This window comes from Microbulbifer discodermiae, from assembly GCF_040742695.1.
Taxonomy (GTDB): domain Bacteria; phylum Pseudomonadota; class Gammaproteobacteria; order Pseudomonadales; family Cellvibrionaceae; genus Microbulbifer.
The window spans coordinates 1-57671 of record NZ_JBFLAB010000025.1; the positions used below are offsets into that span (position 1 = coordinate 1).

General features: G+C 59.9%; 49 protein-coding genes and 1 tRNA gene (1 of these 50 running past the window's edge). 17 read left to right on the forward strand and 33 right to left on the reverse strand.

Going from position 1 to position 57671, the window contains the following annotated elements:
* Positions 1-139: 139 nt before the first annotated feature.
* The 10 genes from AB1S50_RS10680 to AB1S50_RS10725 all read right to left on the reverse strand — a co-directional run bounded on the left by AB1S50_RS10680 (position 140) and on the right by AB1S50_RS10725 (position 10294).
* On the reverse strand, positions 140-1291 hold the full coding sequence (locus AB1S50_RS10680) for a D-alanyl-D-alanine carboxypeptidase family protein (RefSeq protein WP_367150637.1): 1152 nt from the start codon (positions 1289-1291) through the stop codon (positions 140-142).
* Positions 1292-1385: 94 nt separating this feature from the next.
* Positions 1386-2249 carry a septal ring lytic transglycosylase RlpA family protein gene (locus tag AB1S50_RS10685; protein ID WP_367150638.1) on the reverse strand — a complete coding sequence of 288 codons (864 nt, stop codon included), beginning with the start codon at positions 2247-2249 and terminating at the stop codon, positions 1386-1388.
* 127 nt (positions 2250-2376) lie between these two features.
* Positions 2377-3366 carry a lytic murein transglycosylase B gene (mltB, locus tag AB1S50_RS10690; RefSeq protein ID WP_367150639.1) on the reverse strand — a complete coding sequence of 330 codons (990 nt, stop codon included), beginning with the start codon at positions 3364-3366 and terminating at the stop codon, positions 2377-2379.
* A 62-nt stretch (positions 3367-3428) separates the two neighbouring features.
* Positions 3429-4574: a rod shape-determining protein RodA gene (gene rodA / locus AB1S50_RS10695; RefSeq protein WP_367150640.1), complete on the reverse strand. Its 1146-nt coding sequence runs from the start codon at positions 4572-4574 to the stop codon at positions 3429-3431.
* Entirely contained in the window at positions 4567-6459 is a 1893-nt protein-coding gene (gene mrdA / locus AB1S50_RS10700) for a penicillin-binding protein 2 (RefSeq protein ID WP_367150641.1), read from the reverse strand. Before mrdA ends, rodA begins: the two co-directional genes overlap by 8 nt.
* Before the next feature lie 181 nt (positions 6460-6640).
* Positions 6641-7117, reverse strand: coding sequence for a 23S rRNA (pseudouridine(1915)-N(3))-methyltransferase RlmH (gene rlmH, locus AB1S50_RS10705; protein WP_367150643.1), 477 nt, complete (start codon positions 7115-7117; stop codon positions 6641-6643).
* Between the two features lie 22 nt (positions 7118-7139).
* Entirely contained in the window at positions 7140-7478 is a 339-nt protein-coding gene (gene rsfS / locus AB1S50_RS10710; RefSeq protein WP_367150644.1) for a ribosome silencing factor, read from the reverse strand.
* Between the two features lie 15 nt (positions 7479-7493).
* Positions 7494-8171, reverse strand: a complete 678-nt coding sequence (nadD, locus tag AB1S50_RS10715) for a nicotinate-nucleotide adenylyltransferase (protein WP_367150645.1) — start codon at positions 8169-8171, stop codon at positions 7494-7496.
* On the reverse strand, positions 8152-9429 hold the full coding sequence (locus AB1S50_RS10720) for a glutamate-5-semialdehyde dehydrogenase (protein WP_367150646.1): 1278 nt from the start codon (positions 9427-9429) through the stop codon (positions 8152-8154). Before AB1S50_RS10720 ends, nadD begins: the two co-directional genes overlap by 20 nt.
* 289 nt (positions 9430-9718) lie before the next feature.
* Positions 9719-10294 carry an LON peptidase substrate-binding domain-containing protein gene (locus tag AB1S50_RS10725; RefSeq protein ID WP_367150647.1) on the reverse strand — a complete coding sequence of 192 codons (576 nt, stop codon included), beginning with the start codon at positions 10292-10294 and terminating at the stop codon, positions 9719-9721.
* Positions 10295-11153: 859 nt separating this feature from the next.
* On the opposite strand from AB1S50_RS10725, the gene AB1S50_RS10730 reads away from it, so the two are divergent.
* Positions 11154-11528 (forward strand): hypothetical protein, encoded by a 375-nt coding sequence (locus AB1S50_RS10730; protein WP_367150648.1) that lies wholly within the window; start codon positions 11154-11156, stop codon positions 11526-11528.
* A 398-nt stretch (positions 11529-11926) separates the two neighbouring features.
* Here the strand turns inward: AB1S50_RS10730 and AB1S50_RS10735 are convergent, their stop codons facing one another.
* From AB1S50_RS10735 to mpl, 3 genes are all read right to left on the reverse strand, one after another.
* Positions 11927-14503 (reverse strand): efflux RND transporter permease subunit, encoded by a 2577-nt coding sequence (locus AB1S50_RS10735; RefSeq protein ID WP_367150649.1) that lies wholly within the window; start codon positions 14501-14503, stop codon positions 11927-11929.
* Between the two features lie 240 nt (positions 14504-14743).
* Positions 14744-15379 carry a flavin prenyltransferase UbiX gene (locus tag AB1S50_RS10740; RefSeq protein WP_367150650.1) on the reverse strand — a complete coding sequence of 212 codons (636 nt, stop codon included), beginning with the start codon at positions 15377-15379 and terminating at the stop codon, positions 14744-14746.
* A gap of 36 nt (positions 15380-15415) precedes the next feature.
* Complete coding sequence (gene mpl, locus AB1S50_RS10745) at positions 15416-16804, reverse strand: UDP-N-acetylmuramate:L-alanyl-gamma-D-glutamyl-meso-diaminopimelate ligase (protein ID WP_367150651.1); 1389 nt, start codon at positions 16802-16804, stop codon at positions 15416-15418.
* A gap of 155 nt (positions 16805-16959) precedes the next feature.
* Here mpl and AB1S50_RS10750 point away from each other — a divergent pair, with 155 nt between their 5' ends.
* Positions 16960-18222, forward strand: a complete 1263-nt coding sequence (locus tag AB1S50_RS10750; protein WP_367150652.1) for a 6-phosphofructokinase — start codon at positions 16960-16962, stop codon at positions 18220-18222.
* A 50-nt stretch (positions 18223-18272) separates the two neighbouring features.
* Here the strand turns inward: AB1S50_RS10750 and msrA are convergent, their stop codons facing one another.
* The 4 genes from msrA to AB1S50_RS10770 all read right to left on the reverse strand — a co-directional run bounded on the left by msrA (position 18273) and on the right by AB1S50_RS10770 (position 23050).
* Complete coding sequence (msrA, locus tag AB1S50_RS10755) at positions 18273-18854, reverse strand: peptide-methionine (S)-S-oxide reductase MsrA (protein ID WP_367150654.1); 582 nt, start codon at positions 18852-18854, stop codon at positions 18273-18275.
* 79 nt (positions 18855-18933) lie between these two features.
* The gene (locus tag AB1S50_RS10760) at positions 18934-20103 is read right to left on the reverse strand and encodes an iron-containing alcohol dehydrogenase (RefSeq protein ID WP_367150655.1); all 1170 of its coding nucleotides are present in this window, start codon (positions 20101-20103) and stop codon (positions 18934-18936) included.
* A complete protein-coding gene (locus AB1S50_RS10765; protein ID WP_367150656.1) occupies positions 20100-21488 on the reverse strand; it encodes an aldehyde dehydrogenase family protein in 1389 nt (462 codons plus the stop codon). Before AB1S50_RS10765 ends, AB1S50_RS10760 begins: the two co-directional genes overlap by 4 nt.
* 188 nt (positions 21489-21676) lie before the next feature.
* Positions 21677-23050 (reverse strand): glutamine synthetase family protein, encoded by a 1374-nt coding sequence (locus AB1S50_RS10770; RefSeq protein WP_367150657.1) that lies wholly within the window; start codon positions 23048-23050, stop codon positions 21677-21679.
* Positions 23051-23345: 295 nt separating this feature from the next.
* On the opposite strand from AB1S50_RS10770, the gene ppa reads away from it, so the two are divergent.
* Positions 23346-23882 (forward strand): inorganic diphosphatase, encoded by a 537-nt coding sequence (ppa, locus tag AB1S50_RS10775; protein WP_367150658.1) that lies wholly within the window; start codon positions 23346-23348, stop codon positions 23880-23882.
* A gap of 64 nt (positions 23883-23946) precedes the next feature.
* Here ppa and AB1S50_RS10780 read toward each other — a convergent pair whose 3' ends face one another.
* From AB1S50_RS10780 to AB1S50_RS10790, 3 genes are read right to left on the reverse strand one after another with little or no spacing between them, the layout of a single operon-like run.
* Entirely contained in the window at positions 23947-24423 is a 477-nt protein-coding gene (locus tag AB1S50_RS10780; protein WP_367150659.1) for a hypothetical protein, read from the reverse strand.
* 42 nt (positions 24424-24465) lie between these two features.
* Positions 24466-25281, reverse strand: a complete 816-nt coding sequence (gene cysE / locus AB1S50_RS10785; RefSeq protein ID WP_455363747.1) for a serine O-acetyltransferase — start codon at positions 25279-25281, stop codon at positions 24466-24468.
* The gene (locus tag AB1S50_RS10790; protein WP_367150662.1) at positions 25278-25991 is read right to left on the reverse strand and encodes a M15 family metallopeptidase; all 714 of its coding nucleotides are present in this window, start codon (positions 25989-25991) and stop codon (positions 25278-25280) included. Before AB1S50_RS10790 ends, cysE begins: the two co-directional genes overlap by 4 nt.
* Positions 25992-26588: 597 nt before the next feature.
* On the opposite strand from AB1S50_RS10790, the gene AB1S50_RS10795 reads away from it, so the two are divergent.
* The 4 genes from AB1S50_RS10795 (at position 26589) to AB1S50_RS10810 (ending at position 29493) form a co-directional block, all read left to right on the forward strand.
* Positions 26589-26876, forward strand: coding sequence for a TfoX/Sxy family protein (locus tag AB1S50_RS10795; RefSeq protein ID WP_367150663.1), 288 nt, complete (start codon positions 26589-26591; stop codon positions 26874-26876).
* Between the two features lie 182 nt (positions 26877-27058).
* Positions 27059-27946, forward strand: coding sequence for a protease HtpX (gene htpX, locus AB1S50_RS10800; protein ID WP_367150665.1), 888 nt, complete (start codon positions 27059-27061; stop codon positions 27944-27946).
* Between the two features lie 123 nt (positions 27947-28069).
* Complete coding sequence (locus AB1S50_RS10805) at positions 28070-29122, forward strand: S1C family serine protease (protein ID WP_367150667.1); 1053 nt, start codon at positions 28070-28072, stop codon at positions 29120-29122.
* A 26-nt stretch (positions 29123-29148) separates the two neighbouring features.
* On the forward strand, positions 29149-29493 hold the full coding sequence (locus tag AB1S50_RS10810; protein ID WP_367150668.1) for a Rieske (2Fe-2S) protein: 345 nt from the start codon (positions 29149-29151) through the stop codon (positions 29491-29493).
* A 47-nt stretch (positions 29494-29540) separates the two neighbouring features.
* Here the strand turns inward: AB1S50_RS10810 and sfsA are convergent, their stop codons facing one another.
* A complete protein-coding gene (gene sfsA / locus AB1S50_RS10815; RefSeq protein ID WP_367150669.1) occupies positions 29541-30254 on the reverse strand; it encodes a DNA/RNA nuclease SfsA in 714 nt (237 codons plus the stop codon).
* Between the two features lie 257 nt (positions 30255-30511).
* On the opposite strand from sfsA, the gene dksA reads away from it, so the two are divergent.
* The 10 genes from dksA (at position 30512) to AB1S50_RS10865 (ending at position 41498) form a co-directional block, all read left to right on the forward strand.
* Positions 30512-30949, forward strand: coding sequence for an RNA polymerase-binding protein DksA (dksA, locus tag AB1S50_RS10820; protein ID WP_367150670.1), 438 nt, complete (start codon positions 30512-30514; stop codon positions 30947-30949).
* A gap of 86 nt (positions 30950-31035) precedes the next feature.
* A complete protein-coding gene (gluQRS, locus tag AB1S50_RS10825; RefSeq protein ID WP_367150671.1) occupies positions 31036-31905 on the forward strand; it encodes a tRNA glutamyl-Q(34) synthetase GluQRS in 870 nt (289 codons plus the stop codon).
* A gap of 61 nt (positions 31906-31966) precedes the next feature.
* Positions 31967-32143, forward strand: a complete 177-nt coding sequence (locus AB1S50_RS10830) for a hypothetical protein (protein WP_367150672.1) — start codon at positions 31967-31969, stop codon at positions 32141-32143.
* A complete protein-coding gene (locus tag AB1S50_RS10835; RefSeq protein ID WP_367150673.1) occupies positions 32133-35096 on the forward strand; it encodes an ATP-binding protein in 2964 nt (987 codons plus the stop codon). The genes AB1S50_RS10830 and AB1S50_RS10835 overlap by 11 nt, the downstream gene beginning before the upstream one ends.
* A gap of 123 nt (positions 35097-35219) precedes the next feature.
* Entirely contained in the window at positions 35220-36608 is a 1389-nt protein-coding gene (locus tag AB1S50_RS10840) for a sigma-54-dependent transcriptional regulator (RefSeq protein ID WP_367150674.1), read from the forward strand.
* Between the two features lie 712 nt (positions 36609-37320).
* Positions 37321-38643 carry a polynucleotide adenylyltransferase PcnB gene (gene pcnB / locus AB1S50_RS10845; RefSeq protein ID WP_367150676.1) on the forward strand — a complete coding sequence of 441 codons (1323 nt, stop codon included), beginning with the start codon at positions 37321-37323 and terminating at the stop codon, positions 38641-38643.
* Between the two features lie 3 nt (positions 38644-38646).
* A complete protein-coding gene (gene folK, locus AB1S50_RS10850; protein WP_455363748.1) occupies positions 38647-39129 on the forward strand; it encodes a 2-amino-4-hydroxy-6-hydroxymethyldihydropteridine diphosphokinase in 483 nt (160 codons plus the stop codon).
* 35 nt (positions 39130-39164) lie between these two features.
* On the forward strand, positions 39165-39854 hold the full coding sequence (locus AB1S50_RS10855; RefSeq protein ID WP_455363749.1) for a deoxynucleoside kinase: 690 nt from the start codon (positions 39165-39167) through the stop codon (positions 39852-39854).
* A gap of 5 nt (positions 39855-39859) precedes the next feature.
* Positions 39860-40675 (forward strand): 3-methyl-2-oxobutanoate hydroxymethyltransferase, encoded by an 816-nt coding sequence (gene panB / locus AB1S50_RS10860; protein ID WP_367150678.1) that lies wholly within the window; start codon positions 39860-39862, stop codon positions 40673-40675.
* A 4-nt stretch (positions 40676-40679) separates the two neighbouring features.
* Positions 40680-41498: an acyl-CoA thioesterase gene (locus AB1S50_RS10865; RefSeq protein ID WP_367150679.1), complete on the forward strand. Its 819-nt coding sequence runs from the start codon at positions 40680-40682 to the stop codon at positions 41496-41498.
* A 225-nt stretch (positions 41499-41723) separates the two neighbouring features.
* Here the strand turns inward: AB1S50_RS10865 and AB1S50_RS10870 are convergent, their stop codons facing one another.
* The 12 genes from AB1S50_RS10870 to AB1S50_RS10925 form a co-directional block, all read right to left on the reverse strand.
* Positions 41724-42590 carry a D-hexose-6-phosphate mutarotase gene (locus AB1S50_RS10870; protein ID WP_367150680.1) on the reverse strand — a complete coding sequence of 289 codons (867 nt, stop codon included), beginning with the start codon at positions 42588-42590 and terminating at the stop codon, positions 41724-41726.
* Positions 42591-42669: 79 nt separating this feature from the next.
* Entirely contained in the window at positions 42670-43308 is a 639-nt protein-coding gene (locus AB1S50_RS10875; RefSeq protein ID WP_367150682.1) for a hypothetical protein, read from the reverse strand.
* Between the two features lie 152 nt (positions 43309-43460).
* The gene (locus AB1S50_RS10880; RefSeq protein WP_367150683.1) at positions 43461-46439 is read right to left on the reverse strand and encodes a carboxypeptidase regulatory-like domain-containing protein; all 2979 of its coding nucleotides are present in this window, start codon (positions 46437-46439) and stop codon (positions 43461-43463) included.
* 799 nt (positions 46440-47238) lie between these two features.
* Positions 47239-49365, reverse strand: a complete 2127-nt coding sequence (gene pnp / locus AB1S50_RS10885) for a polyribonucleotide nucleotidyltransferase (protein ID WP_367150684.1) — start codon at positions 49363-49365, stop codon at positions 47239-47241.
* A gap of 240 nt (positions 49366-49605) precedes the next feature.
* Positions 49606-49875, reverse strand: coding sequence for a 30S ribosomal protein S15 (gene rpsO / locus AB1S50_RS10890; RefSeq protein WP_367150686.1), 270 nt, complete (start codon positions 49873-49875; stop codon positions 49606-49608).
* 220 nt (positions 49876-50095) lie between these two features.
* Entirely contained in the window at positions 50096-51040 is a 945-nt protein-coding gene (gene truB, locus AB1S50_RS10895) for a tRNA pseudouridine(55) synthase TruB (protein ID WP_367150687.1), read from the reverse strand.
* A gap of 2 nt (positions 51041-51042) precedes the next feature.
* A complete protein-coding gene (gene rbfA, locus AB1S50_RS10900; protein WP_367150688.1) occupies positions 51043-51441 on the reverse strand; it encodes a 30S ribosome-binding factor RbfA in 399 nt (132 codons plus the stop codon).
* A gap of 65 nt (positions 51442-51506) precedes the next feature.
* Positions 51507-54251, reverse strand: coding sequence for a translation initiation factor IF-2 (gene infB, locus AB1S50_RS10905; protein WP_367150689.1), 2745 nt, complete (start codon positions 54249-54251; stop codon positions 51507-51509).
* A gap of 57 nt (positions 54252-54308) precedes the next feature.
* Positions 54309-55811, reverse strand: a complete 1503-nt coding sequence (nusA, locus tag AB1S50_RS10910) for a transcription termination factor NusA (protein WP_367150690.1) — start codon at positions 55809-55811, stop codon at positions 54309-54311.
* Between the two features lie 59 nt (positions 55812-55870).
* A complete protein-coding gene (gene rimP, locus AB1S50_RS10915; RefSeq protein ID WP_367150691.1) occupies positions 55871-56332 on the reverse strand; it encodes a ribosome maturation factor RimP in 462 nt (153 codons plus the stop codon).
* A gap of 257 nt (positions 56333-56589) precedes the next feature.
* Positions 56590-56666, reverse strand: a tRNA-Met gene (locus tag AB1S50_RS10920).
* 675 nt (positions 56667-57341) lie between these two features.
* Positions 57342-57671, reverse strand: partial view of a DUF6702 family protein gene (locus tag AB1S50_RS10925; protein ID WP_367150692.1) — the 3' portion only. Its footprint extends 159 nt past the window's final position; 330 of the gene's 489 nt are visible here — the last part of the coding sequence; its start codon lies off the right edge, out of view; the stop codon is at positions 57342-57344.

The following is a 57671-nucleotide window of genomic DNA, read 5'->3' on the forward strand; positions in this document are numbered from 1 at the left end:
GAGGAACAGTTCGCGCCGTGTTTTGCGTTTCTTGATAGTGTATTCGGCTTCGGCGAAGGTCAGTTGGCTCATGATTGAATCTGTGTATGTTGGAAATGGGGTAAATTATGCCAGACTGGAGCAGTTTTTCAGAGGTTCCCTAACTGAACAGGCCGATAAAGAAGCGTTTGAAAGCATCCCAGATTCGCTTGAAGAAGCCGGCTCTCTCCACGTCCTCGGCAACCACCGCCTGGACATCGGCCACTTTCTTGCCATCCAGGGTCACTACCACTTTCCCAACCGGGTCGCCACGCTTCAGGGGAGCTTCCAGTTCTCCGTCGATAATCAGGTCGGCTTTAATGGTGTCCTCACCGCCACGGGGAATGGTGACGTATACGTCCTCACTGGGCACTATGCCTACCTGCGGCACTTTACCGCCCCAAACGCGTTCGTTTTGCAACACATCGTCGCGGCCGTAGACTTTGTGTGTCTGATAGTAACGGAAGCCGTAGGACAGCAGCGCCTGGGTTTCAGAAACGCGCTTTTCGTCGCTGGTGGCACCGACCAGCACGGAGACCAGGCGCATTCCCCGTTTCTGGGCCGACGCGACCAGGCAGTAGCCGGCCTCTTCGGTGTGTCCGGTTTTAATGCCGTCAACCGAGGAATCCCGCCACAGCAGGCGGTTGCGATTGGGCTGATTGATGCCCGCCCAGCTAAAATATTTTTCAGAGTAAAGTTTGTAGTGATCGGGATGGTCGTTGATCAGCGCCCTGGCCAAAGTGCCCAAATCGCGCACTGTGGTCAAATGACCCTCCGCTGGCCAGCCGGTGGCGTTGACGAAATGGGTGTCGTGCATACCCAATCGTTCGGCCTGCTGATTCATCACCTGGGCAAATACTTCCTCGTTTCCGGATACAAACTCGGCCAGGGCGATGCTGGCATCGTTGCCGGATTGGATAATTACCCCGCGCAGCAGATCGATAACCGGCACCTTGTCGCCCACTTTGACGAACATTTTTGAGCCGCCCTTGCGCCAGGCCTTTTCCGAAATAGGTACCAGGTCATCTTCCTTTATGCTGCCGTTTTCTATTTCGTCCGAGACAATGTAGGAGGTCATCATCTTGGTGAGACTGGCAGGTGAAATCGGTTTGTCAGCATCGTGTTCCACCAGTACCTGCCCGGTATGGGCGTCGATCAGCAGGTAGGCGGTTGCAGCGAGTTCTGGCGGCGCAGGGATCAGTGGTTTTTCAGCCTGGGCGATACCGCTCACACTGAACAACAAAAAGAAAAATGCGCTTAAGCGTTTGATCATTGGAAAGTGCCTCTATATTCCTCGCTGGTTAGATTTCCCCAGAGCAGCGCCCGGGATGTCACTCATTGTGGTCTGGGGTCCGCACCCAAATTTGTCAGTCGTAGACTACCTGGGGCAGACCGAGACTGTGCTGTCGTACCGACTCCCGCACCGCAGCCAATACCTGTTGCTGAGCGATGGGGCCGATGCGAACGCGAAAAAGCGTTTTCCCGCCAACAATAACCCGACTGATGGATACAGGATAGTCAACCACTGCTGACACCTGGCTGCGCACTTTGTCCGCCTTGTCCGGGCTGCCGTATGCACCCACCTGTAGAAAGGTGTTGGCGGGCAGCTTGAAACTGGCGTCTTCAGCCAATTTGTCACCTGCAGCGACGTTATTTTCCACGATCGGGGCCCCAGCTGCCACCGGTAGAGTTTCGGGGTCCAGAGCTACCACCTCTACCCGGGCGACACCCTTGTCTATATACCCCAGCTTCTGTGCGGCGGTGTAACTCAAATCAATAATGCGCCCGGGCACGAATGGGCCCCGGTCATTGACCCTGACGACCACACTGCGTCCATTGTCCAGGTTGGTCACCCTAGCGTAGCTGGGCAGAGGCAAAGTCTTGTGGGCGGCGGACATGGCGTACATATTGTAGACCTCGCCGTTGGCGGTGCGCCGGCCGTGAAACTTGGTGCCATACCAGGATGCCTGCCCCTTCTCACTGTAGCCTTTGACGTCACCTCGCACCCTGTAGCGCACGCCGTTGACGACATAGGGAGACTTGTTGCCGGCCTTGCCGATGGGCTCCCGAACCGGTACCGGGTCCGATACGGATCGCATATCCACGGGTGTCGGGGGACCGCTGTCCTTGACTCCGTCAGCAGGTGTCGCTGGCTTGCGGGGTTGTCCGCTACAGGCGGTCAATATCATGCCGGCCAGAATCGGCAACAGCCACTTTTTGCTTTGAAACATGAATTCCCCCGATCGTGCCGCAACGCTGTGTGCTGCAGTTTTCGTTGTTGTCGGTTGACGTTGTTAGTGGTTGAAGTGAGGCCGGGGGTTGCCCCTGGCCCTAAATTCCATTGACACTGTGCCGTTGCTAGGAGCGGCCACCGCGGGCCTTGACAATCTCCTGGGCCAGGTCGTAAACAGCCATGGCATAGAGCCGGCTGCGGTTGTAGCGTGTGATCACATAGAGGTTTTGCAACCCTATCCAGTACTGTTTGCCCCTTTCGGTTTGCAGGGAGAAAACGTTCGCGGGCTGCTCAGGGTCCACCGTCGCTGTGGTGGGAAAACCCTTCTCCGCCAGTTGGGCCACAGTCCATTTGGGTTCCAGCGACTCATTGACGATGGTCATATCGGCATTGGGGCGCGGACTCGCCATAACGGTGACCGGCTCTGAGGGCTTCCAGCCGTTCTCGGCCAGGTAATTGGCCACGCTGCCAATGGCGTCAGTGGTATCATTCCAGATATCCACTTTGCCGTCGTTGCTGAAATCCACCGCATAAGTGCGGTAACTGGAGGGTATAAACTGCCCAAAGCCCATGGCGCCGGCATAGGAGCCTTTCAGCTCCAGGGGGTCTATACCCTGGTCGCGGGTGAGTAGCAGATAGTTTTCCAGCTCCTTGGTAAAGAAAGCGGAGCGACGCGGATAGTTGAAAGCCAGTGTAGCCAGGGCGTCCAATACCCGGTACCTGCCCATATTGCCGCCATAGCGGGTCTCGATACCGATGATGGCGACGATTATCTCTGCCGGTACACCATACTCTTCCTCTGCTCTGGCAAGGGCCCCGGCATTTTTGTCCCAAAATTCCACACCGCCGTTGACACTTCGCGGTGTCAGGAAAAGCTTGCGATACTCGTACCAGGGTTTGGCCTTCTCCGCCGGACGCTGGATGGCCTTGAGTATCGAGTCTTTGCGCTTGGCCGCACCCATCAGCATTATGAGCTGATCGCGGTCGAAGTCGTGGGTGGCGACCATATAATCCACAAACGCAAGCGCATCCGGGTTTTCGGCGTGATCGGATTCCCTAGCCCAGGCGGAGAGAACCAGCCCCAGTCCCACCAATAGTCCTGTGGCCCACTTCAAGACAGTCGCTCCTGTTCCCATCATGCTTCCCTAGACCTTCGTTTTACCTGCCGGGTACTGCGTCAGGGCGTCACCCGGCGCCGCTCCGTACCTATCGCCATCAAAATGCCAAAACCCGCCATCAGGGTGATCAAGGCGGTGCCGCCGTAGCTCACCAGGGGCAGGGGCACCCCCACCACCGGCAGCAGACCGCTGACCATGCCAATATTTACAAATACATAGACAAAGAAAGTGAGGGTAATACTCCCCGCCAAAAGCCGTCCGAACATGTGCTGAGCCATAAAACTAATATAGATGCCCCGTGCGATTATCAATACGTACAGCAGCAATAGCAGCGAAACACCGCGCAAACCCCATTCCTCGGACAAAACCGCAATTATGAAATCCGTATGGCTCTCGGGTAAAAAGTCCAGTTGCGACTGGGTTCCCTGCATATATCCCTTGCCCACCAGCCCCCCGGAGCCGATCGCCGCCTTGGACTGAAATATGTTCCATCCGGCACCAAGCCGGTCCGCATCAGGGTTGAACAGCGTCAGAATCCTCTGGCGCTGGTAGTCGTGCAGCCCCCAGTGCCAGATGGGCCAGGCGGCCAGCGACACAGCCATTAGCGCGCCGCCGATCAGCTTCCAGCTGAGCCCCGAGAGGTAGAGCGCGAACAACCCGGAAACGGCAATCAGGATGGCGGTTCCCAGGTCCGGCTGCCGCACTATCAGTGCGGCGGGAACCAGGGCTATGGCCAGCGCCCCGGCAACCGTAGTCAGCGAGGGCGGTAAATGGCGCCCATGCAGCAGAGCTGCGACGCACATGGGCACCGCCAGCTTCATCACTTCGGCGGGCTGAAAGCGAAAGCCGCCCAGCTCCAGCCAGCGCTGGGCCCCTTTGGCGCCGACGCCAAAATACAGCACCGCCACCAGCAGGGCGCAGCCCAGCAGGTACAGCCAGGGAGACCAGCGGCGGTACATGTCCAAAGGTACCTGGGCGGCAACGAGCATGGCGACAAACGCCAACCCCATAAAAATCGACTGGCGGCGCACGTAATACCACTCGCCACCTGCCGCGCTGTACAACACCGTCAGACCGACACCGCACAAGGTAAGCAGCAGCACCAATAGCGGCACATCGATATGCCAGCGGCGGGAAACACTGACCGGAGATCGCAGGCTGATGGGGGAATCCGGCAGTCGATGCAGATAGTCGCGGCTAGCCATGAGTGGGCTCCTCCGCGGCAGTCACTCCCGGGGCGGCGCGCTTCACCACCTGCTCCAACGGGCGGGACAGCCATTCAAAAAACAGCTGCCGGGCTACCGGTGCCGCGACCGCACCTCCGCCTTCGCCATTTTCCACCAATACAGACACCGCTATTTGCGGGTCGTCCACGGGGGCAAAGGCGACGAACAGGGCGTGATCCCGGTGTCGCTCCTGCAGACTCTCGGAATCGTAGCGCTCACCCTGAGCGATACCCACTATCTGCGCGGTGCCGGACTTGCCGGCGACGCGAAAATCCAAGCCAGCGCCAGCCTTTTTGCCAGTGCCCTTGCTCACCACAGCTTCCATGCCCGCGAAAATCAGGTCCCAGTATTCCTCTTTGGCCTCCACGTTATCCAATACCTCTGAGGGCTGCTCGACGCCGTCGATCGCCATCACCACCTGGGGCTTGAAGTGGGTGCCGCGGTTGGCAATGGTCGCGGTCATCACCGCCAGCTGCAGCGGTGTCGCCAGCACGAAACCCTGTCCCAGCACCGCATTGAGGGCATCGCCGGGAAACCAGGGCATACCCCGGGCGCCGCGTTTCCACGCCCGCGAGGGAAAGAGCCCGGGGCGCTCAACCGGCAGGTCGATACCGGTCTTGGCGCCCAGGCCAAAACTGGTGGCGATCCTGTGCATATCATCGATATCCCAGCGGTGCGCCATATCCCAAAAGTAGACATCGCAACTCTGTTCCAGCGCCTGGATCAGGTCCACCTCGTGGCCGTGACCCCAACGCTTCCAGTCCCGGTAGAGCCGCGTGTCATTGGGCAGTTTGTAGTAGCCGGGGTCGTCGATCTTGGTGTTCCCGTCAATCACCCCGGCGGCCAGCCCACCCAACCCCATCAAAGGTTTGATAGTGGACCCCGGCGGGTACTGTCCCTGCAGGGCGCGGTTGAACAGGGGGACATCCAGAGAATCGCTGAGCGCCCGGTAATCTTTGAAACTGATACCGGTCACAAACAGGTTCGGGTCGTAAGACGGCTTGCTGACAAAGGCCAGCACGCCCCCGGTCTTGACGTCGATCGCCACTACGGCGCCGCGATTGTCCCCGAGGGCATCGGAGGCCACCTGCTGCAATCGCTCATCCAGGTACAGGGTCAACTCGGAACCCGGCCTGGGGTCCCTTCGCTCCAGCACCCTCAGCACCCGGCCACGGGCATTGGTTTCGACATTTTCATAGCCCACCTGGCCCAACAGGAGCTTTTCGTAGGAGCGCTCCAGCCCCACCTTGCCGATACTTCGCACGCCGCGGTAACGGCGCACGTCGTCCTGGGTGAAACCCGCCAGTTCGCGCTCGCTGATACGGCCCACATAGCCGACACTGTGGGCGAACAGATCCGCATCGGGGTAGTAGCGCACCAGCTCAGCCTCCACCGATACACCCGGCAGGCGGAATTCATTGACCGCCACCCGCGCTATCTCCTCTTCACTGAGGCGAAAGCGCAACGGCACCGGTTCAAAGGGGCGCCGGCGTTGCATACGCTTGCGGAACTTGGCCACATCGACGTCATCCAGACGGATGAGTTGCCCCAACAGCTCCAGCGTGGCGTCCAGGTCCCGCACCCGTTCACGCACTATAGAGAGGTTGTAACTGGGGCGGTTGTCCGCCAGCAAAGCACCGTTGCGATCGTAGATGAGCCCGCGGGTGGGCGCTACCGGCCGTACCTGAATGCGGTTGTCATCGGACTGGGTGCGATAGTCGTCGTAGTGGGTGACCTGCAGGTTGTAAAAGCGGACCACCAGCACCCCGAGCAATACCATCGCCCCGGCGAGCGCCGCCAGCATGCGATTGCGAAACAGCCGCTGCTCGTTGAGATGGTCTTTGAGGTGCAGTTTCTGGTGCATTGACTTGGGTGGTGTACTCTTGGCGCAAAAAACGGTTACAAAGTGTACACAAATTTGCCTCTTGGCGCGGCAAAACTCTCACAACTTCAGTCGACTTCTCTGCCATGCGGGTAGGACCCACTAGCGCGGATTAAGTTGCACCCGGCGGACCCCGCTCATGCCACAGCCCTATATGGCCCGGTCACTTGTGATAGGGGTGGCCGGCCAGCAGAGTCCAGGCCCGGTACAGCTGTTCCGCCAGCAGCACCCGCACCAGCGGGTGGGGCAGTGTCAAGGGCGACAGGGACCAGCTCTGCTGCGCCCGTGCCACACAGTCCAGCGCCAACCCGTCGGGGCCCCCAACCAGCAGACTGACATTCTCCCCCAGCATCTGCCAATCGCGCAGCTGTTGCGCCAGCTGCTCGGTGCTCCAGGGTTTACCGCGTACTTCCAGAGCCACTACATGTTCCCGCGCAGACAGGGCCGCCAGCATGGACCTGCCCTCTTTCTGGCGCGCCTTGTCTATCTGTGCGGGGGAGTTTTTCTGACCGCGCTGCCCGAGCGGAATATCCACCAGTTCCGGTGTCATCTCCCGCGGCAGGCGCTTGACGTAGTCGCCGTAGCCCTCCTGGACCCATTGAGGCATTTTGCCGCCCGCGGCCAGAATACGAATCTTCACTCTGTCCTAGGGCCTGTTGACACTATGGCTCGTGGCGGGTCGCCGGCGTCATGGACCACAACTTCTCCAGGTCGTAGAAGCTGCGCACATCCGCCAACATGACGTGAACGATCAGGTCACCATAGTCAACCAGCACCCAATCCCCGTGTTCCATACCCTCTATGCCCATAGGGCGAACGCCGGCCTTTTTGCCCTCGTCCACCACATTGTTGGCAAGGGACTTCACCTGGCGGTTTGAAGTGCCGGTGCAGATCACCAGAGTATCCATCACATCACTCAATTCCGATACGTCGAGAGTCACTATCTCCTTGCCCTTGAGGTCCTTCAGCGCCTCAACGGCGATCTCTGTGATATTCGTCATAACACCTTTTTTACATTAGCTGCCGCCACTGGCGGTTATTCCATAGAGTTGATTGTCTTCAATGTATTGCAGCACCGCCGCCGGCAGCAGGAAGCGCGGAGACTGGCGCTGCGCCAGCAGCCGGCGGATTTGGCTGGCGGAAATAGGCAGCGGTGTCTGCTCGCACACCAGCAGTCGACCCTGGGCCTCCCCGCGGATCTGCGCACGGGTACCCGCGTGTTCCCGCAGCAACCGGGCCACCTCACCATCTTCAGGCAACCGCCACCCCGGCCGGGCCACCACCACCAGGTGGGCCAACTGCAGCAGCCGCTCCCGGCGGTGCCAGGAGGGCAGCGTCAGCAGGGAATCCAGCCCCATGCAGAAACTGATCGAAACCTCTGTGCCCAGCTCGGCGCGCAGGTCCTCCAGTGTATCCACCGTGAAAGTGGGTCCGGCACGGTGTAACTCGCGCTCGTCCAGTTGCAGTTCACCACCCTTCTCAAGCGCCAGCGTCAGCATGTCCCGCCGCTGCTGTACAGATGCCCGCGGGCTCTGGCGGTGGTGGGGTTGACGGCAGGGCAGCAGGCGCATTTGGTCAAATCCCAGGGCCTGGCGCAATTCCAGCGCCATGCGCAGATGACCGAAATGCACCGGGTCGAAGGTACCGCCGAACAGCGCGATACTGCGACGGCGGTTACTGGCGGATGTGTCCATCGCCCAGCACTATCCACTTCTGCGACGTCAGCCCCTCCAGACCCACCGGACCCCTGGCGTGAATTTTATCGGTACTGATACCGATTTCCGCCCCCAGGCCATACTCAAAGCCGTCCGCGAAACGCGTGGAGGCGTTTACCAGCACCGAGCTGGAGTCCACCTCGGCCAGGAAGCGGCGCGCGCGGCTGTAATCCTCACTCACTATCGCCTCGGTATGGCCAGAGCCGTAGCGGGCGATATGCTCCATCGCTGTATCCAAATCCGCCACCACCCGGATCGCCAGAATGGGAGCCAGATATTCCTCCCGCCAGTCCGACTCCGCCGCCGGCAAACAGGCCGGGAGAATTCGCCGGGTTGCCGTGCAGCCGCGCAACTCCACACCACTGTCGCCATAGGCCGCAGCCAGTCGCGGCAATATCTCTTCTGCGAGCCCCTCCGCCACCAGCAATGTCTCCATGGCATTGCACACGCCGTACCTGTGCGTTTTGGCGTTCAGGGCGATATTGAACGCCTTGTCCGGATCCGCCTTGTCATCCAGGTAAACATGGCAAACCCCGTGCAGATGTTTGATTACCGGTACCCGGGCATCGCGGCTGACCCGCTCGATCAGGCCGGTACCACCCCGCGGCACCACCACATCCACACACTCCGGCATGCTGATCAAGGCACCCACCGCCTCGCGGTCGGTGGTATCCACCACCTGCACCGCCGTCTCTGGCAGCCCCGCCTGTTGCAGGCCCGCAGCGATGCAGGCGGCGATGGCGCCGTTGGAATGCAGGGCCTCGCTGCCGCCACGCAAAATGGCCGCATTGCCGGATTTCAGGCACAGACTGGCGGCGTCGACAGTCACATTGGGGCGCGACTCGTAAATAATGCCCACCACTCCCAGGGGCACACGCATTCTACCCACCTGGATGCCGCTGGGGCGGTAACTGAGATCGCTGATCTCGCCCACCGGATCCGTCAATTCAGCCACCTGGTGCAGGCCGTCGATCATCGCATCGATACGCGCGTCATTCAGTTCCAGTCGGTCCAGCAGTGCCGCATCCAGGCCCTGCTCGCGACCGGCTTCCATATCCCGCCGGTTGGCCGCCATCACCTCGGCCCGCTGCCGGTCCAATTGCGTAGCAATGGCGCGCAGGGCGCGGTTTTTCGCCGCAGTGTCCGCGCGCGCCATGGAGCGCGCTGCCTTCCGCGCGGCCTGGCCCATGGACTGAATCCGGGTCCGGGTGGCACTCTCCTGTGGGGTAACGCCCATGATGTTCACTTTAGTCCTCGGTGCCGGATGATCGGCCGCGCAGTATACCCCAGCGCCACTGAGTTTTGCGGACAGCTTAGGGCCTGTTCACACTAGCAGGCTGTTGAAAAAGTGTTTTTCAGCAGCCTGCTGTCCCGAACAGGGATGTTCGGGCCGCAAATCAAGCGTGTAACTGCTTGATTTGTCGTGGAGGGTTTGCGGACATGCGCCGCAAACCCGGGTTGAGGAAAGCCAGGGAGGGCTTTTTCAACAACCTGCTAGAGCCCTGAATGGGCTGACATCGGGAATGTCACTGGCTGGCCCAGCGATCCAGGTTGTCGGCGATATGGGCCAGTCTTACCAGCGGGTCCTGCGTCGCCAACAGCTCCACCCGCACAGCGTCGTCCAATGGCAGCAGCTGCGCCAACTGCCAGGAGAGCGCGTCGGCGCTATCCACCGGGGCAAAATGCAGCGACATCATGGAAGCGTGGGATTTGAGTTCCTTCAGTACCGCCAGCAGCCCATCGCACTCTGCTGGCACCGGCTTGACCCCCGTATCCGGCAGCCACTCCACCTCCGCCATCAGAAGGTCGTCATCGGCAAGTGTGGTGGAGACGATACGGAAGCGACGTCCACCGGCCACATCCACATGCAGCAATCCCTCCGCCCCCTGGCTCCAGTCGACGATATGAACCTGGAGCCCCACCGGCCACACAGAGGCACGCCCCACTTCGCTGCCGTCGCGAATCAGCACTACGCCAAAACCCTCCTCACTGCGCAGCGACTCACTCACCAGGCGCAGGTAGCGCTGCTCGAAGATACGCAGCGGCAGCGTCACGCCGGGAAACAGCGCCACTCGGAGTGGAAACAGGGGAATCTGGCGCAAAGCGGTCTCTCCTTCTTTGTGCAACTACAAAGATAACACCTGTACCGTCGACACCCAGCAAAAGAGAGAGTTTTGCGCCACTATACAGACAAGCCAAAATTGCGACGTCCCAGCCTTCCTGCCCTACCGGCGCCTTTAACCCAGTCGCTACGAGCCCCGCACAAAGTGGATACATCAGCCCATCCAATTTTCGCAGTGGTAGAGATACAGCTGGCGGGGGCCCTCGACGCACATTCTATTCCGGTATCGAAATGGACTATCAAAAAAACAAAAAAACCGCTACCTCTGTAGATATAGCAATATCAATCTTGGATGGCCTGCCATCGCAATCGTCAGTGGAAAAGTAAGGCAACCAGCATTTTTGTGCGGCTGCGCCTTACTGTGAAACCCGACACAAAGCCTGAGGTTGTACCAACTTAATCAGAAGCTCCCTTATTAACCGATAAATTGAAAGTATGAGCAACTTAAAATAAAGTGTCAGGGCGTGAGCCAAACTAAATCCAGGCAAGCGTTAGCGAACTAGAGCCCAGGAATACAAATTGAATTTCACATAAATAAGAATAGAACAAATAAAAGCTTTACATCGCCGATCACTTTTTAACCACAACCCCGCTTTCATATGTATTATTTTTTGCGTTTTACTGCGCACAGAAGCGGCCTCCAACTCCAACTCCAACTCCAACTCCAACTCCAACTCCAACTAAGCAGTAAAAATTACTTACGGTGGCATCATAAAAATTCCTAGCGATAAAAAATACGATTCAGAAGTTATGCTATAAGCTTCAATATTTATTTATCGTACCCACTATGGAAAATTAGCATCTATATTAACAAGCATAAGTATTGAATGGAGAGTTGAGTGAACCTAAAGTTTATCACACCGAAACTACATGGATTCCTGGATTACACTGCAGCTATCGCATTGATTGTCATGCCTTTCTTATTAAGCTTGAAAGAACATTCGATTTTTGTAGCTTGGTTTTCTATTGGTACAGGCGTAGGACTGGCGCTCTATAGCTTACTGACAGATTATCAACTTTCAATACTAAAACTACTACCATATAAATTTCACTTATTGCTGGATGGGCTAGCAAGTGTGGCCTTTCTATTGGTTGCCGTTCTGCATGAAGGAACTCTGGCCAGCAAGGTTTACTGCTTGACTATGGGCATGGGGGTTATTGCCGTTATTTTACTTTCGCAAAAGCAGGCAAGAATGCCTGCCACTTTGACTTAAAATCGATAATACCGCGTGCAAGCAAAAACACTTTTTGAACGTCGGACTGGCCAAGTGTAACTATCTCAAACAAAAGATGGGATGATGGTCGTCCATTCTGGCGGTATTCCTGTTTAGAACACCATCACTAGAACCTTTTCAGGCCACAAAACCATATTCTATGCAGTAATCCACTTCAACGAGATAAACCAAGTTAGAATTGTCTACTCTTGCCGAAGAGAGCTGCACTAATAATACCTCAACCCGAAAGCTAAACTATGGAAAGTTTCAAACAAGGGGTTTGAGAATATACTTCGATAAGCACCTTCGCTTTTACACCCACCCTGAATCAAAGGCCAGCCTCTTCAAATGAACAAAAAGCCGGATATTTTGCCCGGCTTTTCAGCTGTCCAGGGTATTTAAGAATTTAGATAGCGGGATGTTTCCTCTTCTGTCACTTCCGGCGAGTTCTCCGGCGCCTTCAGTGGTTTGAAGATCAGCAGCAACAGCGGCAGCAGCGTTAGCGAACCCAGCAGCGCCGCAGACATGGCCAGCGCGGTCAGCAGACCAAAGTAGATGGACGGCACAAACTTGGACAGCGCCAGAATCGAGAAGCCGGCAATGATGGTGATCGCGGTGTAAAACATGGCCCGGCCAATAGTGGCGTGACTGCGGTGCATGGTGGCAACATAGTCGCCGTCTTTGGCAAATTCGCTGCGGAACCGGTACAGGTAGTGAATAGCGTGATCCACACCAATACCCACGGTGATGGCAGCAATGGTAATCGTCATCATATCCAGGGGAACACCGGCCAGGCCCATGCCTCCCAGCACCACAGAGGCCGCCAGGATATTGGGCGTCAGCGCGATCAGCGCCAGTGGCAGCGAACGGAACAGTGCAAGGAACATCAAGAGTATGCCCAGAAATACTGCGCCCAGGGTCAGAATCTGCGACTTGAACAGGCTCTGCAACATATTGTTGTAAAGCACCAGCAGCCCGGTAAGGTGCACCCTCCCCGGCGCCACGCCCATGTCGTCGTGGACATAATCGTAGATCCGCTGGATCAATTCGTCCCGCCGCAGGTTGGGGTCCGTCTCCTTCACCCGCAAAGCGATTCTGGTCTGGCCGTGCTCCACTGACAGGTAGGGGTCCACCAGCACTTGGTTGATCTCCGACGGCAGACTGTTGCGCGCCACCGCCAATTCGAAATCATTGAGCGGTCCGCCGTTGAGGTCCCGCGCCACCTTATAGAGAGTCGCCAGTGACTGTACCTTGCCGATTTCCGGCTGCCGCTCCAGATAGTCGTGCAACTGCTCTATCTCGGCCAGCCCCGCTACGGTGAACCAGTAGCTGGGCGCCACTGCCGCCTCCCCGCCCGCGGAGGCGTCATCGTCCGCAAAGGGGTCCTCGCCCGCCAGTTCGCCGTCGCCCATATCCGCTGCAAACGGATCCTCTTCCCCCTCGAAGAGCGGCTCTTCCACCTCTGGCTGGTCGAGAATGATGTCCAGCGTGACGGTCCCACCCAGGCGCTGATCGATGGCCAGCATGCCCTGGTAGATTTCGGTAGAGCTGTCGAAATAGTCGATAAAGCGGTTTTCCACCCGCAGTTGTGTGGCGCCCACACCGCTCACTATGGCGGCAGCGGCGGCGATACCCAGCACCAGCGCGCGGTGCCGCTCGGCGAAGCGGGAAAACATCAGTGTAAAAGCGCGTGAATTGTCCCGACTGATACCGTCGCTGCGCCTGGGCAGCAACATCAACGCGGCGGGAATAATCAGAAAAGACAGCACCAGCGCCAGAGAAACCCCGATGGTCATCATCCAGCCAAAGTCGATCACCGGGCGGATACCGCTGACCACCAGCGACGCGAAAGCCACAATGGTGGTCAGTGTGGTGTACAGGCAGGGCTTGGCCATAAAACGCACTGCCTCCAGTGCCAGGCGGCGGCGGTCCCAGTCGGGATTCTGCGCTGCGAATTCACGGTAGCGCACCGACAGGTGGATGGTGATTGCCAGGGTGATAATCAGCAGCAGCGCGACGAAATTGGCAGAAATCACCGTCAGGCGCCAGTCGAGCCAGCTCAGCAGTCCCAGCATAACCACCGCAGTGACCACACAGGTTGTCAGGGGCAACAGCACCCAGCGCACCTGGCGGAAGATAATCAGCAATGTGGCGATGATAAACAGCAGGATGCCCGTTCCAAATACCACCAGGTCGCTCTGGATAAACGCGATCATATCGGCGGTGATCATGGACACACCGCCCAGGAACAGTTCCGCCTGACCCCGGTAGCTGTCGAGGATACCGCGTACCTCCTTCACCCTGGCGCGGGAGTCCAGTTCCGCCTGGGTGCGGTGTTGCAGATAGACCTTGGATACCTGCTCCAGGCGCACCGCCTCCGCTGAACTCAGCCCTTCGCTGTTGCGCTTGCCGCGCAGGGCATCGCGTTCCCGCACCAGCGCCAGCCCCTGCCGGTCCAGCTTCAGGTTGACCAGCAGCGCGGTGGTGGAGGCATCCGGGCTCAGGATCAGTTCGCGATAGATGGGACTGGAGAGAAATTCCCGCCGTGCCATATCCCGATCGGTACCCGGCGTGGACAGGGTGCGGAGACCTTCGGCAATTTCCGCGATGGTTGGCTTGGGGCTGTAGAGCAGTGGCACATCCAGTATCGACTGTACACTTTCGACCCCGTCCACCTGCGCCAGCCGGTCGCGCAGACTGCGCAAAGCGTCCAGTGAGGCGTCACTGAAGAGGTCCCCGTCCCGCCAGCGATAGGTCACCACCAGAAAATCACCACTGGCGTAGCGCGCGGAAATCTCGCGGAAATAATCCAGCGACTTGTCCGCTTCCAGCGTCAGGGAATCGGCGGACGCGTCCAGCTTGAAGCGGGGCAAGCCGAGGGCCGCCGCCACTACCACCAGCGCCACCAGCGACAGCACCAGTTTGGGGCGCCGGGTAACCAGGATTTCGTAAAAGGTCTTGAAAGCTGACAACATAAAATCTACTTGTGAAATTTCTCTAGTAACGACTGTCCGCCAGTGCTCAGCAGGGGCGAGTTGCCGCTGCGGAAACCTGTTCCGCGCATTACGCAGCAGACCGTGGATAGCAATTCATTTCGCGCTTTAGACTCCCTCCACCGTAAGCCTGTCGGTGGTTTTTGCCGGCAGAACAAAGCCGGCGGCGGCACCATAAGCACCGCGCAATGGTAAAGGCATCTCTGAATACTGTGGAAACCTCTACACCTTGGCCCGCTTCTCCCCCCAGCGAGGCAGCAGCGCCTGATCCAGGCCCAACTGGTCCAGCAGCCGGGCCACGATGAAATCCACCATTTGCTCCACTGTCTGCGGGCGCTGGTAAAACCCGGGACTGGCCGGCATCACCACAGCCCCCATGCGGGTCAGCTTGAGCATGTTCTCCAGGTGAATCTCTGAGTAGGGCGCTTCGCGCGGCACCAGTATCAGCTGGCGGCGCTCTTTCAGGGCCACATCGGCGGCGCGCTCGATCAAATTGTTGGAGGCGCCGCAGGCGATGGCCGACAGGGTTCCGCCACTGGCCGGGCAGATCACCATACTGGCGGGGCAGCCGGTACCGGAGGCAACCGGGGAAAACCAGTCCCTGCTGCCGAACAGCTGCAGCTGCCCCGCCTTTGCATCAAACCGGCCGCTGAAAAAAGCCTCCAGCAAAACCTCATTTCCGGGCGGCAGCTGGTAATCCGTCTCCGTATTGATCACCTCCCGGGCGGCGTCGGACAGCAGCAGCCATACACGGCAGTCCGCCAACAGCAGGCACTGCAGCAGGCGCAGGCCATACTGGGCCCCGGAGGCGCCGGTAATAGCCAGGGTGACCGTCTTGCGAAAAGCTGATTGAGCCAAAATCAATTCCGTGTAAAGGGTACTTTGCCGGGTAAATTAACAGGCGTTGTCGCGCTTGTTCGCCAGCACCTGCAGCAACCGCTGCTGAATGCCGCCAAAAGCGCCGTTGCTCATCACTACAATGTGACTGCCCGGCGGCGCCAGGTTGACCGCGGATTCTACCCCAACCTCGATATTGTCGAAAATCTTGGCGGGCACCGTGGAATGGTGAACCACGTCCTGCAACGACCAGTCCATTTCGTCCGGCTGATACCAAAGTACCAGATCGGCGCCAGTGCAGGCGCGGGACAAGCGTTCCCGGTGCACCCCCATACGCATACTGTTGGAGCGCGGCTCGATCAGGGCGATGATCTTGCCGCTCCCCACCTTGGCGCGCAGGCCGCTGAGGGTGTGTTCAATCGCTGTGGGATGGTGGGCAAAATCGTCATACACACGCACACCTCCCACCTCACCCAGAAATTCCATACGGCGTTTCACACCCTGGAAACACGCCAGCGCCTCTACCGCCACCTGCGGTTCCACTCCCACGTGGCGGGCCGCGGCAATCACCGCCAGGGCGTTGCGCACATTGTGCAGCCCCGTGTGCGCCCAACTCACCCGAGCCACTTCGGCGCCGCGGAATGATACCGCGAAGCTGGAGCCGTCCGCCGCTATGTCCACCGCGCGCCAGTCCCCGAGCCGCACATCCTCTTCTTTCTCCGTGGAGAACCTCTGCACCTGGCTCCAGCAACCCTGGTCCAGCACCTCTTCCACCGCCTCCTCGGCCGCCGCAACAATCAGTCCCCCCGGCGGCACAGTGCGCACCAGGTGGTGAAACTGTCGCTGAATTGCCGCCAGATCGGGAAATATATCCGCATGGTCAAACTCGATATTGTTGATCACCAGGGTCCGCGGGCGGTAGTGCACGAACTTGGAACGCTTGTCGAAAAAGGCAGTGTCATATTCGTCCGCCTCCACCACGAAGAAGGGCGTCTCCCCCAGGCGCGCCGACACACCAAAATCCTGGGGTACGCCGCCGATCAGGAAACCCGGCTGCATACCCGCGTAGTCGAGGGTCCAGGCCAGCATACTGGAGGCGGTGGTTTTGCCGTGGGTGCCGGCCACAGCCAGCACCCAGCGCTCAGTGAGGAAGTGGTCACACAGCCACTGGGGCCCGGAAACATAGGGCAGGCCTCTCTCCAGTACCGCCTCCACCGCGGCGTTGCCCCGGGACAAGGCATTGCCGATGATCACCAGATCCGGCTTTGGCTCCAGCTGTGCCGGATCATAACCCTCGGTCAGCCGGATTCCCGCCTGTTCCAATTGGGTGCTCATCGGCGGATAGATATTGGCGTCGCTGCCGGTGACCCTGTGCCCCTCCGCCACAGCCAGCTGGGCCAGGCCACCCATAAAGGTGCCGCAAATACCTAAAATGTGAATATGCATAGCGATTTCGGCTACTCCTGCTCGGTGGGGGGAAAGCTTATCACGGCGCCAGTGCGGAATAATTGCCGATCCGCCCTTATTCTGTGCAATTACTCTTCGATTCCTTTAGACTCCGCCCCCGAAATTGCCCATCTCAGTCCCTCTGTAGGATGACCATGTCCAAAAAGAATGCGTTTTATGCCCAGTCCGGCGGCGTCACCGCCGTGATCAATGCCTCCGCCTGCGGGGTAATAGAAACCGCACGCGAACACCGGGACCAGATCGGCAAAGTGTACGCGGGCCTGAACGGCATCCTGGGCGCCCTGCGCGAAGAGCTGATCGACGTCGACTGTGAGAGCGACGCGACCATCGCCGCCCTGCGCCACACGCCCTCCGGCGCCTTCGGCTCCTGTCGCTACAAGCTGCAGAGCCTGGAACAGAACCGCGCGGAGTACGAGCGCCTGATCCAGGTGTTCAAGGCCCACAACATCGGTTACTTCTTTTACAACGGCGGCGGCGACTCCGCCGACACCTGCCTGAAAGTTTCGCAACTGTCGGAAAGAATGGGGTATCCGATCCAGGCTATTCACATCCCCAAAACTGTCGACAACGACCTGCCGCAAACCGACAACTGCCCGGGCTTTGGCTCGGTGGCAAAGTATGTGGCGGTGTCCACCAAAGAGGCTGCACTGGATGTGGCCTCCATGTGCGCCACTTCCACCCGGGTCTTTATCCTGGAGGTGATGGGCCGCCACGCGGGCTGGATCGCTGCCGCCGGGGCACTGGCCCAGGAGCAGGACGGCGACCCGCCCCATATCATCCTGTTTCCGGAAGTCGCTTTTGACCGCGAAAAATTCCTGGCCAAGGTGCGGGATACCGTGGAACAACAGGGCTACTGTGTGATCGTCGCCTCGGAAGGTACCCGCTACGCCGACGGCAGTTTCCTCGCCGATGCCGGCAGTGTCGACGCCTTCGGCCACAAGCAGTTGGGGGGCGTGGCGCCCACCCTGGCCGCCTTGATCAAGAACGAACTGGGCCTCAAATATCACTGGGCGCTCGCGGACTATCTGCAGCGCGCCGCCCGCCACATCGCCTCGGCAACCGATGTGGCCCAGGCCTACGCGGTCGGCCGCGCCGCAGTGGAAATGGCACTGGCCGGCAAAAATGCCGTCATGCCCACCATAGTGCGCGGTAGCGGCCCCGACTACAGCTGGTCCATCGGCGAGGCGCCCCTGTCCCAGGTGGCCAATGTGGAACAGACGGTGCCGGAGGAGTTCATCCGCGCCGACGGTTTCGGCATCACCCAGGCCGGTCGCGACTACCTGTTGCCGCTGATCCAGGGCGAGGACTATCCCCCTTACAAGAACGGGGTGCCCCAGTATGCGCGCCTCAAAAAAGTGCTGGCGGAGAAGAAACTGGCGGAGGACTTCCAGGCCTGACCCAGCCTAGTGCCTGTTGACACTAACCACCGCCAGCGATCGGCGGCCGGTCAGCCCCAGAGTTCCTTCAGGCGCTGGTCGCGGCCACAGCGGTAGCGGTAGTACTTGTAGCGCACCGGATTGCGCTGATAGTAATTCTGGTGATAGCCCTCTGCAGGATAGAAGGTGGCTGCGGGCACGATTTTTGTCACGATTTTCTTGTTGAGCTCTCGCTCCGCCGCCGCCCTGCTGGCTTCTGCCAGGCGCTTCTCCTCTTCGTTGGCGTAGAAAATCTCAGTGCGGTACTGATCCCCGCGGTCGCAAAACTGTCCGCCCGCATCCAGCGGGTCCACATTGCGCCAGAACACCTCCAGCAGTTTTTCGTAACTGACCTTGTCCGCATCGTACTTGACCTGCACCACCTCCGCGTGTCCGGTAACGCCCGCGGATACCTGCTCATAGGTGGGGTTCTCAACCTTGCCGCCGCTGTACCCGGAAGTGGTTTCCAGCACCCCGTCCAGCTTGTCGTAAGGCGGCTCCATACACCAGAAGCAGCCCCCCGCGAATACCGCTGTGCGGATATTGGTGGCATCGTCCTGGGCAGCCGCAGAGGCCCCCGCAAATACAAAAGAGAGAATCAAAAGCCAGCGCATAAGTTACTCCTGCCAGTGTTTCCATGTGGCCCTTTGTCGGGGCGTCGGTGACGTTTGTTACAGCCAATGTCGCGCGGCATCAGAGTGCGCCGCGCAACGCCCGCGCGCACAATTCGCTGTATTGCCGCGCGTTTAAATGCACCGGGTTGGTCGCCGCCGAAGGGTCCTGCGCGGCCATTTGCCCCACCCGGGAAAGCTGCTCGCCATCGATACCCACATCCTGCAAAGAGTGGGGAATACCGATTTGCTCGCGCAGCGCCAACACCCAGTTCAGCACCGTATCCGGGCCTGTTTCGGACAGCCCTATATAGCGCGCCAGGCGCTCCATGGGCCCGGCAATGGCAGCGCCGTTGGCCCGCAACACATAGGGCATCAGCACAGCATTGAGCAGCCCGTGGTGCACGTCGTACAGGGCCCCAAGCGGGTGCGCCAGCGCATGCATGGCCCCCAGGCCGCGCTGAAAGGCGGTCGCCCCCATGGCGGAGGCCACCAGCATCTGCTGGCGCGCGGTCAGATTGCCGCCATCGGCAACCGCAATGGGCAGGTACTCCTTCACCAGCCGCACCCCTTCCAGGGCTATGCCCTCCGCCATGGGATGATAGGTCGGCGCACAGTAAGCTTCCAGGTTATGTGCCAGCGCATCCATACCTGTGGCCGCGGTGATGAGGGGCGGCAGCGCCAGGGTCAGTTCCGCGTCGAGAATCACCGCCGCCGGCAGCATACGCGGGTGAAAGATAATGCGCTTGACCTGTGACCCGTCATCGGTGATAACCGCGGCCCTGCCCACTTCCGAGCCAGTGCCGGCGGTGGTGGGCACAGCAATCACCGGCACCATGCCCGCCACATCCACCCGCTGGAAATTTTCGCCAGCGTCTTCAAAATCCCACAGCGGCCGCCGCTGCCCGGCCATCAGCGCAATGGCCTTGCCCGCATCCATGGCGGAGCCCCCGCCAAAGGCAATAACGCCATCGTGCCCACCGTCACGCAGTACCTGGACCCCGTCGGCCACATTGCGGCCGTTGGGGTTGCCCTTTACCGCCGAAAACACGTCGACCTCCAGCTCCGCCGCGCGACATTGCGCCACCGCCTGGGTGACAAGGGGCAGCTGCGCCAGCCCGGGATCGGTAACCAGCAGGGGAGTGCGCATATGGAGTTCGCCACAGAGGTCCGGCAGTTCCCGCACCCGGCCCGGGCCAACGCGCATGGATGTAGGGTAGTGCCAGTCAGCGCGCAGGTGATCGATGCTCATGGCTGCACCCTGAAATGGAAGGATTTGGGACGGGTCAGATACTCATAGCCGATACCGGACAGGGTACAACCGCGACCCGAAAGCTTGACCCCGGTCCAGGCCAGGGCCGGATCCAGGTAGTCACAGCGGTTGAGAAACACGGTACCGGTTTCCAGCTGGTCGCCGAGCACCTGGGCCGCCGTTGCATCGCGGCTGTAAATAGCGGCGGTGAGACCGAAATCGCTGTCGTTCATCAGCGCCAGTGCCTCGGCGTCATCATGAACTTTCTGCACCCCCACCACCGGGCCAAAGGACTCCTCCCGCATCAGGCGCATACTGTGATCCACACCGGTGAGCAATTGCGGCGCCATATAGGGGGTGCCGCGGGAATCCATGGCGAAGTCGGCGGGCAACAGGTGGGCGCAGGCACCGGCAGCGACGGCTTCATCGATCTGGGCGCGGACAAAATCCGCCGCCTCGGCGCGGACCAGCGGCCCCAGGGTGGTGCCCGGATCGTCCGGACGCCCCAGCCGATAGCCACGCACCAGCGCCACCGCCTGCTCGACGAACGCGTCGTACACTTCCGCGTGCACATAAATACGCTCTATCGCGCAACAGGACTGGCCGGAGTTGAAGTAGGCCCCATCGATCACCGATGCAACCGCCTGTGCCAGGTCCGCGTCGGCGCGAATGTACGCCGGATCCTTGCCCCCCAGTTCCAGCCCCACGCGAACAAACCGGCCGGCGGCGGCCTGCGCTATGGCCCGGCCACCCGCCACCGAGCCGGTAAAGGCAATATGATCCATTTCTCCGGCGCGGATCAATCGGTCGATATCGCCGTGGCGCAGATGTAAAAACTGGAATACCCCCCGCGGCAGCCCCGCCTCGCAGAATGCCTCCACCATGCGCTCGGCGCACAGGGGTGTCTGCGCCGAGTGTTTTAACAGTACCGTGTTGCCCGCCAGCAGTGCCGGCACCACCGCGTTGACGGCGGTGAGGTAGGGGTAGTTCCAGGGCGCCAGCACCAGTGCCATGCCCAGCGGCTGACGCCGGATAAAGCGGATACTGCCGCTCATGTCCGGCGCAGGAATATCCGCCAGCGCCTCTGCGGCGATATCCGCCATATAACCGGCGCGCTCGGCAAAGCCGTCCAGTTCCCCGGCGGCGTACCGGATCGGCCTCCCCATCATATGGCACAGTTCCGTCCCCAGCGCCCCACGACGCCCCCAGAGCAGCTCCACTGCGCGGCGTACTATCGCCTCCCGCTCCGCCAGCGGGGTGAGCTGCCAGGCCCGCTGAGCGCCCCCGGCCATGTCCAGCGCTGCGCGAATCTGCGCCTCTGAGGCCAGCTCCCGCTCGACATAAATGGAGCCATCGATGGGGGAAATGCACTGCAATATATCCATAGGCTGCACCATTGGCTCCAGGCCCTAATAGGCTGTTAAAAAACAGCCTTCAACAGCATGCTGTCCGGAACAGGTCTGTTCGGGCCGCAAATCAAGCGTGTCGCCGCTCGATTTGCCGTGGCGGATTTGCGGGGACGGCCCGCAAGCCCAGGTTGAGAAAAGCCGGGGAAGGCTTTTTCAACTGTCTTTCAGATAATTTCAAAGTAGCGATCCAGCTCCCAGTCACTGATGTGGCGGCGATATTCACGCTCTTCCCAGATGCGGCTGGCAGCAAAATGATCCACAAATTCACTGCCGAAGAGTTCCCGAGCCACCTCGGAGGCTTTTAAGCGCTGGGCCGCATCCCACAGGGTGCGTGGCAGGGCCAGTTCAGCGGACTGGGTGAGGGCGTAGGCGTTGCCGGCCACCGGTTCGCCCGGTTCCCACCGCTGCAGCACCCCGTAGAGGCCGGAGCCCAGGGCCGCAGCGAGGGCCAGGTAGGGGTTGGCATCGGCGGCGCCGAGCCGGTACTCCTGTCGCTGCGATTTTTCGTCACCGGGAATCACCCTCAGTGCCGCGGTGCGGTTCTCGATCCCCCAGGTGGCGTCGGTGGGTGCCCAAAAGCCGGGGATCAGGCGCCGATAGCTGTTGACCGTGGGGGCCAACATGCACAGGAACTCCGGCATCAGGCGCTGTTGGCCGGCCACAAAATGCCGCTGCACCGCGCTCATATTGTGCGGCTGACGCGGATCGAAAAAAGCCGACCTGCCGGAATCCCGCTGGCGCAACGACAGGTGGATATGGCCGCTCTGCCCCGGATAATCCGGCGACCACTTGGCCATAAAGCTGGCCATCAGGCCCTGGCGCTGCGCCAACACCTTGATAAAGGTCTTGAACAGCGCCGCCTTGTCGGCGGCCGCCTCGGCATCGTCCACCGCAATGGCCGCCTCCAGCACACCGGGGCCCGTCTCCGTGTGCAGGCCTTCGATGGGGAAATCCATCCGCTCGCCCAGGTCCAGAATCTGCCGGTACAGCTCGGCGTGCACCGAGTTGCGGATCACCGAGTAGCCAAACCAGTCCGGCGTAAAGGGTTTCAGGTTGCGAAAACCCTTCTCCCGCGCCGAGTGCGGGGTTTCGTCGAACAGGAAAAATTCATATTCCAGCGCCGCCCGCGGTTCGAACCCCGCGGCCCGGCAGCGCTCTATCACCCGGCGCAACACAGCGCGCGGACAGACCGCCGCGGCCTGCCGATCGAACTCGGCCAGAAACAGCAGCATCGGCTCCTCGAAGGGAATCTCGCGGCAGCTTTGCGGCAGAATACGCACCGGGGCATCCGGGTAGCCCGTGTGCCAGCCGGTGTAATCGGCGTTGTCATACAGCTGGTCCTTGACATCCCAGCCCAACACCACGTCGCAGAAAGCGAAACCGTGTTCCAGGGAGGAAAAGAACTTTTCACGGCACATGTATTTGCCACGCATGACGCCGTCGTTGTCGAACAGCCCCACCTTTACGTGGCTCAGATCCCGCTCTTCGACGATTGCGCGGGCGTCGGTGGCGGAGCGCACTTCCCGCGGTTTGAGCATAGATCCCCCGACATTGTTGTTTTCGGAGTGGTTGGGCCAGCAGTCCGCCGGCCCGAACAGGAGCGTTCGGGCCGCAAATCGAGCCGCTTACGGCTCGATTCGTCGTCCAGGGTTCGCGGATATGCACCGCCAACCCAGGTTGAGGCAAGCCGCGCGAGGCTTTTTCGACAGCCTGCTACAGGATAGACAAGAAGCGGGCGTTTCATCCGCGCACCCGCCGGGTTTATAATCCGCGCTCCCGAAATTCAGTAATCCGGGTCGTCTCGCGACACCCAAGCACTCGTCAGGACCAGCAATGAGCTTCGATAAGATCCCCGCGGGTAATGATCTGCCCGACGACATCAACGTCATCATCGAGATCCCCGCCAACCACGACCCCATCAAATATGAAGTGGACAAGGACACTGACGCAGTGTTTGTGGACCGTTTCGTTGCCACACCCATGTTCTACCCGGCCAACTACGGCTATGTGCCCCAGACCCTGTCCGAGGACGGCGACCCCCTGGACGTGCTGGTGGTGGCGCCCTACCCGGTCATGGTGGGCTCCGTCATCCGTTCACGGGTAGTCGGCGTACTGAATATGACCGATGAGTCCGGTGTCGACGCCAAGCTGCTGGCGGTGCCCCACACGAAACTGACCAAGCTGTACGACCATGTACAGGAAATAGACGACCTTCCGGAACTGCTGATCAAGCAGATAGAACACTACTTTGAAAACTACAAAGCCCTGGAAGCGGGCAAGTGGGTGAAAGTGGACGGCTGGGCCGATGCCGACGCGGCGCGCAGTGAAGTGCTGGCCTCTCGCGAGCGCTACCTGAAAGAACAGAGCTGAGGGCCCGTCCGGTAACCGGCTCCAGAGCCGGTTTCTTTGCCGGCGGCGGGCAAGCCGGCCGGACTCAATCCAACTGCCAGTCGGGCACCGTCACCGGTGCCGGCTGCACCTTTTTCCGCTCGCCCTGCTCGAGCAGATCCCCCTGTGCCGGTTTCAGGCTCAGGTGACTCACCTCTACCTGCACTGCCTCAGTGCGCTCCCGCTCATGCTCCTGCAGCAGATTGCCCTCCATGGGTGCCAGCGTCCAGGCGTCCGAGCCCACCGGGGCCCTATCCGCCGGCGTCGCCGGGGGAGCTGCCGGCACCGCGCCCTCGGGCCTGAGGCTCGACTGGGCACCGATTTTGGCCAGTGTCGCCTGCAGTTGCTCCGCCTGTGCCTTTGACAGCCCTTTCTTGATCGCCAGTGGGCGGCCGCTGAACAGCTTGGCAATGGTTTCCGGCCCGGCCTTGAACAGGCGCGCCATATTTGCCTTGACATCGGCGGCGGTGAATCCGGCCACCAGATCACCGCGGAAAATTACTTGATAGCGCAGGTCCGACACTGCTTGCCCCCCGGTTACTGGTTTATACGCTTCATACGCCGGCTATTCATCCCCGTCCAGGGTCTGATCCATGGTGTAGGCGGGGGCCCCGGCAGTCCTGCCACCCACCGGCCGCGCCGGCACGCCGGCTACGGTGGTGTGGGCCGGCACATCCGTTAGCACCAAACTGCCCGCCGCCACCTTGACCCCTTCGCCCACCTCGACCGGCCCAAGGACCTTGGCTCCAGCGCCGATCATCACCCCAGGCCCTATCTTCGGGTGGCGCACGCCGCGACCGCTGCCGCTGCCCCCCAGGGTCACTGAGTGGAGAATTGATACATCATCGCCCACGGTGGCTGTTTCACCCACCACAAAACCGGTGGCGTGATCGATCATAATACCGCAGCCGAAGCGGGCAGCGGGGTGAATGTCCACCGCAAACTGTTCTGAAACCCGGCTCTGAAAATACAGTGCCAGCGTGTGCCGCTCCTGCCCCCACAACCAGTGGGCGATGCGGTGCGACTGCAGCGCGTGAAAACCCTTGAAATACAAAAACGGCATCAGGTACTGGTCACAGGCGGGATCCCGGTCATACCAGGCGCAGATATCTGCCCGTATACAGCGGGAAAGCTGAGCATCGTCCTGCAGCGCCTCCGCAATCACCTCCTGCAGGGTGGTGGCGGTCAGGGCCGCGTGATCGAGCACTGAGGCGAGCTGGTAGGCCAGCGCATCGTCGAGATGCTTGTGGCGCAGGACCGTGTTGTGAAAATAACTGGCCAACACCGGCTCATCCGCCGCCATCACACTCGCCTCGGCGCACATCGCCTCCCAGAGATCCCTCGATTCAATTTCGCCGTTGATGGTCAATTCCTCAGTCACCGGTGATTTTGGGGGTAGCAGTGGTCCGGAACCCGGATAAAGCGCACAAAAATTTCCTGCAGGTGCTCGCACACTGTGTCGCACAGTGCCAGGCCGCAGCTCTGCAACAGGGTGCGCAGATTTTCCGGAGTCAGCAGCTGCTCCAGCTCCCGCGCGCGCGGCGCATAACTCAGGTGCCAGCGCTCCGGTGCAATGCCGCCGCTATCCTCCCCATAGGGGCGGAATAACCCGTGACTCAGGCCACAGGCAATCTGTTCATCCAGCCAGCGGTGGAAGGCTCCGAAGAACCCTTCATCCGCCACTTCCCGCGGCACCAGTTGCGGCTGGTAATCTTCCGGCATGGCACCCGCATCCACCAGGTCGAAATCGGTACCCCAGTGGTGGCGAGAGGCACCGGGCAGCGCAGACCATCGCAATATAGCGAATACCCTCTGCTTCGGCGACAACTGCGATATATCCATGGGTTCGCCACTGCTGTCCAGCAGCGGTCGCCGGCCCATTGCCTTGCCGTCCCAGATAACGCGCTGGCGGTCAAAACTGCGAAACCCGGAAACAATCACCGGATCGAAACCCGCCGCCTGCGCATCGGCACACAGGCGCTGAAACGCCACCAGCGCCTCCGGGTGCAACAACTGACCGGAGCGCGGTTCCAGTATCACATGGTCATCGCTCAAGCCGAACAGCATAGATCGAATAGTATCTGCCAACATCCGCACCCCCTCATCCGGGTCAGTCGTTATTGCGTAATAAATATCGGGAGCGCAGCGACCAAACTGGGGCCGCGACAAAAGCGAAGCACTGCCGGCGCGCGGCACCTGTCAAACGCAGCAACTATGATTGAACGGGAGAGCCATCGCCCGGCCCCGCTGGCGCCGGCTTCACTGATGCCGCGTATAGTTGCCGGCCGGTGGTAGCGGGCCACACCAGATTGCGGTGGCAATATACTTGTTTGGCGGTCGGGTGAACAATCCCGCTCTGCCTCGGGCGGAAGTGTAGCTATAAACTTGGCAGCTCAACCAATTGCCGCGCACAGGGATGTGCTGCAACCCGGCGGAGGCCGGCGCAAGCCCCCGATAAGCAAGCGATTGCGCGTAGTTGCGCAGTTTTTCCGGGGGCAATCCAATCGATGAAGGACCATTTATTGGATTGATGGGTTCACCGGTGATCTGACCGCAATTCCGGACAGTAACCACCCTATAGGGTGAACCGGCTCTGGTATTTGCGGAGGCTTATGCTATTTTGCTCGGGCCGGCCAAAGGAATGAGCCGCTATCAACATGGACGTAGAATTTCTTGGGGAAATTTTCTATGAACCCGAGCCAATCCGAGCTGCTAAAGCTCAAAAACCTGGGACTGGCGTCAGTCAATATCCTGCACTCTATCGGTATTCGCTCCTATGACGACCTGCGCCGCATAGGCCCGGTGGAGGCTTTTATCAGCATCCGCAACCGCGGCATCAATGCCTCACGAGTGATGCTTTACGCGCTGCAGGGCGCCCTGCTCGACGTTCACTGGAACGAACTGGACCCGGATCTGAAACAGCGCCTGGTCAGTGAGGCGGATCGTCAACTGACGGAGCAACGCACCCAGCCTTGATCCACACCAGAGAGACCAGCTCGGGCCCTGGCTCAAACAGGGCCCGGTTCCCCGCTCAATCCCCCATAGCCATTGCCCGACAACTGAAAATGTCCGCGGCAGTAGCCGCACGCGGCTTGAAAGTGGACCCGACGCCCTTATCTACCATAATTCTTAACGGATATTATTTTGGGAGATTGCCAATGTTGCGCATTGGGTTGTTTCTGTTAACCAACCTGGCGGTACTGGTACTGGTTGGCATTGTCTTTAACCTTTTGGGTATCCAGGGGATTCTCGACGCCAATGGTGTAGACCTCAATTTGTCCGGGTTGCTGATACTCTGCGCCCTGTTTGGCTTCGGTGGCTCCTTCATTTCCCTGCTGCTGTCGAAATCCATCGCGCGGATGAGCACCCGCACCCAGATCATCAGCCAGCCGGGCAATGCCGATGAGAAGTGGCTGCTGGACACAGTGCGGGAACTGTCCGCCAAGGCCGGCATCGGCATGCCCGACGTGGGTATTTTCCCCATGCCCCAGGCCAATGCATTCGCCACCGGCTGGAATCGCAATAGCGCTCTGGTGGCCGTCAGCGCCGGCCTGTTACAGCGCTTTAACCGCGACGAAGCGAGAGCAGTAATCGGCCACGAGATAGGCCATGTTGCCAACGGTGATATGGTTACTCTGGCGCTGATTCAGGGCGTGGTGAATACCTTTGTCATGTTCTTCGCGCGCCTGGTGGGGTTCTTCGTCGACCGGGTCATCCTGAAGAACGAACAGGGCCTGGGTATCGGTTACTTCGTTACCTCGATCATCATGGACATGGTTTTTGGCGTCTTCGCCATGATGGTAGTGGCCTGGTTCAGCCGGCGCCGCGAGTACCGCGCCGACGCCGCCGGCGCGCACCTGACTACCCGCAATGCCATGGCCGCCGCGCTGATGCGCCTCAAGGCGGAATCCGAAGCCGGGCGCGAGGAACCGCTGCCCAGCAACATGAAGGCCTTCGGTATCTACGGCAACATGGGCGCGCTGCTGGCCAGCCACCCGCCGCTGGAGGACCGCATCCTGGCGCTGCAAAACCCCACCGGCGCCTGACCACCCGTGGGGCCCGGTACCTTCCCCGGTACCGGGCTCTGCGACCGCCGCAGCATCTGGTGCCACCCACCCGGTTGCTGCACAATAAGCCTCACCGAGTTCCGTGAGCCCGACCCACCGATCATGAACAAGCTGCAATCCCTGTTGTTGTGTATGGTGCTGTTGTTGTCAGCACCGTTTTCCCAGGCGCAAACACCCCCGGACTTCTCCACTGACGACGAGCGGAACACCATGCAGGTGTTCAACTTCGCCAGCCCTTCGGTGGTGTATGTGACCAATGAAACCCTGGTCCGGGACCGCTTTACGCTGCGCCTGCACTCGGTGCCCAAAGGCGCCGGCAGTGGTTTTATCTGGGATGCCCAGGGGCATGTGGTGACCAACTTCCACGTCATCGAGGGCGCGCGCAAAGTCACCATCACACTGCAGGATCGCAGCGAGTGGTCGGCACAGCTGGTGGGTTCGGCACCGGAAAAGGACCTCGCGGTACTGAAAATCGACGCGCCGCCCCAGCGGCTGACACCCCTGGTGCCGGGCTCCTCCAGCGACCTGGCAGTGGGCCGCAAGGTACTAGCCATCGGCAATCCTTTCGGCCTCGACACCACCCTCACCACCGGCGTGGTCAGCGCCCTGGGCCGCGAGATTGAGGCGGCCAACAACCGCACTATCCGCAATGTGATCCAGACAGACGCCGCCATCAACCCCGGCAATTCCGGCGGACCACTGCTGGATAGCAGAGGGCGGCTGATCGGCGTCAACACCGCCATCTACAGTCCCAGCGGCGCCAGTGTCGGTATCGGCTTCGCCATTCCGGTGGACACGGTAAAAAAGATTGTCCCGGAACTGATTGCCTACGGCCGTTTGGTGCGCCCGGTGCTGGGGATTGAATCAGCACCGGACCAGTGGGCCAGCCGCTATGGTTTTGAAGGGATTGCGGTACTGCGCACCAAGCCGGGTATGCCCGCCGAGCGCGCCGGCCTGCGCGGCGTCTTCCGCACCAACCGCGGCGGCTGGCAGCTTGGGGATGTGATTGTGGCGGTCGACCGGCAGCCAGTGCACAATTACGATGATTTGCTCAATGTGCTGGAGAATCACCGCGCCGGCGACCGGGTACAACTCCGCTTTCTGCGTGACGGGCAGGAGCAGCAGGCAGACATTACCCTGGCCGCTCCCGAGTGATTTGCCAGAACCAGGCGGGATTTTTTGTGCAGAAGTATTTTCTCTGTGGTTACGGCGAACTGAGCGAAGGGCAGTCGAAGGGCTTTTCCCTCGGGGACACAGCTGCGGGTACGGCCAACGTCTTCGCGGTGATGAAGGATGGCGAGGTGTACGTGTATAAAAATCGCTGCCCCCATCGCGGTATCGGGCTCGACTGGCAGCCGGACCAGTTTCTCGATGCGGAGGGCGCCCTCATCCAGTGCGCATCTCATGGCGCCCTGTTCCTGATCGAATCCGGCCAGTGTATCGCCGGGCCCTGCACCGGCGATGCGCTGACCCCGGTGCCGGTGGAACACTCACCCGAGGGGCTGTATGTACTGCTGGCGGACTGACAGTCTGCCAACCCAGGCAGTGGCTCCGAGGTTTTAAATCACGCTTATCACTGTTTGCGCGGCTGGAGAAACGGCAGGGGCTCGGTGAGGCGTATCTCATTCGCCCCCACAGTCGCTCTGTAGGCAAGCACCTCGACCCCGGCGGCCACCGCCCTATCCAGTGTTTCGGCATACTCCGGATCTATCTCCCGCGCCGCTGCGACGGTTTCTATGCCGGTGTGCTGCACACAGTAAAACAGCACTGCACGAACGCCCCTGTCCACCAGTTTGTGCAGCTCCCGCAGGTGCCTGGCGCCGCGGCTGCTGACCGCGTCCGGAAAGCTGCCGCTGGCACCCTCGGCCAGGGTGACATTCTTCACCTCCACATAACAGTCGCCCTCCTGCCCCGACAGCAGCAGATCGATGCGGCTGTTTTCATCGCCGTAACGCACCTCTCGGCGCAACCCGGTATAGCCCTGCAGCTCCGTCACCATCCCGTTTTCGATGGCCTCCGCAACCAGCGCATTGGCGCGACCGGTATTCACCCCCGCCCTGGCCCCTTCCGGCGTCGTGGTGATTTCCAGGGTATGGCGGTATTTGCGTTTGGGATTGCCGGAATCCGAATACCAGCAGGGACTGTTTTCGACCCAGCAATTTTTCATGGAGCCGGTGTTCGGGCAGTGAATGGTCAACAAATCGCCCGATTCCGTTTCGATATCGGCGAGAAAACGCTTATAGCGCCTGATCAATGTGCCGCGCTGCAACGGCGGATTAAACTGCACTCTGGCCCCCGTGGATCAACTAAACGCCACAAGATACCAGACAACATTTTGTGGCGCGAACAACCGAGATTTGATAGCTTCCACGCTCTCGGTCACCGGGGTTTGCCGGTGCCGGTTTGGGGAACTGCCTGCCGTAAGCTACCCGGGTGTTGCTAACTAAAGTACACCGCTCCGGTGGATACCGGTCTAGGCTAGGTTGAATTTGGTGGTACAGCCCTCATGTAGGAGGGCCAGTAAAGTAACGCGAGGCAAAGACTATGCCCAAAACTGCTGCGAGCACCGATTCTCTGCACGGCTTAGCGCCCTACAAGGAGAAAAAGGGCGAAGAGTACATGAATGAGAAGCAGCAGGAGCACTTCCGCAAGCTGCTGCTGGCATGGAAGGCCGAATTGATGGCAGAGGTGGACCGCACCGTTTCCCACATGAAGGACGAGGCCGCCAATTTTCCGGATCCGGCCGACCGCGCCAGCCAGGAAGAGGAGTTCAGCCTGGAACTGCGCACTCGCGACCGCGAGCGCAAGCTGATCAAGAAGATCGATGCCACTATCGAATTGATCGACCAGGACGACTATGGGTACTGCGAGGCCTGCGGGGTGGAAATCGGCATCCGCCGGCTGGAGGCCAGACCCACCGCAACCCTGTGTGTGGACTGCAAGACCCTGGCCGAGATCAAAGAAAAGCAGATCTCCGGCTGAGCGTCCGCAGGCGCGGCTAATCCCCCAGCGGCGATCCCCGCGATCGCCCCGGCGGTGCGCCCGACAGCCGCCGCCAGGATCTGATTTTGAGCGAGTCCAATCCGTATATCGGGCGCTTCGCCCCCTCCCCGACCGGGCCACTGCACTTCGGCTCTCTGGCCTGTGCGCTGGGCAGCTATCTTGATGCCGTCTCCCACGGCGGCCAATGGCTGGTACGCATGGAAGACCTGGACCCGCCGCGGGAGGAGCCGGGCGCAGCCCAGCGCATTGTCAGATCGCTGGAGGCCCACGGGCTCCACTGGCACGGCCCGCTGGAATGGCAGAGCCGGCGCCACCGCCTGTACGACGATGTGCTCGACGACCTGGCCGCGCGCGAGCTGACCTATCCCTGCCATTGCTCGCGGGCACAGATTCGCCGCGCCGGCGGCCACGACAACCGGGGCTGCCGGGCGCGAACCGACGCACAGGGGCCCAGCGCACTGAGGGTCACCTGTTCCGGTGGCGAAGAGCGCTTCACCGACCTCTGGCGAGGCACCCAGATCCAGCAGATCCGCGACGACACCCTGCTGAGGCGGCGCGACGGTCTCTATGCCTATCAACTGGCGGTGGTTGTGGACGATATCGACCAGGGTGTGACCCATGTGGTGCGCGGCGCCGACCTGCTGGACAGCAGCGGTGCCCAGCAGCGGCTGTTTCGGCTACTGGGCGCCGAGGCACCCCAATTCGGCCACCTGCCGCTGGTATTGGGGACTGCCGGACAAAAGTTGAGCAAGCAGAGCTGTGCCCCGGCGATCGATGACCACCGCGCCGGCGACAATCTGATCCAGGCAATGCGCTTTCTAGGCTTCCACCCGCCGGCGGAACTGAGCTCCGAAGCACCGCCCGCCATACTGTCCTGGGCCACCGCCCGCTGGCAGCGCCGGCAGGTGGATCGTCACAACCGGCAATTGCACTAGCGCCCGGTGACAATTAAGATTTTTCGGCAAGGTTCCCCCAATACCCCAGCACCGCGTATTTATGAGTAACCGCACCCTTCTGATTCTATTGGTCCTGGTTGGCTACGTCTTTTCACCGACGGTCTTCACCTGGCTGATCAACCCCGCCGGCGCCTGGTATCGCCCTTTTATCCTGTGGCTACTGCTGATCCTGCTGGCAGTGGTGGTGCAGATGCGGCGCAACACCAGTGAACTTTGAAGTCGGCCATATTGCCCTGATCGGCGTCGGTTACATCGCCGCGCTGTTTTGCTTCGCCCTGGCCACGTCCAAAGGCTGGCTGCCAGTGCGCTGGGTCCGCCACCCCCTGGTGTTTGTACTGTCGCTGGGGGTCTCCCTCTCCGCCTGGACCTTTTACGGTGTGGTGGACCTGGCCTGGCAATACGGCTACGGCGTACTGGCGTATTATCTGGGCACCGGCGCTATGTTCCTGTTCGCCCCCTTCGCCCTGGAACCGCTGGCACGGCTGGCGCAGCGCTACCAGCTGACCTCGCCGGCGGACCTGCTGGTATTTCGCTATCACAGCCGGGCGGCAGGTACTTTCACCACCCTGTTTATGCTGCTGGGGCTGCTGCCACTGATCGCGCTGCAGATCCAGGCGGTGTCGGAGACACTGGCACTGTTGTCGCGGGACAGTGTGACCATACTGGCGCTGCCGGACAGCGGCGTCACCAACAAGGATCTGACCACCTTTGTCTACTGTGTGCTGCTGGCACTTTTCACCAGTACCTTCGGCACTTCGCGCAAGCACCGCCTGGGCCTCACCGGCGCACTGGCACTGGAGTCGGTGGTTAAGCTGGTGGCGCTGTTGGCGGTCGGCGGCTACGCCGTGTACGGGGTGTTCAATGGATTTGCCGGGCTGGATCTATGGCTGGCTGAACACAGCAGCATGCAGCAATTACTTTACGCGCCAATCAAGGAGGGCTCTTCCCACACGCTGCTGCTGGTGTTTATCGCCACCGCGGTGGCCATGCCACACATTTTCTACCTCAGTATTGCCGGCCGCCCGGCGAGCCGCCATCTGCGCGTAGCCAGCTGGGGCTTTCCACTCTTCCTGCTGCTGATGGCGCTGCCCATATTCCCCATTATGTGGGCCGGCTTCGCCCTCGATGTGGCCGAGCCGGTACAGTATTTCACCCTCGCGGTGCCCAGGGCCAGCGGCTCAGTTCTCTTAACCGTGCTGGCCTTTATCGGCGGCCTGGCGGCCGCCACAGGCGCGCTGGTAATGATGACACTGGCACTCTCCACCATGGTTATGAATCACTGGCTGCTGCCGGGCACCCGCTGGCACTCCGAGGACAACATGTACCGGCAACTGCTGTGGCTGCGCCGGACACTGGTGGCTGCACTGTATCTGGCCGGATTCGCTTTCTACCTGCTGCTGAACAACCGTTTGTCGCTATCGGACCTGGCCATTTTGTCGTTTATCGCCTCATTGCAGTTTCTGCCGGGTATTTTTGCTGTGATTCACTGGCCCCAGGGCAACCGGCGGGGCTTTATCGCCGGCTTACTGGCAGGCATGTTGATATGGGCCGGCGGCCTGCTGGTACCCTCGATCCTGGGGCTCAGCGGCGTGACCATCCCGGGCACCGAACTGCAGATTCCACTGGGAATGACTATCTGGACCCAGGTCACCACCCTTTCCCTGGCCGTGAATGTCCTGTTGTTCGTGCTCCTGTCCCTGACCACGGATACCAGTAGTCTGGAACAATACGCCGCCAACCTGTGCGGAGACGAGACCATCGGTCAGGCACTGCGACTGGAACTGGACGTCCAGTCCGCAGCGGATTTTCGCCTACGCCTGGCGGAAAGCCTCGGAGCCGCCACTGCCAGCCAGGAAGTCAATCGCGCCCTGCGCCAGTTGAACCTGCCCGAGGAAGAGCGGCGCCCTTTCGCCCTGCGCCAACTGCGGGACAAGCTGGAAGCCAACCTGTCCGGGCTCCTGGGGCGGGTACTCGCCGGCCAGATCATCGAGCGGCACCTGCCCTTCAAAGACAGCGGCCTGCCGGCAAACAAGGATATCCACCTGATCGAATCCGGCCTGTCCCGCTATAAGAACCAGCTCACCGGGCTGGCCGCGGAACTCAACAATCTGCGCCTCTATCACCGGCAGATGCTGGAGGAGCTGCCGGTGGCCGCCTGCTCCCTGGGGCGCGACGGGGAAATATTGCTGTGGAACTTCGCCATGCAGGATCTCACCGGTATTGCCGCCAGCGAGGTTATCGGCTCCAAACTGGACTATCTGCCGGAGCCCTGGCAGTCCCTGCTGATGGACTTCGCCCTGTCCGACGAGGGCAGCCGCTTCAAGCAGCAGATCAGCCTGGGGGACGACAGGCGCTGGCTCAACCTGCACAAGACCCACCTGAAAAACAGCCGCGGCGGCGGGGCTGCGGGAGAGGGCCGGGACGGACAGATGCTGTTGGTCGAGGACATCACCGAAACCCAGGTGCTGGAGCAGGAGCTGATCCACAACGAGCGCCTCGCCTCTCTGGGCCGCCTGGCCGCGGGTGTGGCCCACGAGGTGGGCAATCCGGTCACCGGTATCGCCTGCCTGGCCCAGAATCTGCAGTACGAATCCGACAGTGACGAGGTGCGCGACACCGCCAACCAGATCATCAGCCAGACCCAGCGCATCAGCCGTATCGTGCATTCCCTGGTCAACTTCTCCCACAGCGGCAACCAGGAGAAAAGCGACTGGACCCCAGTGGACCTCTACGCCTGTGTGCAGGAGGCGGTGCAACTGCTCGCGCTGCAGCGGGACAAGACCGAAACCACATTCGACAATGCGGTACCGGAGGACCTGATGGCCCCCGGCGACAACCAGCGCCTGATACAGGTATTTATCAACCTGCTCAGCAACGCCCGCGACGCCAGCCCCGACGGTGGTCACATCCGTATCGACGGCTATTCCGCCAACGGTTACGCCTGTGTCGCCGTGACCGATGAGGGCCCGGGCATTCCCCTCAAACACCGCGAGCGCATCCTGGAACCCTTCTTCACCACCAAAGAGCCCGGTGAGGGCACCGGTCTGGGCCTGGCGATGGTGTACAGCATCGTCGAGGAGCACGGCGGCCAGCTGGAGCTGGTCAGCCCCGCCAACGCCGCCACAGGGCGCGGAGCAACCTTTATCGTGCAGCTGCCGCAAACGGGTTAGATACACAGAAACAGGGCCAGGTATCACACAAATTTTGAATAACTGCGCCGGTTTGAGTTGCATCGAAACGTTCCACAGGTAAAACTACGCACCTACTGAGCGTTTTGTAACCAGGCGTAACGTATGAGCCATATCCTGATCGTCGAGGATGAAGTCATCATCCGCACAGCCTTGCGCAAGCTGCTGGAGCGGCACCGGTACCGGGTCAGCGAGGCCGGCTCGGTGCGTGAAGCGACGGCCAAGTACCGGCTCCAGGAAACCGACCTGATTATTTCCGATCTGCGCCTGCCCGGGGCCCCCGGTACCGACCTGCTGAAACTGGCCGGTGACGTGCCGGTGCTGATCATGACCAGCTACGCCAGCCTGCGCTCCGCGGTGGATTCCATGCGCATGGGCGCCGCCGACTATATCGCCAAGCCGTTCGACCACGATGAGATGATCGCCACTGTGCGCCGGGTCATCGGCAAGGCGGAACAGAGCCGTGCTGTGGCCGCCAGCACCACCGGGTCAAGCCGCGCCATTGCCGGCATGATCGGCGACAGTCCGGCCATGCGCAGCCTCTACAGCCGCATCCACAAAGTGGCTCCCACCGACGCCACCGTGCTGGTCTACGGCGAGACGGGTACCGGCAAGGAACTGGTGGCGCGCGCTATCCACGAGGAGAGCCGCCGCGCCAGCAAACGGCTTATTTCGGTCAACTGCGCAGCCATCCCCGAAACCCTGATCGAAGCGGAGCTGTTTGGTCACGAGAAAGGGGCCTTTACCGGTGCCCAATCCGCCCGCGACGGACTGGTTGCGGCAGCCGATGGCGGCACTCTGTTTCTGGATGAAATCGGCGAACTGCCGCTGGAAGCACAGGCCCGCCTGCTGCGGGTGCTGCAGGAGGGCGAAGTACGCCCTCTGGGCGCGGTGGAATCGCGCAAAGTTGACGTGCGCCTGGTGGCTGCCACCCACCGCAATCTGCGCCTGCTGGCCAGCGAGCGCAAATTCCGCGAGGACCTTTACTATCGCATCAACGTGGTGCAGATGACCGTGGCGCCCCTGAGGGACAGGGGCAAGGACGTACTTGCCATCGCCGAACACCTGATGGAAAGGTTTTGTACCCGTATCGGCCGGCCCACCCTCAAGCTGTCCCCGGAGGCGATACAGGCAGTCACCACCTACAGCTGGCCCGGCAATGTGCGCGAACTGGAGAACGCCATCCAGCGCGCCGCCATCCTGACCGAGGACGACAGCGACGAGATAGATCACCGCACCCTGGACATCGACCTGGATCTGGTGCCCGTGGACGAAGCGGACCCGGACCGCCTCCGACCCAGTTTGCACACGGACCCCCGCGAGGACCTGTCACTGGAGGACTATTTCGCCCGCTTTGTGCTGGAGCACCAGGACACCATGAGTGAGACGGACCTGGCGAAAAAGCTGGGAGTGAGCCGCAAGTGCCTGTGGGAGCGCCGCCAGAAGCTCGGTATACCGCGCAAGAAAACCCGCCGCGCAGTGGCCGAGGCCTGACTCCCGGCAGCCTCCATCAGCGCCCTCAGACGCCATCCGCCAGGGGCACTCCGCCTCCATTCCCACGGCCAGAACCGGTGATGACACCGGGTAACGTCAAATAGTTACAAGTGAAAGTGTTACCCAAGTCGCGCTGAGAGTAACAACTGCTGCACCATCCGTAACGGATTCATCTCCGGCATTGGGCCCACATTTCGCTTACACTTCTTAACTTATTGATTTACCGTGTTTTTTTAAAGTTGGCACACTAAATGCTATTTAAACCTGTGCAACTATGAAGAACAGCCAAAAATAAAAATAAATGACTGTTAAAGCCCTAATAAAAACTGACAATAAGTGGGCGCAACACAATAAAAATAAATGGAAAGGTCGAAAAAGAGCAATTAACGACCAAAACCAGCAGAACAACAACAATAAACAATAACAATAAGCAGATCGTAAAAAAATAACGACAAGCACGTTACAAACTGACTGATTGTGCCTGGGAGAGGGTGTTTGCCATACGGCAAATTGAAAGCGCAGGGAAGCCGCTACCTTGATCCCGGTAATTATGACCCCTCATTTTTCATACTGTCACCAGTAACTGGTCGCAGGGGTTTCCTCATTTGAGGCGACCGTCTGACTCTGTGTTGTCTTGTGGTAGAATGCGCCCTCATGATCAACGGGACTTCCCCGTTCACAGGCCTTGGCCGCAGTCAAGACAGACAGCCGTATGTTGAACTCCCTGCTCAGCAGTATCAAACGCTGGCGCAAGCCGGCCCCTCAGCCGAAAGCGCGCATCATTCCCCGCAGTGAACACTCGATCTCCCGCCGCGATATCAGCCGTGCGGCGCTGACAGTGATGAAGCGTCTGCAGGAAGCCGGCTTCGAAGCCTATATAGTGGGTGGAGGGGTGCGCGACCTATTGCTCGGCGGCCATCCCAAAGACTTCGATATTGCCACCGATGCCACCCCCGAGGATGCCAAGCAGTTGTTTCGCGGCTCGCGCATAGTGGGGCGGCGCTTCCGCATCCTGCACGCGCGCATCGGCCGTGAGGTCATCGAAGTGACGACATTTCGCGGACACCACTCCAATGGCGCGGAGCATGAGGCGCAACAGTCCCAGCAAGGTATGCTGCTGCGCGACAACGTCTACGGAGATCTCGCCAGCGACGCCGCGCGTCGGGATTTCACCGTCAATGCCCTCTACTACACCACCAGGGGCTTTGCCATTCACGACTACACCGGCGGCGTCACCGACATCGAGCAGCGCCAGATCCGCATGATTGGCGACCCCGCGACGCGCTACAAGGAAGACCCGGTGCGAATGCTGCGGGCACTGCGCTTCGCCGCCAAGCTGGATTTTTCCATCGAGGAACACACTGCAACCCCCCTGGCCAACCTGGCACCCCTGCTGCGGAACGTCGCACCGGCGCGCCTGTTTGACGAGGTACTGAAACTGCTGATGGGCGGTTTCGGCGAGCGCACCTTCGAGTTGCTGCGCCAGTATCAGCTCTGGCCGCAGCTGTTCCCGGACAACGCCGCATTGCTGGAGGAGCCGGCGATGCTGGAACTGGCGCGCCTCGCACTGCGCAATACCGACGCGCGTATTCGAGCAGACAAGCACGTGACGCCGGCATTTCTGTTCGCGGCCCTGCTGTGGCCGGGGGTAGTTGTAGAGCAGCGGAGACTGATGGACCAGGGTACCCCCGCGGTTCCCGCCCTGGCTCAGGCGGCACAGAAAGCCACCAGTTCGCAACTGGCTCACACCGCTCTGCCAAAACGCTTCTCGCTGCCAATGCGGGAAATCTGGGACATGCAACTGCGCCTGCCCCGCCGCAACGGAGAGCGGGCACAGCGGCTGAGCCAGCACCCCCGCTTCAGAGCTGCCTATGACTTCCTGCTGCTGCGGGAGCAGTGTGGAGAAATCCAACCGGGCCTGGGCACCTGGTGGACCGACTTCCAGCAGGCCGACGAAGACCAGCGCCAGGAGATGGTGCGCCGGCTGCAGCAGCGTGGTGGCAGACGCCGCCGGCGCCCAAAGGCGGCCGGGTAATCCGTGCAGCGTGTGTTTATCGGGCTAGGCAGCAACCTCGCGGCCCCGGCCCAACAGCTTCGCAGCGCACTGAAAGCCCTGCGCAAGCTCCCGCAGGTGCACCTGGTCCGCTGTTCCGGTTTTTACCGCAGCGCGCCGGTGGGGCCCGCCGGGCAGGCGGACTATATCAATGCAGTGGCGGAACTGAGTACCGACCTGCCGCCACTGGAGCTGCTGGATCAGTTACAGGCTATCGAGACCACCCAAGGCCGCGAGCGCAGCCTCCGCTGGGGTGCCCGCACCCTCGATTTGGATATACTGCTGTTCGGTCAGCAGAGGATTGACCTCCCCCGCCTGCAGGTGCCGCATCCACGTATGGCGGAGCGTAATTTTGTCCTGCAGCCACTGGCGGAACTGGACCCACAATTGCTGCTGCCCGGGGGGGAATCTGTTCTGGCGCTGCTGCAACAGTGTCCGCAAAACCGCCTGCAGAAAGTTTCCGAATAGCAATCGCCGAAAAACAAGGAGCAACCGTCGTGGCGATAGACATAGCCGAGCGCGAAGTACTGGAACAAGCGCCGCTGGATCTGTCCGGAGTGACACCGCCGCGATTCATTGCGGTGGAAGGCAATATCGGCGTGGGAAAAACCACTCTGGCGAAGAAGCTTGCCGCCAGTTTTAACTACGATACACTACTGGAGCTGCCGGAAGGCAACCCCTTCCTGCAAAGATTTTACCGCGACCCCAGGAATGCCGCCCTACCGACACAGTTGTATTTCCTGCTGCAACGATCGCAGCAAATTCAGGCCTTACGCCAGAACGACATCTTTAAACCGGTGCGTGTAGCAGACTTTCTGATCGAAAAGGATTACCTGTTCGCCGAAGTTACACTCGATGCGGACGAGCTGGCACTTTACCAGCAGGTCTATCAACACATGACCCTGCAGGCACCAAAACCCGATCTGGTGATTTATTTGCAGGCTCCCCTGACGGTGTTGCAGGAGAGAATCCGCACCCGCGGCATCGCCGCGGAGCGCTCAATCAGCAACGATTATCTCACCACTCTGAACGACGCTTACACTAACTTCTTCCACTACTATGACGAGGCGCCGCTGTTGATCGTCAACAGCGAAGACATCGATATCGTAGATCGGCCAGAACACTACCGACAGTTGGTGGAATATCTGCTGACCGTCAAAAGCGGTCGCCACTACTACAATCCGGGGAGCTGATTCGCATGACTTACGCATCCACTGAACGGCCAACACCCATTACCGTACAAACGCTGCGCAAAATGAAAATAGACGGTGAGAAATTTATAACCGTCGCCCTCTACGATGCCCCTATGGCCACCATGGCACAGAGGACCGGTGTGGAGGTTGTGCTGGTCGGCGACTCCCTGGGCATGACTGTGCTGGGTTTCGACAGCACCATTCCCGTCACTATGGAACAAATGATCTATCACGTGGAAGCGGTGGCCCGGGGCAACAAGAAATCTCTGATCATAGGCGACCTGCCATTTATGACCTATGCCACCCCGGAACAGGCGTTACAAAGTGCCACCCGCGTTATGCAGGCCGGCGCCCATATGGTGAAGATAGAGGGCGGCGCCTGGCTCGCCGAAACAGTGACCATGCTCGCGGACCGCGGTATTCCCGTGTGCGCACACCTCGGCCTGACACCACAATCGCTGCACAAACTGGGGGGATTCCGGGTACAGGGTCGCGATGACGAGCAGGCGGGCAGAATCATCGATGACGCCGCACTGCTGGACGAGGCCGGAGCGGACCTGTTGGTGCTGGAGTGCGTGCCATCGGGATTGGCCAAGCGCGTCACCGATTCTGTTTCCATGCCCACCATCGGCATCGGCGCCGGGCGGGAAACCGACGCCCAGGTACTGGTGATCAACGACATCCTGGGCCTGACCGAACGTCCGCCCAAATTTTCCAAGAATTTCCTCCGCGAGGCCGAGGATATTCCCGGTGCATTGCGCAAATATGCCGAAGATGTGAAAAACGGCATCTTTCCCGATGACAACCATACATTTGGCTGAACCCATGCAGCAGGAAACAGCCAGCCAATTCCAGCAGTTGCTGACCCAGTTGCGCAGCGGCGACAATCTACCCGAGATTCCCGCCGGCTGGCAGCAGGGTCGAGCCACCTTTGGCGGCCTGGTGGCGGCCATGCTGTACGAGAGAATGGCCACACAACTGGATAGTGACGCAGATCTGCGCTCCCTGACGGTTTCTTTTGTCGCCCCGGCCAGTCCCGGCAAAGTGGATATCCACACAGATGTCCTGCGCAGAGGGCGCTCTGTCACTCAGGTGGAAGGGCGTCTGTGCCAGGGTAAAGTGGTCCTCGCCGCCCTGGCCAGCTTTGGCAAGCCGCGGGAATCGTCCATTTCCATTGCCAGTCCACCAGCTCCACCGATGCCCGCGCCCGAGGAGTCCCAGGCGCTCCCCTATATTGAGGGGCTGGTACCGGAGTTTACCCGGCATTTCGATTATCGCATCGCCCTGGGCGACCTGCCCTACTCCAACAGCGATAGCACCAGCTTCGGCGGCTGGGTGAGATTTCGCGAGCCCTGCGTGCAAACGGCTTCAGAACCGGTGGGCGTCAGTCACCTGTTGGCGCTGATCGACGCCTGGCCGCCGGCGGTGCTGCCCATGCTTAAGGAATTGGCGCCCGCCAGCTCCCTCACATGGACCCTGGAATTTGTGGGGCCTCGGCCGCGAGAAACCGCCGGGACCTGGTGGCAGTACCTCGCTGAAGTAAAACAGGCTGCAGACGGTTACAGTGTTATCCAGGCGAGGCTCTGGAGCGCCGGAGGGCAACTGGTGGCATTCACCCGGCAGACGGTGGCTGTTTTTGGTTAAGGTCTGTTGATACTAAAGTAAGCCCTTACCCAGAATTGTTGGCCTAGCAGGCTGTTGAAATTCGCAGAATTTCGACGCCTGGTACCGGAATATGGATGTTCCGGCAAAATCGACGACGCCTAAGTCGTTGATTTTGGAAGAAAAGTGAAAATCACATTTTTCGCTTTTCGTGTTTTGAAACAGGCAGGATGCCTTTTTCAACAACCTGCTAGGCATAGACCAGCCTCAACGCTCCAGCATCAGCCCGGCAGATAGGGCTTCCCCCGCGGGAATAGTCCAGCTGTCGGCAAACGCATTACCGTGCTCCACACATACAAACTCTCGATGGTGTTCACCCACATCCTCCAGGCCGGCGGCCGGGCCCGGATTCCAGGCAATCACACTGTGGCAGTTCTCACTCACAGCGGTAATGGGATTTTCGGTGACCAGCCGCTGCCTGGCTGGTGCCTGCTCGAATATCCGGTCCACCTGGTGGGGAAAGCTGAGCAGGCCACTGAGCCTGTACCGCTGGAGATTGCGGGTATTGTCCAGGTATTCGCAATGCTCCAGTCCCTCAACAGCAATCTTACTGGCGTCGCCCACAGCAAAGTAACTGTGCCAGGCCCAGCTGAAGGCGGCCGGCTCCGCACCCAGATTGTTCAATATGAGCTGCAGCTGCAGAACCCTGCCAAGCTGAAACTTCACCTGGCAAAGGAAAGGGGTGGCGAACAACTGGTCCCCCGGATGGCGGTAAGTGAACACCAACTCCAGTGTTCCATCGGCCAGGATGCTAGTTTCCCCCTGTCGCCACAACGCAGTGCGTACCAGCCCATGTTTGGGCTTTGACGGATCGTCGCGGTTGATACCAAACCAGGGCAGGCATACAGGAATACCCCCCCGTATCGATTGCCCCAGTGCAAACCTGGCCAGAGGGCTCAGCCAAAGCAAAGGTTCGCGACCCTGCCCCTGAAACTCGAGAATCTGCGCCCCCTGGGGCGCAATCACTGCGCGGCACAGAGGTGTCTGCACCAGTAGCAGGCTCAATCCAGGCTTGCCGTAGAGGGCACCACTGTCCGTATTTCTGATATAGCCCCGAAGCTCTGGCTCGGTCATTCACTTCTCCAACTTCTTTTTGTCAGCGCGACGGCCAGCCGCGCCCGGCTAGCCCTATCACCTGCACCACCCGCCTGTTTCACCGGGCCCGATGGGCAAAGAGCGGCCGGCCGCAGAGTAGCAGCCACAGTGCCGCCGCCAATAGCAGATGAAACCAGTTGATGCGTGCGAGGCCCCACAGTGGGGCGGAATCGGTGCCCACCAGCAAACCCGCAATAATCACCAGTGGGGCTCCCAGGGCCAGCAGCACCGCCTGGACCCGCGACAACCGTCCAGGCACAAGCAACTGTCGCATTGCTGCCGCCAGCCAGAGCAGCAGCCCGAGAGCAGAGAAAAAGCTGGTGACTTCGGCTGGGGTTACACCTCCGTGACCGGACATACCTAGTGCCGCACCGGTCACCAGAACCAGGATGACATAGGCCGGCGCACGACTTTGATCGCCGGCGGGCAAACCCAGTGAAACCCATAACAAGGCTATCCCGATGGCCGGAAAGGAAATATAGCCGGAGAGATGTGACAGCGCCCGGTGCAGGTCTGTCACCCGGGGATCTACGCCGTATCGGTAGGCACCAGCCAGAGCGGCCAGTGCCAGGCAACACAAACCCGCCACCATCAACAGTGCCGGAGACTGGTGGCGATCGCGGCCGGTGGACCAGAAGTGTCCAGACACCAGCAGGGCGGAAACGGCCAATACCAACTCTGCCAGCCAGTAATTCATTGGATTGAATACCCCTTAACCGCGTTAAGCACACTTTAGCGGACACGACGGCAGAAAACTTTCCCGAAGTGGCCACCACAAACCAAGAGGCCCGGGTAAAACCCGGGCCTCTTCCTGCCTTCGAAGCCGGTTAAGGTAACTGCCGGCCAGTACTAGAAATCTACCCCCAGGGACAGCTGCAAACGGCGCGGTGCATAATAGTTACGCGGTTCGCCGAAGGTCTCATTGCTAACAAAGGGGTCGAAATTATAGCCTGTCTGGCGGTCGAACACATTGAACAGATCGGCACGGAACTTCAAGGTGTAATCCGAAAACACCTGGAAGTTCTGGGTGTAGTTCAGATCCAACTGCCAGTGGGAGGGGCTGCGGCGGCTGCCGGCCCGTTCCGCATAGCGGTTGGTGCTGCTGGAATAGCCGTAGAGGGAACCATCCCAGGCCTCCCAGGGTTCACCGGACTGGTACACCAGGAAGGCCCCGAGGTTGGCCTGCCAGTCCAGCGTATACTGACCGAACACCTTGAATACATTGGGCTTGTCACCGCGCAGGGTGCCGTCCTTCAGATCCCAGACCTGGCGCCCGATCCCATCGGCCAGGTTTGAGGAGCCGACAAAGGTAGCCTGGTCATTGACGCCGCTAGTATTGTCCTGGTCAAAATTACCGCGGTAGCGGCTACGGGTATAGGAGGCATTCAAATAGGTGCGCTCACCCACCCAGGTGGCCTCCATACTGAATTCCCAATACTTGGTATAAGCATCGTCCAGCTCCGCAATCACATAGGAAGAACCACCCAGTTGCGCACGATAATCATCCAGCTCGGGAATATAGAGTCCTTTTTCGGCGATATGATCCGGCACACAGGTCTCCCCTTGAGGGCTGGCGTAGCAGCCGTATAGCCGCGACCCGTTCCAGGTATCCTCCCAAAAATGGGAGCTTTCGCTATAGCGGATATGGGAGCGCAGGCTGATACCATTGTCGAAGTCCTTGGTGGTGCCGATGGTCAGCTCATCCAGGCGGCGGGGAGTAAGGTCTTCCTGGAAGAATTTACCCGAGGAGCCCGCGCGTGGCGTCGACTCGATAAAGTTACCATCTTCATCCCAGTAGACATCGAGCACTGCCCGTGTGTTTCGATCCCAAGAGGCGGCCCGGGCAAGAGACGAGACATCCGGATTGTACTGCGCAAAATTGGCGAATATGGTGTCGTTGCCATTGTAGGCCCAGGTAACACCGAGCCGCGGTTGGATCATATCTTTCCAGTCGGTCTGATACATCTCGTATTTGCGGCCCAAATCAGCGACGTAGCCGGAAACCGTCGCAGAGTTGCGCCTCAGACCTTGACCATAGAGTGTATCCTGGCTGATCAGGACTCCCACATCGAAGGTGAAATCCCCCCAGCTGATGGAATCGTTGATCTCGAAGTTTTGTGTTTCCACAAAGGAGTCGATGCTCGGTACCCGGGAACCATCCTCCCCAAGGAAGCTCATTTGTTCCGTTCTGCCTAAAAACCTGGCGTTGTTGGGCGCATCCGCATCTTCTGAACCATCGATGACTTCAATAATGCCCCATCCATTCGAAGTCCTGGCCAACTGCTCCTCACCCTCGGAGTATTGATAGCCGAAGTGGAGTTCGTGGCTGGTTTCACCGAGATCGAAATTGTGATCTAACGCTATTTCAAAACTACGGCTGTAATAATTTCCTTCACTGTACTGGAAAAATCCTCCGACAGCACCGCCCCCAACCCGGGAGCCATCGTCCCCTATATAGCCATACTGATCGATAAAGGGCTGAACAAAGGCATTCCAGCCCGGATCATTCGCGCGCGTACTCGGCACCTCAAAATAGCCCTGGCTATCCAGATTTGCCAGATCCAGCGGCTGATCATAAGCAGGCTGTAAATCGAGGGGATTATCCGGTACATCGGAACCCTCGAGCGCATAGTCGCTATACTGAAATGTCAGTGTGGTCCTATCATTGATAATCCAGGAGCCGTCCAGAGAGAAGATATCCTGGTTGGACTCCTCACCAACGGAGACGGAATCGATCTCGGTGAAAGAAATCGAAGCCCCTGTGTTCACCCGCTCAGAGGTACGATAGGACACATTGAACAGCAGATTGTCGATAGGCGCGTAGGTGAGTTTGCCAAAGTACTCATCCCGTTCACTGGTAAAATCTTTGGTGGGTCCGTAAGCGGTCTTTTTATTGTCCCGTTCTTGACGAGGACCATAATAAGAACCGTAAAAGAACAGCTGATCCTCGATAATCGGACCACCCACATTGGCGGTCAACCAGCTGCGGCTGGTCTCGTCTTTGATCCCTTCCTTGTTTTTTTCGCGCATGCCCGGGGTCTGGAACTGGTATTCCACACTGCTCCTGAACTCATTGGTACCGGACTTGGTTTTTGTGTTGACCTCAACACCCGCAGAACGCTTAAAGCCAATAGCGCGGGCCCCACCGCGTTCCACCGACATTTGCTCCACATCCTGGCTCGAGGGCTCGGCGGACAGCACACCGAACAGGGGCAGTGTGACGTTCACACCACCAAACTTGTATACATTGTCCTGCCCGCTGCCGCCCGCATTGACACCACGCACACCATTTTCCGTGTACTGGACGCCTGGAATCAGTTTCATCATATCCCGGAAGTCCTGCCCCACCGGCAGTCCGCCAATGACATCCGCACCGATGGCACTGGACAGTGCACCGTTACCCGTCAGGGTTGCTGCCTCGCCAAAGACCTGAATTTCCTCCATGCCCTGCTCGGGGACCATGACCACAGTGACATTGGACTGCTGATCCAGTAAGACTCGAGCTGTCACGGTACGGGTAAGGCCATCATCATTGGTAAATGTCAGGGTATAGGTACCGGGGATCAGGGCCGGCAGCCTGAACTCGCCATCGGCGTCAGTGGTGGCGGTACGCGCCCGCGGCATAACATTACTGGTGGCGGTGACGGTGATACCGGCAGCCTCTGCACCCTGGCTGTCGAGGAATACCTGCCCCTCGATACTGCCGGACTGCTGTGCTGCCACAGATATGGAAAAGAGCGCTCCCGCTGTGGCAATGGCCACACGGGACATGAGTGACGCCCCCCTTTGTTCCGCGACGGAACGGCTCAGCTTTTTCTTCTCAAACATGAGGATGTCTCCCAGACGGTTATAATATTTATCTGTCGATGCCGGAAACCCTGGCAGCAAGAATCTGCTGACTGGCCAGGTTTCCCGACGTCCCCCCTTGAGCAGGCGCCACTCCGACGATGTCCCGGGGCCGAGAGACCCCCAGTGCTCAAGCCAAATACTTTATGTATCCACATCTCCCTGAGTGGAATATATTATTCCATCTGCCTATTGTGCTTCAAAGATTTTTTATTCGCGAGCTTTAATCGATGAAAAAATTAAAAAAAGCTGCGAAAGCAGAATTTTTGTTCAATTAGACAGTTTTGGTCTGTAGAGAATCGACCAGGAATATGAACAGGTTCTCATTTAGGCCGTCAAATCGATCGATATTTATACAGAATAAGATTGACCGGGAATTAGCGACCATTACGCTTGTTTGTTTTTTATACTATTCAAAAGAAAAGAAAGGAGAGGCTTACAACGCTTGACGCATAATCTATTCCACAAATTCCAGCGCTCTGGGCTGAAATCTGTGCTAGCAACCCGACAACTAAATAGGTTGCCGGTTAACATTTGCGATGAAAATTTTCTCGTCGAGCCACTTTACCAGGCTGCTGTAAACTAGCCTTCAACAGTATCTTGTCCCGACAGGGTTCTTCGGTGTCCAAATCAAGCATTAACGGCTTGATTTGCGGTGGAGGGTTTGCGGACAGTCAGGGAAGGCTTTTTCAGCTTCACTAGGGCCTGTCGACACTAATTACCGGGCACAAAAAACCCCGGAACTGGCCGGGGTTTTTCTGGCTGATTAGGCCGGGGGCTGTCAGGCTTCGCCTGAGGGCTGCTCCGATGCCTCCGCCTGGTCGGCTTGCTCTGCCTTGGCCTCCTTGATGGAGAGCTTGATACGGCCGCGCTGATCGACGTCCAGCACCTTGACGAACACTTTTTGGCCTTCGCTCAGATAGTCGGTTACCGCGTTAACGCGCTCCTCGGCAATCTGGGAGATATGCACCAGGCCGTCCTTGCCGGGAAGAAAGTTGACAAAGGCACCGAAGTCCACGATACGCACCACTGTTCCCTCATAGATGGCGCCAATCTCGGCTTCCGCGGTGATTTCCTCGATACGGGTGACCGCCGCTTCCAAACTCTCCCCGTCCTCACCAAACACCTTGACGGTGCCATCATCCTCGATATCGATGGAGGCACCGGTCTCTTCGGTGATAGAACGGATAGTGGCCCCGCCCTTGCCAATCACATCGCGGATCTTGTCCGGGTGGATCTTCAGGGTCGCATAGCGGGGCGCATTCTCGTTCACACTGGAGCGGGAAGAGTCGATCACCTTGTTCATTTCAGCAAGGATATGCAGACGCGCCTGCAAGGCCTGCTCCAAGGCAGTTTCCATGATCTCCTCGGTGATCCCCTCGATCTTGATATCCATCTGCAACGCGGTTACACCGGAGGCGGTCCCCGCCACCTTAAAGTCCATGTCCCCCAGGTGGTCCTCGTCGCCGAGGATGTCGGTCAGAACTGCGTGACCATGGTCTTCCTTCACCAGACCCATGGCGATACCGGCCACCGGCGCCTTCAGGGGCACACCGGCGTCCATCAGCGCCAGGCTGGAACCACATACCGAAGCCATAGAGCTGGAACCGTTGGATTCGGTGATTTCGGAAACCACCCTCACCGTGTAGGGGAAGCTCTCCGGATCCGGCAGCACTGCAGCAATACCGCGCCGCGCCAGGCGGCCGTGACCGATTTCGCGGCGGCCAGTGGCGCCCACTCGACCCGCTTCCCCCACTGAATAGGGCGGGAAGTTGTAGTGCAGCATAAAGTAGTCTTTGCGCTCCCCTTCCAGGGCATCGATGATCTGCGCATCGCGGGTAGCACCGAGGGTGGCAACCACCAGGGCCTGGGTTTCACCGCGGGTGAACAGTGCAGATCCATGGCCTTTTGGCAGCACGCCAACTTCTACGCTGATCGGGCGTACTGTCTTGGTATCGCGACCGTCAATACGCGGCTCGCCGCGCACTACTGCGCCACGAACGATTTTCTTTTCCAGCTTGCCAAAGTAATTCTTTACATCGCCTGCATCGACTTCCTCAGAGCCCAGAGCTTCTACCGCTTCATTGCGCAGTTCGGCTAGACGGGTAGTGCGCTGCTGCTTATCGGTAATGCGGTAGGCCTCGGCTACTTTGTCGCCAAACTGCCCTTCCAGAGCGGTTTTGAGTTCAGTGTTTTCCGCTTCTGGCTGCCAGTCCCACTGGGGCTTTCCAGCTTCAGCTTTGAGCTCTTCACAGACCTGGATAATGGCCTGCATTTCCTGGTGTGCATACAGCACCGCACCCAACATGATATCTTCCGGCAGTTCCTTAGCCTCAGACTCCACCATCAGTACCGCGTCCCTGGTACCCGCAACCACCATGTCCAGCTCAGAAGTTTTCAGAGCGCTATAGCTCGGGTTTAGCAGGTAACCCTCTTGCTGGGTGTACCCCACACGCGCAGCGCCGATGGGGCCCGCGAAGGGGATACCGGATACTGACAATGCTGCGGAAGTTCCTATCATCCCGGCAATATCCGGATCCACATCCTTTTCTGCGGATAGAACAGTGATCATCACCTGTACTTCGTTCATAAAGCCGTTGGGGAACAGCGGGCGAATCGGGCGGTCGATCAAGCGGGAGGTGAGAGTTTCTTTTTCAGATGGGCGGCCTTCACGCTTAAAGAAGCCGCCGGGTATCTTGCCGGCCGCGTAGGCCTTTTCCTGATAGTGCACGGACAGTGGGAAAAAGCCCTGGTCAGGCCTGGCCTCTTTGGCACCGACAACGGTGCACAACACCACGGTTTCGCCAATGGTGACCAATGCGGCACCGGTGGCCTGGCGGGCGACGCGGCCGGTTTCAATGGTGACCTGCTGTTGTCCGTACTGAAATGTCTTGCTTACTGGATTCACTAGTTTTTTCCTGTTTCCTACGGTTACTGGCCCATTCCAGCAACCCCTACTTGCAATGCGGGCAGAGCCCGCCCCGCAGCTTCACCGTCCTGTTAAGTGCATGTGGTGAAGCGCGGGCCGCTATGCCGAGTGCATCGATAACGCCGTCGGCATAACGAAACACCGGTTGCGCCGCCACCTGGGTGGAATTGCAACCGGCAATTAAAAGAATGCCCGCCAGGAGGCGGGCATTCAGGAGTCTTAGCGACGCAGGCCGAGTTTGGCAATCAGCTGTGCGTAACGGTTAAGATCCTTTTTCTTCAGGTAGTCCAGCAGCTTGCGACGCTGGTTCACCATGCGGATCAGACCACGACGGGAGTGGTGATCCTGCTTGTGCGCAGAGAAGTGCCCCTGCAGCTTGTTGATGTTGGCGGTCAGCAGCGCTACCTGGACTTCCGGAGAACCGGTATCACTTTCAGACTGGCCGTGTTCCTGAAGGATGGCTGCTTTTTCAGATGCAGTCAGTGCCATAACGAAATACCTCGTTGCAATATGCGGTAGATATTCGGCTGGCCCGCGCATATTTACAGGCCAGCTAACGTCAAATGATCGAAATCGCCATCCTGGCCGTTTTCAATCCCCGCCAGCCGGAGACGGCACAAACTGCCTCCTCTAGCGGACCAGTACCGGCCTTTGCCGGCTGGCGGCGCACTCTTTGGCCGCCTGCGATAGGGGACTGCCGACGGGTCGGTCAGTCACCGCTTTTCACCAGACGCCGGGGTGCCACACACCCGTCGTCGGTAATTTCCCCGATGCCCAGAAAATCACCACTTTCCAGGAAGAGGCGCACCATATCACCTTCCGTGCCAATACGGTAGACCCGCAGATCCATTACCGGCTGTCCCTGACGCACATAGTAACCGGCATTGTCCGGCAGGGTCAGTTTCGGCAGCCCCGCGGCGGGTGCATCCACCGGCAACAGGTGGTGGTCCAGCAGTTCCGCCCGGCCCTGGCCCCGCTCCTGCGCCAGTTCCTCCAGCGTCACACTGCCGGATTCATCGAAGGGACCGGCAGCGCTCCGGTGCAATTGCTCCACATAGGCACCGACACCCAGCGCCCGCCCCAAGTCCTCCGCCAGACTGCGGATATAGGTGCCCTTGGAACAGTGCACCTCCACCTCGGCACAGGGCCGGCTTTCGCCGCTGAATCCCAGCAGTTCAAACTGGAAAATTTCCACCGGCCGGGCCTCACGTTCCACCTCGAGCCCCTGGCGCGCCAACCGGTACAGTGGCTGCCCCTGATGCTTGAGCGCCGAGTACATGGAGGGTACCTGCTCGATACGGCCTTGAAACTGCGCCATGGCGGTTCGCACAGCGGCTTCCGTCACGGCGGAGGCGTCGGCAGTGGCAATGACGTCGCCGTCGGCGTCACCGCTGGCGGTGGTCATGCCAAAACGAAAGCTGCTGCGATAGCGTTTATCCGCATCCAGCAGATACTGGGAAAACTTGGTCGCCTCGCCAAAGCAAATGGGCAGCAGGCCGGTCGCTAGGGGGTCCAGCGCTCCGGTGTGACCGGCCCGGTTGGCGAAAAACAATCGCTTGGCCTGTTGCAGGGCGTCATTGGCGGTGATACCGGCCGGCTTGTCGAGCAATAGTACCCCGTCTACCGGTCGGCCCCATTTTGGTCTGCGGCCCATAACTACTGCTTGTCGCCGTCGTCTTTGTCTGTATCCAGGGAGTGATCCCGCTGCACCGCCTTGTCGATCAGCGCCGACAATTTCTGGCCTCGCACCGATGTCTCGTCGTAGCGGAACTGCAGGCGGGGGATGGTTCGCATCTGGATTTCCCGCGCCAGTTGGCTGCGCAGGAAGCCCGCAGCCTTGTTGAGCACTTCCATGGAGGTCTTGATCGCCGCCGCGTCATCCTCGCCAACCAGCGTGACGAACACTTTGGCCGAAGTGAGGTCGCGACTGACCTCCACGTCATTGATATTCACCATGCCGAGGCGCGGATCGCGCACTTCCCGCTGAATCAGCAGAGACAGCTCCCGGCGCATGGCATCGGCGACCCGCTCCGCGCGGTGGAATTCTCTTGCCATCTGTTACCTATTTCCAATGGCTGCTTGCCGCCAGGGCTCTGGCCCTGGCGGGGTCTGGCTCGAGATTAAAGCTCGCGCGCCACCTTGACGATATCGTAGACCTCGATCTGGTCTCCGGATTTGACATCGTTGTAATCCTTCACCCCGATACCGCACTCCATCCCGTTCCGCACCTCCTGCACGTCATCCTTGAAGCGGCGCAGGGACTCCAGTTCGCCCTGGTAGATCACCACATTGTCGCGCAGGACGCGAATCGGCTTGTTGCGGTAGACGGTGCCCTCGATCACCATGCAACCGGCGATGGCGCCAAACTTGGGTGACCGGAATACGTCGCGGACTTCGGCGATACCGACGATATCCTCCCGCACCTCCGGCTCCAGCATGCCCGACAGAGCCTGCTTCACTTCATCCAGCAGGTTGTAGATCACACTGTAGTATCTGATTTCAACACTTTCGGCCTCGGCCAGCCTGCGCGCTGCAACATCGGCACGGGTATTGAAGCCGATGATGATAGCGCCGGAGGTGAGGGCCAGGTTGACGTCGTTCTCTGCGATGCCGCCGACGCCGCTGGACACCACATTGACCGATACCTCCTCGTTGCCGATATCCGCCAGCGCGGACAGGATGGCTTCCAGGGAGCCCCGCACATCGGCCTTGATCACCACCGGCAGAACCTTGCGCTCACCGGCGGCCATGTCGGCGAACATATTTTCCAGCTTGGCCGCCTGCTGCCTCTGCATACGCTCGCGACGCTCCTTGTCGGCGCGCTGCTCGGCCACTTCCCGGGCCTTGCGCTCGTCCGCCACCACCATGAAGTCATCGCCGGCATTGGGGGTGGAATCCAGGCCCAGCAACTCCACCGGCGTGGAGGGGCCGGCCTCTTTGACACTCTTGCCCAACTCGTTGGTCATGGCGCGCACGCGGCCATAGCTCTGGCCCGCCAGCACGATATCACCGCGTTTCAGCTCACCGTTCTGAACCAGCAGCGTCGCCACCACACCGCGTCCTTTTTCCAGGCGCGACTCGATCACCACACCGCGGGCGGGCACATCCACCTCGGCCTGCAGTTCCAGCAGTTCCGCCTGCAGGGAGACCGCCTCCAGCAGATCGTCAATGCCCTGGCCAGTGTGGGCGGAGACTTCGATAAACTGTGTATCGCCGCCCCAGTCCTCGGGAATCACTTCCTTGGCCGCCAGCTCATTTTTCACCCGGTCCGGGTCGGCGCCTTCCTTGTCGCACTTGTTGATCGCCACCACCAGGGGTACACCGGCGGCTTTGGCGTGCTGAATCGCTTCCTCGGTCTGCGGCATTACCCCGTCGTCGGCAGCCACCACCAGAATCACAACATCAGTGGCCTGGGCGCCGCGGGCCCGCATGGCGGTAAACGCCGCGTGCCCCGGGGTATCCAGGAAGGCAATCTCCCCCTGGCTGGTCTTCACCCGATAGGCACCGATGTGCTGGGTAATACCGCCGGCTTCGCCGGAGGCAACCTTGGTCTTGCGGATATAATCCAGTAGCGAGGTCTTGCCGTGGTCCACATGGCCCATGACCGTGACCACCGGCGCGCGGACAACCTTGCGGCCCTCGGCCTGCTCGACCTGCGCCACCAGTTCGTCTTCCAGCGCCGTTTCAGAGCGCAACACCACTTTGTGGCCCAGCTCCTCTACCACCAGAGAGGCGGTATCGCGATCGAGACTCTGATTGATGGTGACCATCTCGCCCATCTTCATCAAATGCTTGATCAGCTCGCCGGCCTTCATATTCAACTGTTTGGCCAGGTCACCTACGGTGATGGTTTCGCCTAACTGGACTTGATACACCTGTTTTCCCGTCGGTTTCTTGAAGCCGTGTGTGTTTTTTACCTTCAGTGTCGGGCGCTGCAGAGAGCGGCGACCGCCCGCACCGCCTTCGTCATCCGAGAAAACCTCCAGCGCCTCCTCGTAGAGTGCCGTCTTACTGGATTTTTTCGGACCGCTCTTGGTTCCGCGGCGACCGCGGCGCTTGCGCACCCCTTCGTCCGCTTCCGTCCCCGCTTCAGCGGCCTCAGCTTCGAGCTTGCGCCGCAGTGCCGGCTTGACCGTCTCGGTCTTGGCTTTCTGCTGCCTTTCCAGCTCTGCGCGCCGGTCGGCCTCGACCCGCACCTTCTTCTCCTCCAGCACCTTGGCTTCCTCTTGGGCCTGGAGTTTGCGTCTCTCCATCGCAGCAATACGTATGGCTTCGACGTCATCTGTATAGGAGGAGCGAGTCGCTGCAGCAGAGGGCTGTGGCTCCGCTGCGCCGCTGGCGGGCTCAGTTGCCACCGCCTCTTCCTCCACAGCCGCGGCCTCTAACTTCTGCTGCTCCGCTTGCGCGGCTTCCTGTGCGGCCTGCTGCTCGGATTCCCGCTGAGCGCGCTCGGCTTCCGCCTGCACCCGCTCGGCGCGGGCCTGCTCCATCGCCGACTGCTCTTCCAGAGCCCGGTCCAGCTCTGCCTGCGCCGGCTCTGTAACTGTTTCGGTGGCCGCCTCTTCCTGCGGGCGTTTGACGTAGGTACGCTTCTTGCGCACTTCCACGTTTACGGTCCTGCGCCCCGTTCCAGAGCCGGTTTTCAGCGTAGTGGTGGTCTTGCGCTTCAGAGTGATCTTGCGCGGTGCGACACTCTGCTCTCCGTGACTGCTTTTCAGGAAGTTGAGCAGGACCTGTTTTTCCTCATCCGAAACCACCGCATCCGCAGTGGTTTGAGGCAAACCCGCATCTCGCATCTGCTTGAGCAGACGATCCTCGGTGGCACCAACCGATTTGGCGAGTTCACTAACTGTTACTTCGGCCATTCTCTCTCCTAAAATTCGCTGCTCGGAGGGGATTCTATTATTCGTTCACCCGCCCGCTTATGCCTGTTCGTCGCTGTCGCCCGCAAACCAGGGTTCACGTGCCTTCATAATCAGCGCGGCGGCGCGCTCCGGATCCAAACCTTCGATATCGAGCAGGTCATCCACTGCCTGTTCAGCCAGATCCTCCATGCTGGCGATACCGCGGCTGGCCAGCTGGAAAGCCAGCTGTCGATCCATACCTTCCAGGCCGAGCAGGTCTTCCTGGGGTTCCAGCGCATCCAACTGCTCTTCGGAAGCCAGTGCCTGGGTCAGCAACGCATCCTTGGCCCTCGCGCGCAGCTCCTCCGCAATCTCCTCGTCGAATCCCTCGATGGACAGCATTTCCTCCAGCGGCACATAGGCCACCTCTTCCAGTGTGGTGAAGCCCTCCTCCACCAGTACGGCAGCCACATCGTCGTCGATATCCAGGCGCGCCATGAAAGTCTCCATGATGCCACCGGACTCGGCTTCCTGCTTGGTCTGCCACTCTTCGATGCTCATCACGTTGATCTGCCACTGGGTCAGATCGGAGGCCAGCCGCACATTCTGGCCACTGCGCCCAATCGCCATAGCGAGGTTTTCCTCAGCGACGGCAACGTCCATGGAACCCGCATCCTCATCCACGACTATGGACTCGATATCGGCCGGCGCCATGGCGTTGATCACAAACTGAGCCGGGTTCTCGTCCCACAGTACTATGTCCACCCGCTCGCCGGACAGCTCGTTGGAAACCGCCTGAACGCGTGCGCCGCGCATACCCACACAGGCCCCCACCGGATCGATACGACCGTCATTGGTGGTGATGGCGATTTTGGCGCGCAGGCCCGGATCCCGCGCTGCGCCCTTGATTTCGATAACCTGTTCGGCGATTTCCGGCACTTCGATACGGAACAGCTCCACCAGCATTTCCCGGCAGGAGCGGCTGAGCATCAGCTGTGGTCCGCGGGCTTCCGGCTGGATCTCCAGCAGGATAGCGCGCACCCGGTCTCCCAGGCGGAAGATTTCGCGTCCCACCAGCTGGTCCCGTGGCAGGCGCGCCTCGGCGTTGTTGCCCAGGTCCACCGCGATAAAATCGCGCGTGACCTTCTTCACGGTACCGCTCACCAACTCGCCGACACGATCCCGGTACTCTTCCACCACCTTGGCGCGCTCGGCCTCGCGCACCTTCTGCACTATGACCTGCTTCGCGGTCTGCGCGGCGATACGGCCGAACTCCACATTTTCAACCTGTTCGCGGTAGGTATCGCCAGCCTTCAGCTGGGGGTCTTTTTCGTGCGCTTCCTCCAGCGTGAACTGGGTGCCGAGCTCCGCCAGGGTATCATCATCCACCACTTCCCAGCTGCGGAAAGTTTCGTAATCACCGGTTTTGCGGTCGATGATGACCTCAATGGTGGAATCCTCGTCGTAGCGCTTCTTGGTGGCCGTCGCCAATGCGGCCTCAATGGCCTGGAAAATAATTTCCTGGTCCACGCCCTTCTCGTTGGAAACCGCCTCGGCTACCAGCAAGATCTCTTTGTTCATGCAGCTGCCTCTTTAAAAAACGCCACTTAAAGCTCTTTCTATCCGCCCGCGAGCGGCAGTCAGTCAAACTGAGGAATGATGTTAGCCCGCTCGATACTGTCTATCGGCAGCAGGTACTCATTTTCATCGTCGATGCGCAGGACCACTTCCTCGCCCTCAACCCCGGCGAGCAGGCCCTGCCATTTGCGCCGCCCCTCCAGGGGCATCCGCAGGCGCACGTCGATCCGGGAGCCCACAAAGCGCTGGTAGTGCTCCAGCCGGTACAGCGGACGGTCGAGCCCGGGCGAGGAAACTTCCAGTGTGTACCTGCCGCTAATGGGATCTTCCACATCCAGTACGGCGCTCGCCTGGCGGCTGACCTTCTCGCAGTCCTCCACGGCGATCCCCCGGTCCGCATCAATATAGATGCGCAGCAGTGCGTTGCGCCCGTGGGTCTGATAGTCGATACCCCACAGTTCACACCCCAGCGATGCCACCACCGGTGCCAGAAGCTCCTCCAACTGCTCGCGCTTGCCCGCCATTTCTGTCACCTCAACTGGCCGGTGCAAGCACCGGTCTGCACCATCCGCGGACGCCGCTGGCCAAGTGCCCGAGGGAACCGCAAAAACAAAAAATGGGCGGAGAAGCCGACCCCACGGTCCGAATGTCAAACCGCGGCGCCCACTTCCGGCCCATTCGGATAATTCATATTTCGCCTGCCGCGCTTCGTGCAGATACGAAAAAGCCCCTAACAGGGGCTTCAACCGCGCTTCCAGATGATCCGCATCTGGAAGCAATTTGGTAGCGGGGGCAGGATTTGAACCTACGACCTTCGGGTTATGAGCCCGACGAGCTACCAGGCTGCTCCACCCCGCATCAACTCTGGCATCGAAATCTGGTGGCTTTCGCTGCCTGCGGTGGGTTGTTCCAACCGCTCGAGAGGATGCGCATTCTATGGGTGCTGCCGGGACGAGTCAAGCCACTTCTGGCATTTATTTTCACGGTACCCTTCGGCAACCCAGTGCCCATTATATGTCGGGAAACTTCACTGTTCAGCGCGGCAATATCCAGCGGCAGGTGATAGAGATGATTAGGCGCCAGATTCGGCTATCGAACACCGGCCTGCCAGCCTCGACACGAAAACTCTACGAGCGGCCAGTGGCGTTGCAAGCTCCTTTTTCTGGGCGAACAAAGCAAAACCCCGATTTGGCTCCCCAGGTTAATCCCACCGGGAGCCAGATACAGCGAATGGGACAGTATGAGCATCCGCTCACCCACTGACGGATGTCGGGCTGCGGAGATTCAAATCGCTACCGGATTGTTGGGACATCCAAACCGGCACTCTGCGCACACAGACCTTCGAGCCGCTATCAGCTTGCTGAGAAAACCTACCCCGTCCTTTCCCAGCCCGGGTTACAGCACAAATCCAACCTCCGCGGCAAAGCAAGCAGTCACACGCCGGATTTACGACCCGGGGAGCCTAATGTATGGGACATCAGATTGCGAGGGCGGAGGAATCCCACTACCTATTGCAATGCCGCTTAAACGACTCTATCGCAAAGACACCGTCACCCGACTCGCTCCGGGCTTCAGGGTAAAACTTTCCGTTTTCCCATTACGCTTTATATTCAGGGTATTGACCTGGTCTCCCTCTATCTCCATCAGCATGGATTGACGCACCTCCAGCTTGTCACCACTGATATTTGCCAGTGGAACCTCCTGGTATATCCATACATCGTGCACATCCGCCTCCATGCCCACCCACTTGGGAACCAGTAGCGCACCATTCCCGTCACGTATCTGAAAGCGCTGGTTCACATAGTCTTCCATCTGGCGTTGCGCATTCTTAAACTCGGTGCCAGCGCTGAGCGCAAGCGCCCG

Coding starts and splice junctions, on each gene's coding strand:
- AB1S50_RS10760 (WP_367150655.1), bottom strand. CDS start 20,103: ATGAGCATCGATCACCTGCGCGCTGACTGGCACTACCCTACATCCATG.
- AB1S50_RS10685 (WP_367150638.1), bottom strand. CDS start 2,249: ATGTTTCAAAGCAAAAAGTGGCTGTTGCCGATTCTGGCCGGCATGATA.
- AB1S50_RS10875 (WP_367150682.1), bottom strand. CDS start 43,308: ATGAATTACTGGCTGGCAGAGTTGGTATTGGCCGTTTCCGCCCTGCTG.
- nusA (WP_367150690.1), bottom strand. CDS start 55,811: ATGAACAAAGAGATCTTGCTGGTAGCCGAGGCGGTTTCCAACGAGAAG.
- mpl (WP_367150651.1), bottom strand. CDS start 16,804: ATGCATATTCACATTTTAGGTATTTGCGGCACCTTTATGGGTGGCCTG.
- AB1S50_RS10750 (WP_367150652.1), top strand. CDS start 16,960: ATGTCCAAAAAGAATGCGTTTTATGCCCAGTCCGGCGGCGTCACCGCC.
- rimP (WP_367150691.1), bottom strand. CDS start 56,332: ATGGCGGGCAAGCGCGAGCAGTTGGAGGAGCTTCTGGCACCGGTGGTG.
- AB1S50_RS10880 (WP_367150683.1), bottom strand. CDS start 46,439: ATGTTTGAGAAGAAAAAGCTGAGCCGTTCCGTCGCGGAACAAAGGGGG.
- msrA (WP_367150654.1), bottom strand. CDS start 18,854: ATGCGCTGGCTTTTGATTCTCTCTTTTGTATTTGCGGGGGCCTCTGCG.
- panB (WP_367150678.1), top strand. CDS start 39,860: ATGACTTACGCATCCACTGAACGGCCAACACCCATTACCGTACAAACG.
- AB1S50_RS10765 (WP_367150656.1), bottom strand. CDS start 21,488: ATGGATATATTGCAGTGCATTTCCCCCATCGATGGCTCCATTTATGTC.
- AB1S50_RS10865 (WP_367150679.1), top strand. CDS start 40,680: ATGCAGCAGGAAACAGCCAGCCAATTCCAGCAGTTGCTGACCCAGTTG.
- mrdA (WP_367150641.1), bottom strand. CDS start 6,459: ATGCACCAGAAACTGCACCTCAAAGACCATCTCAACGAGCAGCGGCTG.
- AB1S50_RS10805 (WP_367150667.1), top strand. CDS start 28,070: ATGAACAAGCTGCAATCCCTGTTGTTGTGTATGGTGCTGTTGTTGTCA.
- AB1S50_RS10830 (WP_367150672.1), top strand. CDS start 31,967: ATGAGTAACCGCACCCTTCTGATTCTATTGGTCCTGGTTGGCTACGTC.
- rbfA (WP_367150688.1), bottom strand. CDS start 51,441: ATGGCAAGAGAATTCCACCGCGCGGAGCGGGTCGCCGATGCCATGCGC.
- ppa (WP_367150658.1), top strand. CDS start 23,346: ATGAGCTTCGATAAGATCCCCGCGGGTAATGATCTGCCCGACGACATC.
- pcnB (WP_367150676.1), top strand. CDS start 37,321: ATGTTGAACTCCCTGCTCAGCAGTATCAAACGCTGGCGCAAGCCGGCC.
- rpsO (WP_367150686.1), bottom strand. CDS start 49,875: ATGGCACTGACTGCATCTGAAAAAGCAGCCATCCTTCAGGAACACGGC.
- truB (WP_367150687.1), bottom strand. CDS start 51,040: ATGGGCCGCAGACCAAAATGGGGCCGACCGGTAGACGGGGTACTATTG.
- AB1S50_RS10770 (WP_367150657.1), bottom strand. CDS start 23,050: ATGCTCAAACCGCGGGAAGTGCGCTCCGCCACCGACGCCCGCGCAATC.
- rodA (WP_367150640.1), bottom strand. CDS start 4,574: ATGGCTAGCCGCGACTATCTGCATCGACTGCCGGATTCCCCCATCAGC.
- AB1S50_RS10870 (WP_367150680.1), bottom strand. CDS start 42,590: ATGACCGAGCCAGAGCTTCGGGGCTATATCAGAAATACGGACAGTGGT.
- nadD (WP_367150645.1), bottom strand. CDS start 8,171: ATGGACACATCCGCCAGTAACCGCCGTCGCAGTATCGCGCTGTTCGGC.
- AB1S50_RS10680 (WP_367150637.1), bottom strand. CDS start 1,291: ATGATCAAACGCTTAAGCGCATTTTTCTTTTTGTTGTTCAGTGTGAGC.
- AB1S50_RS10795 (WP_367150663.1), top strand. CDS start 26,589: ATGAACCCGAGCCAATCCGAGCTGCTAAAGCTCAAAAACCTGGGACTG.
- htpX (WP_367150665.1), top strand. CDS start 27,059: ATGTTGCGCATTGGGTTGTTTCTGTTAACCAACCTGGCGGTACTGGTA.
- AB1S50_RS10790 (WP_367150662.1), bottom strand. CDS start 25,991: ATGTTGGCAGATACTATTCGATCTATGCTGTTCGGCTTGAGCGATGAC.
- rsfS (WP_367150644.1), bottom strand. CDS start 7,478: ATGACGAATATCACAGAGATCGCCGTTGAGGCGCTGAAGGACCTCAAG.
- AB1S50_RS10840 (WP_367150674.1), top strand. CDS start 35,220: ATGAGCCATATCCTGATCGTCGAGGATGAAGTCATCATCCGCACAGCC.
- AB1S50_RS10735 (WP_367150649.1), bottom strand. CDS start 14,503: ATGTTGTCAGCTTTCAAGACCTTTTACGAAATCCTGGTTACCCGGCGC.
- dksA (WP_367150670.1), top strand. CDS start 30,512: ATGCCCAAAACTGCTGCGAGCACCGATTCTCTGCACGGCTTAGCGCCC.
- infB (WP_367150689.1), bottom strand. CDS start 54,251: ATGGCCGAAGTAACAGTTAGTGAACTCGCCAAATCGGTTGGTGCCACC.
- AB1S50_RS10720 (WP_367150646.1), bottom strand. CDS start 9,429: ATGGGCGTTACCCCACAGGAGAGTGCCACCCGGACCCGGATTCAGTCC.